This window comes from Shinella sp. SUS2 (genome assembly GCF_001262505.1).
GTDB lineage: Bacteria > Pseudomonadota > Alphaproteobacteria > Rhizobiales > Rhizobiaceae > Shinella.
In genome coordinates, this window is record NZ_KQ410741.1 from 111,908 (window position 1) to 157,663 (window position 45,756).

42 protein-coding genes and 1 pseudogene (1 of these 43 running past the window's edge) are annotated in these 45,756 nt (G+C 62.5%); 24 read left to right on the forward strand and 19 right to left on the reverse strand.

Translation table 11 applies throughout. The features are described 5' to 3' along the window. The 3 genes in view from AKG11_RS26005 to AKG11_RS26015 are tightly spaced (at most 3 nt apart) and all read right to left on the reverse strand, a layout consistent with a single transcriptional unit that may run on beyond the window. On the reverse strand, positions 1–430 hold the 5' portion of the coding sequence (locus AKG11_RS26005) for a DUF1295 domain-containing protein (RefSeq protein ID WP_050746021.1). Its footprint begins 386 nt before the window's first position; 430 of the gene's 816 nt are visible here — the first part of the coding sequence; the start codon lies at positions 428–430; the stop codon falls past the left edge of the window. 3 nt (positions 431–433) lie between these two features. After that, the gene (locus AKG11_RS26010) at positions 434–1,087 is read right to left on the reverse strand and encodes a ChrR family anti-sigma-E factor (RefSeq protein ID WP_050746022.1); all 654 of its coding nucleotides are present in this window, start codon (positions 1,085–1,087) and stop codon (positions 434–436) included. Further along, positions 1,084–1,758 (reverse strand): sigma-70 family RNA polymerase sigma factor, encoded by a 675-nt coding sequence (locus tag AKG11_RS26015; RefSeq protein ID WP_245290210.1) that lies wholly within the window; start codon positions 1,756–1,758, stop codon positions 1,084–1,086. The genes AKG11_RS26010 and AKG11_RS26015 overlap by 4 nt, the downstream gene beginning before the upstream one ends. 100 nt (positions 1,759–1,858) lie before the next feature. Here AKG11_RS26015 and AKG11_RS26020 point away from each other — a divergent pair, with 100 nt between their 5' ends. Next, positions 1,859–3,190 carry an NAD(P)/FAD-dependent oxidoreductase gene (locus tag AKG11_RS26020; protein WP_082342661.1) on the forward strand — a complete coding sequence of 444 codons (1,332 nt, stop codon included), beginning with the start codon at positions 1,859–1,861 and terminating at the stop codon, positions 3,188–3,190. Positions 3,191–3,323: 133 nt separating this feature from the next. Here the strand turns inward: AKG11_RS26020 and AKG11_RS26025 are convergent, their stop codons facing one another. Next, positions 3,324–4,022, reverse strand: coding sequence for an FCD domain-containing protein (locus tag AKG11_RS26025; protein ID WP_050746025.1), 699 nt, complete (start codon positions 4,020–4,022; stop codon positions 3,324–3,326). A 116-nt stretch (positions 4,023–4,138) separates the two neighbouring features. On the opposite strand from AKG11_RS26025, the gene AKG11_RS26030 reads away from it, so the two are divergent. The 10 genes from AKG11_RS26030 to AKG11_RS26075 are packed head-to-tail and all read left to right on the forward strand — an operon-like array spanning position 4,139 to position 13,442. Next, positions 4,139–4,744 carry a TRAP transporter small permease gene (locus AKG11_RS26030; protein WP_245290209.1) on the forward strand — a complete coding sequence of 202 codons (606 nt, stop codon included), beginning with the start codon at positions 4,139–4,141 and terminating at the stop codon, positions 4,742–4,744. Further along, positions 4,741–6,012, forward strand: a complete 1,272-nt coding sequence (locus AKG11_RS26035) for a TRAP transporter large permease (protein ID WP_050746026.1) — start codon at positions 4,741–4,743, stop codon at positions 6,010–6,012. The genes AKG11_RS26030 and AKG11_RS26035 overlap by 4 nt, the downstream gene beginning before the upstream one ends. Continuing rightward, entirely contained in the window at positions 6,012–6,965 is a 954-nt protein-coding gene (locus tag AKG11_RS26040) for a 3-hydroxyacyl-CoA dehydrogenase NAD-binding domain-containing protein (RefSeq protein WP_050746027.1), read from the forward strand. The genes AKG11_RS26035 and AKG11_RS26040 overlap by 1 nt, the downstream gene beginning before the upstream one ends. Continuing rightward, positions 6,962–7,933 (forward strand): TRAP transporter substrate-binding protein, encoded by a 972-nt coding sequence (locus AKG11_RS26045; protein WP_050746028.1) that lies wholly within the window; start codon positions 6,962–6,964, stop codon positions 7,931–7,933. The genes AKG11_RS26040 and AKG11_RS26045 overlap by 4 nt, the downstream gene beginning before the upstream one ends. 57 nt (positions 7,934–7,990) lie before the next feature. After that, positions 7,991–8,851, forward strand: coding sequence for a VOC family protein (locus AKG11_RS26050; RefSeq protein ID WP_050746056.1), 861 nt, complete (start codon positions 7,991–7,993; stop codon positions 8,849–8,851). Next, on the forward strand, positions 8,848–9,705 hold the full coding sequence (locus tag AKG11_RS26055) for a VOC family protein (protein ID WP_023513510.1): 858 nt from the start codon (positions 8,848–8,850) through the stop codon (positions 9,703–9,705). The genes AKG11_RS26050 and AKG11_RS26055 overlap by 4 nt, the downstream gene beginning before the upstream one ends. Positions 9,706–9,709: 4 nt before the next feature. Next, entirely contained in the window at positions 9,710–10,387 is a 678-nt protein-coding gene (locus tag AKG11_RS26060) for a class II aldolase/adducin family protein (protein WP_050746029.1), read from the forward strand. A 28-nt stretch (positions 10,388–10,415) separates the two neighbouring features. Next, positions 10,416–11,870 (forward strand): 2-hydroxymuconic semialdehyde dehydrogenase, encoded by a 1,455-nt coding sequence (locus AKG11_RS26065; protein WP_050746030.1) that lies wholly within the window; start codon positions 10,416–10,418, stop codon positions 11,868–11,870. Between the two features lie 14 nt (positions 11,871–11,884). Beyond that, positions 11,885–12,667, forward strand: coding sequence for a fumarylacetoacetate hydrolase family protein (locus AKG11_RS26070; RefSeq protein ID WP_050746057.1), 783 nt, complete (start codon positions 11,885–11,887; stop codon positions 12,665–12,667). A 7-nt stretch (positions 12,668–12,674) separates the two neighbouring features. Continuing rightward, complete coding sequence (locus AKG11_RS26075; RefSeq protein WP_023513514.1) at positions 12,675–13,442, forward strand: HpcH/HpaI aldolase family protein; 768 nt, start codon at positions 12,675–12,677, stop codon at positions 13,440–13,442. Between the two features lie 213 nt (positions 13,443–13,655). Here the strand turns inward: AKG11_RS26075 and speB are convergent, their stop codons facing one another. From speB to dctP, 4 genes are read right to left on the reverse strand one after another with little or no spacing between them, the layout of a single operon-like run. Next, positions 13,656–14,639, reverse strand: coding sequence for an agmatinase (gene speB / locus AKG11_RS26080; protein ID WP_023516999.1), 984 nt, complete (start codon positions 14,637–14,639; stop codon positions 13,656–13,658). Positions 14,640–14,666: 27 nt separating this feature from the next. After that, the gene (locus tag AKG11_RS26085) at positions 14,667–15,947 is read right to left on the reverse strand and encodes a TRAP transporter large permease (protein ID WP_024269928.1); all 1,281 of its coding nucleotides are present in this window, start codon (positions 15,945–15,947) and stop codon (positions 14,667–14,669) included. A 3-nt stretch (positions 15,948–15,950) separates the two neighbouring features. Then, complete coding sequence (locus AKG11_RS26090) at positions 15,951–16,568, reverse strand: TRAP transporter small permease (RefSeq protein WP_050746031.1); 618 nt, start codon at positions 16,566–16,568, stop codon at positions 15,951–15,953. 52 nt (positions 16,569–16,620) lie between these two features. After that, the gene (gene dctP, locus AKG11_RS26095; protein ID WP_024269930.1) at positions 16,621–17,625 is read right to left on the reverse strand and encodes a TRAP transporter substrate-binding protein DctP; all 1,005 of its coding nucleotides are present in this window, start codon (positions 17,623–17,625) and stop codon (positions 16,621–16,623) included. A gap of 147 nt (positions 17,626–17,772) precedes the next feature. On the opposite strand from dctP, the gene AKG11_RS26100 reads away from it, so the two are divergent. Further along, a complete protein-coding gene (locus AKG11_RS26100) occupies positions 17,773–18,684 on the forward strand; it encodes a LysR family transcriptional regulator (RefSeq protein WP_050746032.1) in 912 nt (303 codons plus the stop codon). A 389-nt stretch (positions 18,685–19,073) separates the two neighbouring features. Continuing rightward, the gene (locus AKG11_RS26105) at positions 19,074–21,008 is read left to right on the forward strand and encodes a HAMP domain-containing methyl-accepting chemotaxis protein (protein ID WP_050746033.1); all 1,935 of its coding nucleotides are present in this window, start codon (positions 19,074–19,076) and stop codon (positions 21,006–21,008) included. Positions 21,009–21,090: 82 nt separating this feature from the next. Here AKG11_RS26105 and AKG11_RS26110 read toward each other — a convergent pair. Continuing rightward, positions 21,091–21,768, reverse strand: a pseudogene (locus AKG11_RS26110) (IS30 family transposase); the annotation flags it as partial. A gap of 481 nt (positions 21,769–22,249) precedes the next feature. Here AKG11_RS26110 and AKG11_RS26115 point away from each other — a divergent pair. The 6 genes from AKG11_RS26115 to AKG11_RS26140 all read left to right on the forward strand — a co-directional run bounded on the left by AKG11_RS26115 (position 22,250) and on the right by AKG11_RS26140 (position 27,887). Further along, a complete protein-coding gene (locus AKG11_RS26115; protein ID WP_050746034.1) occupies positions 22,250–23,251 on the forward strand; it encodes a LacI family DNA-binding transcriptional regulator in 1,002 nt (333 codons plus the stop codon). Between the two features lie 170 nt (positions 23,252–23,421). Further along, the gene (locus AKG11_RS26120; protein ID WP_050746035.1) at positions 23,422–24,456 is read left to right on the forward strand and encodes a sterol desaturase family protein; all 1,035 of its coding nucleotides are present in this window, start codon (positions 23,422–23,424) and stop codon (positions 24,454–24,456) included. Beyond that, positions 24,453–24,764 carry a MocE family 2Fe-2S type ferredoxin gene (locus tag AKG11_RS26125; RefSeq protein ID WP_023514290.1) on the forward strand — a complete coding sequence of 104 codons (312 nt, stop codon included), beginning with the start codon at positions 24,453–24,455 and terminating at the stop codon, positions 24,762–24,764. Before AKG11_RS26120 ends, AKG11_RS26125 begins: the two co-directional genes overlap by 4 nt. A 76-nt stretch (positions 24,765–24,840) precedes the next feature. Then, complete coding sequence (locus AKG11_RS26130; protein ID WP_050746036.1) at positions 24,841–25,785, forward strand: substrate-binding domain-containing protein; 945 nt, start codon at positions 24,841–24,843, stop codon at positions 25,783–25,785. Positions 25,786–25,833: 48 nt separating this feature from the next. After that, the gene (locus tag AKG11_RS26135; protein WP_050746037.1) at positions 25,834–27,039 is read left to right on the forward strand and encodes an NAD(P)/FAD-dependent oxidoreductase; all 1,206 of its coding nucleotides are present in this window, start codon (positions 25,834–25,836) and stop codon (positions 27,037–27,039) included. After that, on the forward strand, positions 27,039–27,887 hold the full coding sequence (locus tag AKG11_RS26140) for a sugar phosphate isomerase/epimerase family protein (RefSeq protein WP_088016520.1): 849 nt from the start codon (positions 27,039–27,041) through the stop codon (positions 27,885–27,887). Before AKG11_RS26135 ends, AKG11_RS26140 begins: the two co-directional genes overlap by 1 nt. 267 nt (positions 27,888–28,154) lie before the next feature. On the opposite strand, the gene AKG11_RS26145 is transcribed toward AKG11_RS26140, so the two are convergent. The 4 genes from AKG11_RS26145 to AKG11_RS33800 all read right to left on the reverse strand — a co-directional run bounded on the left by AKG11_RS26145 (position 28,155) and on the right by AKG11_RS33800 (position 29,703). Next, complete coding sequence (locus AKG11_RS26145; protein WP_050746039.1) at positions 28,155–28,526, reverse strand: CBS domain-containing protein; 372 nt, start codon at positions 28,524–28,526, stop codon at positions 28,155–28,157. Between the two features lie 301 nt (positions 28,527–28,827). After that, entirely contained in the window at positions 28,828–29,088 is a 261-nt protein-coding gene (locus tag AKG11_RS26150) for a DUF982 domain-containing protein (RefSeq protein WP_088016523.1), read from the reverse strand. 2 nt (positions 29,089–29,090) lie between these two features. Further along, entirely contained in the window at positions 29,091–29,483 is a 393-nt protein-coding gene (locus AKG11_RS26155) for a CBS domain-containing protein (RefSeq protein WP_050746040.1), read from the reverse strand. A gap of 13 nt (positions 29,484–29,496) precedes the next feature. Next, positions 29,497–29,703 carry a hypothetical protein gene (locus AKG11_RS33800; RefSeq protein ID WP_082342665.1) on the reverse strand — a complete coding sequence of 69 codons (207 nt, stop codon included), beginning with the start codon at positions 29,701–29,703 and terminating at the stop codon, positions 29,497–29,499. A gap of 503 nt (positions 29,704–30,206) precedes the next feature. Here AKG11_RS33800 and AKG11_RS35160 point away from each other — a divergent pair. After that, positions 30,207–33,719 carry a PAS domain-containing protein gene (locus AKG11_RS35160; protein ID WP_371260152.1) on the forward strand — a complete coding sequence of 1,171 codons (3,513 nt, stop codon included), beginning with the start codon at positions 30,207–30,209 and terminating at the stop codon, positions 33,717–33,719. An 88-nt stretch (positions 33,720–33,807) separates the two neighbouring features. Beyond that, a complete protein-coding gene (locus tag AKG11_RS26170; protein WP_023515187.1) occupies positions 33,808–33,999 on the forward strand; it encodes a DUF3008 family protein in 192 nt (63 codons plus the stop codon). Positions 34,000–34,095: 96 nt separating this feature from the next. Here AKG11_RS26170 and AKG11_RS26175 read toward each other — a convergent pair whose 3' ends face one another. Next, entirely contained in the window at positions 34,096–34,950 is an 855-nt protein-coding gene (locus tag AKG11_RS26175; RefSeq protein WP_050746043.1) for a helix-turn-helix domain-containing protein, read from the reverse strand. A 129-nt stretch (positions 34,951–35,079) separates the two neighbouring features. Between AKG11_RS26175 and AKG11_RS26180 the strand changes: the two genes are divergently transcribed. Beyond that, entirely contained in the window at positions 35,080–36,018 is a 939-nt protein-coding gene (locus tag AKG11_RS26180) for a phytanoyl-CoA dioxygenase family protein (protein WP_024269935.1), read from the forward strand. Between the two features lie 113 nt (positions 36,019–36,131). Here the strand turns inward: AKG11_RS26180 and AKG11_RS26185 are convergent, their stop codons facing one another. The 3 genes from AKG11_RS26185 to AKG11_RS26195 all read right to left on the reverse strand — a co-directional run bounded on the left by AKG11_RS26185 (position 36,132) and on the right by AKG11_RS26195 (position 40,714). Continuing rightward, entirely contained in the window at positions 36,132–37,703 is a 1,572-nt protein-coding gene (locus AKG11_RS26185; protein WP_165909464.1) for a calcium-binding protein, read from the reverse strand. Between the two features lie 197 nt (positions 37,704–37,900). Beyond that, positions 37,901–38,839: an AraC family transcriptional regulator gene (locus AKG11_RS26190; RefSeq protein ID WP_024269936.1), complete on the reverse strand. Its 939-nt coding sequence runs from the start codon at positions 38,837–38,839 to the stop codon at positions 37,901–37,903. Between the two features lie 114 nt (positions 38,840–38,953). Continuing rightward, complete coding sequence (locus tag AKG11_RS26195) at positions 38,954–40,714, reverse strand: peptidoglycan D,D-transpeptidase FtsI family protein (RefSeq protein ID WP_023515743.1); 1,761 nt, start codon at positions 40,712–40,714, stop codon at positions 38,954–38,956. A gap of 276 nt (positions 40,715–40,990) precedes the next feature. On the opposite strand from AKG11_RS26195, the gene AKG11_RS26200 reads away from it, so the two are divergent. Further along, entirely contained in the window at positions 40,991–41,944 is a 954-nt protein-coding gene (locus AKG11_RS26200; RefSeq protein ID WP_024269937.1) for a DUF1403 family protein, read from the forward strand. Between the two features lie 2 nt (positions 41,945–41,946). Beyond that, positions 41,947–42,633, forward strand: a complete 687-nt coding sequence (locus AKG11_RS26205; protein ID WP_023515563.1) for an SMC-Scp complex subunit ScpB — start codon at positions 41,947–41,949, stop codon at positions 42,631–42,633. Between the two features lie 252 nt (positions 42,634–42,885). Here AKG11_RS26205 and tcuB read toward each other — a convergent pair whose 3' ends face one another. Both tcuB and tcuA read right to left on the reverse strand, forming a co-directional pair. Next, positions 42,886–44,019, reverse strand: a complete 1,134-nt coding sequence (gene tcuB / locus AKG11_RS26210; RefSeq protein ID WP_050746045.1) for a tricarballylate utilization 4Fe-4S protein TcuB — start codon at positions 44,017–44,019, stop codon at positions 42,886–42,888. After that, a complete protein-coding gene (gene tcuA / locus AKG11_RS26215; protein ID WP_050746046.1) occupies positions 44,016–45,437 on the reverse strand; it encodes an FAD-dependent tricarballylate dehydrogenase TcuA in 1,422 nt (473 codons plus the stop codon). The genes tcuB and tcuA overlap by 4 nt, the downstream gene beginning before the upstream one ends. Positions 45,438–45,756 lie beyond the last annotated feature (319 nt).

Here is a 45,756-nt window from a genome sequence, read left to right on the forward strand (position 1 = left end):
CATCGCTCCAGTGAAGACCGTTGGCAGGGTTTCGAGCGGCAATGAAAATCGTCGCAGTCAGGAGGAGCGCAGCCGCTGCCTGGACTTGAAGGAACAGGAAGAGGCGCGAACGCCAGCTTTCCTCCCATTGCTCGCGTAAGCTGGCGTAGCGCGGGTCCTCCCCGCCGTGCAGCGTGCGTCGCAGGATATGAATGCCGAGGCGACAGGACCAGACCCCCGCGATGGTTGCGACGAGGAGGCGCCGCCGGTAATCGCCATCCCAGCCGTCGACATGCGTGAGCGCCGCGACCATACTGGCAGCACCGACAAGAAAGGACCAAACCGCGTCGACCCAGCCGGATACCGCACCCTTGACCACGGTGAGCCACACCGCGGTCATTGCGAGGGAGACAGCGGCCGCCAGGAGGATGGAAAGCGCCGCCGCCGTCATGGCTCAGATGCCGAAGAGCGGCTGCAGCATGCGGCCGATGACGTTCTTGAAGCGCATCTTGCCCTCCATGGCGGCAAGGCAAATGCAATAGCCGTCCTTGTCGACAACAGGCTGGTGTTCGGCCTCCTCGTCCATTTCCGCCAGATCTCCGGGGCGAAACGTGCCGAACCGGTCGGAGAACGAGCCTGAGACGATATAGGTCAATTCGGTGCCGACATGTCCGTGATCGGGCAACGCCCGGCCAGGCGCCACCTTGAGCAGAATGAGATTGGCATCCGGATCTTGCGGCACACCGACACGACTCATCTTCATGCCCGGGCCGATCCAGCGCCAGTGCCCGATATCGCAGCCGCGCAAGGCCTCCGGCAAGGGAACGCCCTCTATCTCCACCGGCACCAGAGGCGCCGTGGCGACGGGCGACACGCCCTCCTCTTCGTCGAGCATTGCAAGCACATCGTTCAGTGCCGTTGCCGAAAGCGGCGTGGATTCAGCCGTTTCCAAAAGAGCGCCACCGAGCGCCTCGTATTCGCCGACCCGGGTGCGGCAGACAAGGCAGCTTGCCAGATGCGCTTCGACGACGATGGCGGGGCCTGCAGCAAGCGTGCCGGCGGCATAATGCATCAATGTTTCGTCTTTTGCGTGATGTGTGATGGTCATGTTTGGTCTTCCAGCAGCGCGCGCAAGCGGTTCATGGCCAGACGTGTTCTAGATTTCACGGTCCCCAGGGGAATACCCAGCTCATCGGCGATTTCGGTTTGCGATTTCTCGCCGAAATAGGAGAGACGGATGATCGTCTGCTGTTCCATCGAGAGCGCGGTGAGCGCATGGCGCACCCGCTCGTCCCGTTCCGCCCCGAGCAGGTCGTCCTCGAGCGTTTGCGGCCCACCCTCCGGGTCGGGCGGCAAGATCGAGGGATCCCGCTGCCTGCGCAAGTGATCGATGCGGATGTTGCGTGCGATGGTGAAGACCCATGTCGCGACACCCGCTCGCTCAGGATCGAAATAGGAGGCCTTGCGCCAGACATTCAGCATCGTCTCCTGCACGAGGTCTTCCGCAACGACGGACGAGAGAGACCAGCGAAGAAAGAAGGTCTTAAGCTTCGGCCCGAAATAGCCAAAAAGCAGCGCGAAGGCCTGACGGTCACGGCCGTGAGCGACCTGCCCAACCATCTCGGCGAGAGCATCGGGCGAAGGTGTGTCTTGTGCTTCCTTTGACCTCACGACGGCAAGCCGCCGGCCTGTCGGCACGCTTGGTTTGTGCTCAATCTCGATAGGGCTTGAAGCTTCATTCATGCCTCCTTCTACGCGGCGTTCTCCGAGACGGATCACATGTATCGAAATAGGCCGTCCAAAGTGATCCGCCAGAGGCCCGCGCCCGTAAAGGGTACTAATTGCTTCCTGTGATTTCGAGTGCCGCAAAAGGATCGATATGCGCCATTTTCCCACATCGGACCGGCCCCTGAAAATCGCCGTCGTCGGCACGGGTATCGCCGGCCTTTCGGCTGGATGGCTTCTAGCACAACGTCATGACGTGACCGTTTTCGAGGCGGACAACCGCATCGGGGGGCATTCTCACACCGTGCAAGCGGGCGGCGCTCCTGTCGATACGGGATTTATTGTCTATAACGAGGCGACCTATCCCAACCTGACAGCGTTGTTTGCACATCTCGGCGTCCCGACCAAGGCGTCGGACATGTCCTTTTCCGTTTCGATGGATGACGGTCAGCTGGAATATGCGGCAACAAACCTTGCAGGTCTGTTTGCCCAGCGCAGCAATCTCGCAAGCCCGCGTTTCTGGTCGATGCTGCGCGACCTCGTGCGCTTTTATCGACATGCACCGAGCGGCGTGAGAAATCTTGATCCAGCCGCAAGTCTCAACGACTATCTCGACAGCGCGGGTTTCGGCCGGGCGTTTCGGGAAGATCACCTTTATCCCATGGCGGCGGCAATCTGGTCGACGCCGGCCCTCGAGATCGGCAATTATCCGGCGCTTTCCTTCGTGCGCTTCTGTGAAAACCACGGTCTTCTGAAATTCGTGCGCCGGCCGGTCTGGCGCACGGTGGATGGCGGTAGCCGCGCCTATCTCGAGCGGCTGACCACGCCCTTGCGCGAGCGTATCCGTGTCAATGCGCCGGTCAAATCGATCCGTCGTGTAAACGGTGCCGTGGAAATTTCCGTGCTGGGGGCGGAGCCCGAATGGTTTGATCACGTCGTTATTGGCGCTCATGCCGATCAGGCGCTTGGCATGCTTGCCGACCGATCGAAAAAGGAGGCCGCGCTCTTGAGCGTTTTTTCCTATGGCGACAATGAAACGGTCCTGCACAGGGATGAACGCCTGATGCCAAACCGGCGGCGCGTATGGGCGAGCTGGAACTATCTGGCGCGGTCCGGGCGCGACGGCACAGCACCCCGCAAACCTTGCGTGACCTACTGGATGAACCGATTGCAGGGGATCGAGGATCCGCGTCCGTTCTTCGTGACGCTGAGCCCGCTGCACGCCGTGGCGGAAGACAAAGTCATTTGGCGTGGAGTGTACCAGCATCCCTTGTTCAATGCCGAAACGCTTGCGGCACAGAAGCAACTCTGGTCACTTCAGGGTGAAGACAATACCTGGTTCTGCGGCTCCTACTTCGGCTCCGGCTTTCATGAGGATGCAATACAGGCTGGGCTTGCGGTTGCTGAGAGCCTTGGCGGTATGGCCAGGCCATGGTCCGTCGAAGGGGAATCGGATCGCATTTTCCGGACCTTGCAGTCTGCCTAGCGCTCGTGTTCCGTTCGCAGTCGCTCCTTGTTTCAAGCAGAGGAGAAAGGCTGCCGCGGATAAGGCAGACCGATCCACTATGTCCCGAAACCTCAAAACTCGGCTTCGCCAAGCCCAGGTTCATACATCGAAATCAGGCGACCATTCGCTCCAGCGCTTCTGCCACCGCATTGGTCGTGCGTTCGATATGGCTGCGGATAACATCTATGGCACGGGCTGTATCCCGGTCGAGCGCAGCATCGAGGAGGGCACGGTGCTCCAGATGGATGTCGCGTGTGAACACCGTCTTGATGCGTGAAAGACGCCGATACCGTTCGTGGTGGCGGAACATCATTTCGCGCATGCGCAGCACCCAGGTCGAGGGACAGGCTGCCACCAGCGCTTCGTGAAAGTCGTTGTTCAGTCGCTCCCAGTCCTTCAGGCGGTCTGCACCCTGATTGTCGGAAAGTTCGATCCGTTCGAGGCGGTGGTAGGTGGTAATGACCTTCTCCTCCCACAGCCGGTCCCCCTTGGGAATGGACTGGGAGAGGGCGTCCGCCTCGAAGATCTTGCGCAGGTGCCCGATTTCCCGCGCATCCGATACGGACATCGGCGCGACGACGAAACCGCGCTGGCCAAGCAGGGTCACCAGATACTCCCCGGAAAGACGCGCAAGCGCCTCACGCAGCGGCCCCGCGCCGATATCATAGCGGTCCCGCAGGACATCAATCTTCAGCTTCATGTCCGGCGCAAGCGCGCCCGACACGATGTCTTCCCGCATGAGCCTGTATGCCTTTTCCGCCTGGGTCTTTTCGTCCCCGGTTTCCAGAACGTCCTGCTGCGTTTTCGACAAAGATGCGAGCTCCCCTTTTTTGATTTTCGATATTTATTCCATTTTCTAAAAAACATCAATTTAGAAATTGACTTTCAAATAATATCGATATTTTATCCGTCGCGGGAGGAATATCGATGCTATCGTCACAAAACAATCCATCCGTCAACCATCTCGAGGCGCAGCCAAAGGCCTTCGGCGCCGGCATGCTCATGGTTGCCAGCCGTAAAATCGCTGCCTGTGAAGCATGGTTGGCGGGCGCGTTGATCTTCCTGATCTTCCTGCTGCTGCTCGCCAATGTCGTTTGCCGGACCCTCGGTCTACCCCTTATCTGGGCAGACGAGCTGGCGGTGCTGCTGATGGCCTGGGTCGCCTTTGTCGGCGCGTCCATGGGGCTGGCCCACCGCCAGCATATCGCGGTGACGCTGCTTGCCGATGCAATGCCAGCTGCCGCACGCCGACGCCTCGCGCTTCTGGTCGATGGCCTGCTGCTCGTCTTTCTTGCGGTGCTGATCGTCCAGTTGTGGAACTGGTTCGATCCGATCGGCCTTTGGCGCGCTGGATCAGTCGATGCCTTCTCCTCCTCCGCTTTCAATTTCATCTACCAGGAGCCCACAATTACGCTTGGCGTTCCGAAATTCTGGTTCTGGCTGGTTCTCCCGATCTTCTGCCTGACTTCGGTTCTGCACGTCGTCGCATCGCTTCTGGCCCGCTACAACGCTCCGGCGGAGACCGCACAATGATTGCTACTGCTTCCTTTGTCGGCCTGATCGCCGTCGGCATGCCAATCGCTTTCGCGCTGGCCGCACTTGCGATGATCTATATCTTCACCAGTGGCAACACCGTGCTCCTCCAGTCCTATGGCCAGCAGATGTTCGGCGGCCTGGAGAACTACGGGTTGCTTGCACTTCCGCTTTTCATCCTGCTCGGCGAGTTCATGAATGCCGGCGGCATCGGCCGGCGCCTGATGGGGCTGGCACTTGCGCTGCTTCGTCCGCTGCGTGGCGGCCTTGCCTATGTCAATCTCGTCGCGAACATGATGATGGCCTCCATCCTCGGTTCCACTGTCGCGCAAATCACCATCATGTCGCGCCTCGCGGTCCCGGAAATGGAGCGCAATGGGTACCCGCGGGATGTGTCGATGGCGATCACGGCGGCCGGCGGCCTGCTTGCGCCGATCATCCCGCCCTCCATGCTCTTCATCATCTTCGGCGTCATTGCGCAGATCCCGATCGGCGACCTGTTCATCGCAGGCATCGTGCCCGGCTTCCTTATCTTCTTTGCCTTCATCGCCGTCATAGCGTGGCTTGGTCACCGGCATCGGTTCCCGATGACGCCACCCATGCCGATGAGGGCCCGTCTTGCCGCGGTGAAGGACGCGCTTCCGGCCGCGCTGATCCCGATCATCATCGTGGGTTCGATCCTGGGGGGTATCGCAACGCCGACGGAATCGGCCGCCGTTGCCAGCCTCGCGGCAATTGCCATCGGCATGTTCGTCTATCGCGAGCTCGACGCCAAAGACATCCTGCCTGCCTTCGCCAATGCCGCGAAAGGGGCGGCGAGCGTTCTCTTCCTCATCGCCGCCGCACAGGTCTTCAGCTGGGTCATCACCTTTGAAAACCTGCCGGCGATGGTCGCCGAATCCATGCAGACGATGACCTCCTCGCCGACGATCTTCCTCCTGCTGCTCTGCGCCCTGCTTCTGGTGGTCGGCATGATCACGGATCCCATTCCGGCGATCATCCTGATCGTGCCCGTCTTCCTGCCGGTCGCGACCAATGTCTATGGCATCGACCCGTTCCATTTCGGCATCATCGTCTGCCTCAACCTGACGCTGGGTCTCCTGACACCTCCGGTGGGAACCGGACTGTTCGTCGCCTCGCTGATGGGCAATGTGCGGGCGGAGCGCCTTTCCGTTCTCCTTCTGCCGTTCTTCGCCGCAGTGCTCGTCGTTCTCGCTCTTCTGGTGTTTTTCCCGGTGCTCTCCATCGGCCTGAAGGAGCTGCTGTGATGGCGAATGTCTGGATCCTGGGCGGCGGCCTCATCGGCTGCGGATGGGCAGTCGCCTTTGCGGGGGCAGGCCACAAGACCGTGGTGATCGATCCCGATCCGGCGACTGAAGATCGTCTCGCGGCCACCTGGAGCACGGGCCGACCCGTTGTGGAACGGCTCGGGCAGCTCTCTCCTGCCGCCGTACCTCCACGATGGAGCACAACGGCCGCAACGGCGGGGGCGAAACCGGAGCTGTTGCAGGAATGCCTACCGGAGCGGATGGCGTTGAAGATTGAAGCCCTGCAAGCACTCGAACCCTTTTTGCACCCCGATACGATCATCGCCTCTTCATCGTCCGGGCTCGATCCGGACCAGATGGCCGAAGGATTGGCCCGGCCGGAGCGCTTGCTGATCGCCCATCCCTGCAATCCCCCCTACCTGATGCCGGTGGTGGAGCTTTGCGGTGGTTTGGAAACTTCTGCGACCACGATCGAATGGGCCCAGCGATTCTATGAAGCGATGGGCAAGACGGTGTTGAAACTGTCGCGGCCGATGCCCGGCCACCTCGTCAATCGCCTGCAGACGGCCCTGTGGCGGGAGGCAGTTTACCTCGCGCGCGAGGGCGTTGCGAGCGTCGGCGATATCGAACGGGCGGTGACGGCCGGGCTTGCACCGCGCTGGTGCTTCGTCGGTCCGACCGGGGTTTTTCATCTCGCGGGCGCCGAAGGCGGCATTGCGCGGTGCATCGACCAGCTCGGTCCGCAGATCGAGCGCTGGTGGGAAAGCCTCGGGGCCCCTGCGCTGGACGAGAAGGCACGCCGTCTGCTCGCAAGCGGCATGGAAGCGCACGACCCACGGCCGGTGGAGGCGATTGCCGCTGACCGCGACGACAAGCTGGCCAGCCTGATGACATTTCTGGCGGAGGAAGCCGCCGGTTCCAAACACATCCAAACGGGAGGAAACAACGGATGAAAGCAGCAAAATTCCTGGCCGCGGTGGCAACCATCGTGGCGGGCCTTCATTCAGCGCCGGCCCTCGCCGAGCAATACCGGCTCGGCCTGATCACGCCGCCGCCGCATCAATGGAGCAAGAGCGCTGAAAGCCTTGCAAAGAAGATCAAGGATGCGACCGAAGGGCGTGTCGACATCTCGATCTTTCCGTCCGGCCAGCTCGGCAGCGAGGCACAGATGCTGCAGCAGCTGCAGACTGGTGCCATCGACTTCGCCTTCCTGACGCTCGGCGAATTTGCCAATCGGGATCCGAACTATGGTGTCTTCCTGGCGCCCTATATCGTCAAGGATGCCGCCGGCGCGCAGAAGCTGCTGAAGGGAAAAGTGGCGGAAAAGCTCGTCGCCGGCCTCGACAAATTCGCTCTCAAGGGCTTCGGCTGGGGCATGGCCGGCATGCGCGAGATCGTCATGCGCGGCAAGATCGCTTCGGCCGCCGACCTCTCCGGCAAGAAGGTACGTACGGTGCCTTTTGCGCAGGAGCTGTTCTTCTGGCAGCAGCTGGGCGCCGCCCCCACGCCGATGCCGCTGCCCGCGCTCTATGACGCCTTTGCCAACGGTCAGGTCGATGGCATGCAGATCGACTTCGAAGGCACCTGGAACTCGAAATATTACGAGCATGCGGGTACAATCCTTGCGTCCAACCACATGATGTTCCCGATGATCGCGGTCGGTTCGGCGCGCAAATGGCAGGGCATTTCCGAAGCGGATCGCGCGGTGGTGGAAAAGCTGATGGCGGAAGAACTCGACGCAGTCGTCGGCGCCTATTCCTCCATCGACAATGACTATCTCGAAAAACTCAAGTCGACGGATGTACCCGTCGTGGTTGCGGACCGGGCGTTTTTCAGTGCAGCAGTCGATGCCTGGTACGCCGAATGGCGCAAGAAGACGCCACTTCTGATCGAATTGGAAGCAGAAGCCGGCGCGCTTTGAGCGCTACCGGCATTGACGGAAGGGTGCGTCATCCGGCGCACCCTTGAGGAGATGAAAATGACTGCAATCTACCGAGACCTTCGATACCTGCGCCTGCCGGTGCCCGATCTTGCTGCCGCCGCTGCCTTTGCCACGGAGATCTTTGGCCTTCAGGCGGGTGACCGCGACGAGGATCATGCCCGCTTTCGATCCGATGCGCGAAACTACGCGCTTTGCTACAGCAAGACGGGCGACACCGCGGTCGCTCTGACGGTCGCGCGGGCGGAAGACCTCGATACGGCTGAAAGCCGCCTGGCGAAGTGGTCTCCCGTCCGTCTCGACACAGATGCATGCAGGATCCGCCAGATCAAGAAGGGCATCGCGGTCAAGGCACCGAACGGTGTAACGGTGGAGCTCGTCTGGCGGCCGCTGACGTCGGGCTGGCGCTATCATGGGCCGCGCGATGCAGGCATTACCGGGTTCCAGGCAGTACAGCTCGCCTGCACCGATATCTCCGCCAATGAGGATTTCTGGACGCGCGGCGTCGGGCTGGAGGTTTCCGACTGGATCGGCGATGCAACTTTCCTCCGCCTCGATGAGGCGCATCACCGTGTGGCTCTCTATCCTTCCGAGCGCGATGGGGTGCTGGGGGCGAGCTGGTCCGTCGAGGGTGTCAACAACGTGATGCAGGGCTGGTATTTCCTGCAATCGCGCCAGGTTCCTGTCGTTCACGGACCGGGGCGTCACGCCGCGTCCGAAGCGGTTTTCGTCACGGCCAAGGGGCCGGGCGACATCTACTATTCCTATGCAGCCGATACCAAGACCGGCCCCCAGATCGCCATCCGGGGTCCACGCCAGTTTTCCGACACCGCCCGGTCGCATTGCACCTGGGGTTCGCCCTGCCTCGCGCCGGAATTCCTTGGAGGAGAAGAACGATGATCGAGCTCAAAGACGTTGTCTACTGCCGCTTGGGCACGACCGACCTTGCCGGCGCGGAATGGTTCGCAGTGAACATCCTCGGCCTCGAGGTCTCGGAGCGCCGCCGGGATGCGACCTATTTCAAATCGGATGCTCGCGAGCACACGCTGTGCTACTTCGAGGGCGATCCACAGGATCAGGTAACGGCCTTCGAGATCGGTTCTTCCGACGATCTTCAGCGCGCCGCCGCCACGCTCGAAGGTCTCGGCCATCGCGTGCACTACGGCTCGGCACAGGAATGCGACGCACGCCATGTTCGCGAGTTCATCCGGTTCAACGATCCGACCGGCAACGGCATCGAATTCGTCGTGCGCCCCGAAATGTCGGGCAAGCGCTACCATGGTACCCGCGATGCCGGCATTACCGGTTTTTCCCATGTGGGCCTCTGCACGACGGATGCCGAGCGTGACGAGTCCTTCTGGACGCAAGTCTGCAACGCCCGCGTTTCCGATCGGATAGGCGATGCGCCACTGATGCGGCTCGGCACGATCCACCATTCGATCGCGCTGTTTCCTTTTCACAAGGCCGGGATCCAGCACATCAACCACCAGGTTGAAAGCACAGACGATATCCAGCGTTCCTTCAGCCACGTGCGGGACAATCAGGTCAACATCACCTTCGGGCCGGGCCGGCATCCGACCTCCTCGGCCCAGTTCCTCTACTTCACCGGGCCCGAGGGCATGACGTTCGAATATTCGACGGGCGTTTGCGAGATCCACGACGAGCCGCTGTGGCGCGACCGGCAATTCCACTTCGAACCCAAGGGCTTCTGCCACTGGGGGGCGAAGCCGAACATCGCCGCCTTCAAGGACTGACGGCATGACAAACGAAATCGCAATCGCAGTGCGGGTGGCCGCCCGCGCCCTTGGTCGTGCCGGTCTCGTGCACGCCTACGGTCATTGCTCTGCCCGTATCGACCAGCAGCACTTCCTGACTTGCCCACCCCGGCCGATGGCCCTGGTCGAGCCGGGCGAACCTTGCACCCTGGTACCGGTGACGGGTGATCTACCGGCCGGTGTTCTGGGTGAGGTGCGCATCCACCAGCAGATTTATGCGGCACAGCCATCCGTCGGTGCAGTCATCCGCTTCATGTCCCCGTGTGTCATGGCACTCGCAGCACTCGGCCGTCGGCCACAGATGCGGCACGGCTTCGGCACCTACTTTGCGCCTGGGGTCGGTTTCTGGGACGACATCCAGCTGATCCGTGATGACGGGCGGGCGGAAGGCGTCGTCACGGCCATGGGCGACAGCGCGGGCGTCTTGATGCGCGGCAACGGCGCGGTCGTTCGCGGCGGAACGATCGAGGAGGCGCTGATGCTCGCCTGGTATCTGGAAGACATGTGCCGCGTCGAGCTTGCCGCCCTTGCTGCGGGATTGGCCAACGAAGCGCCGGTCATAACGGCGGCGGATGCCGCGCAGCGTGCGACGCTCGGCGGCGGCATTGTGGAACGGATGTGGGACTACCTGACGGCCGGCGACCCCGAGCGGGCGGCCTGACGGAAGCGGTCATGCGAAAGGACAAGATGTGAAGACCTATCTCAATTTCATCGACGGCAAGTTCGTCCGCGGCAGCGCCGAGACCTTCGCCAATCATTTCCCGAGCACCGGCGAGGTGATCGGCGAGATTTCCGCCGCCGGCCGGACCGAAGTCGATGCCGCGGTTGGCGCGGCGAGGGCGGCCTTGAAGGGGCCGTGGGGCCGCATGCCGCTTGCAGAGCGCGTCGCGCTGCTGCGCAAGGTCGCCGATGGCATCAATGCACGTTTCGATGAGTTCCTGGCGGCTGAAATCCACGATACGGGCAAGCCCCGCTCCATCGCGTCACATATCGACATCCCTCGCGGCGCCGCGAACTTCAATGTCTTCGCAGACCAGATCCTCACGGCCTCGACGGAGACGTTCGAGATGGCGACGCCCGACGGCGCCGGCGCGCTCAATTATGCGCTGAGGCTGCCCCGTGGTGTCATAGCCGTCGTCTGCCCCTGGAACCTGCCACTTCTCCTGATGACGTGGAAGGTCGCGCCGGCGCTCGCCTGCGGCAATACGGTCGTCGTCAAGCCATCCGAGGAAACGCCGGCAACGGCAACGCTCCTCGGCGAGGTGATGAATGCGGCCGGAATCCCGCCGGGCGTCTACAATGTGGTGCATGGCAAGGGGCCGGGTGCTGCCGGCGAGTTCCTGACAAGCCATCCGGATGTCGATGGTATCACCTTCACCGGCGAGACGCGGACCGGCGAGGCGATCATGCGCGCAGCGGCCGGCGGCATTCGCCCCGTCTCGCTGGAGCTCGGCGGCAAGAATGCCGGCATCATCTTCGACGACGCCGATCTCGACGCCACGCTGGAAGGGATCGGACGCGCCTGCTTCGCCAATACGGGGCAGGTATGTCTCGGTACGGAGCGCCTTTATGTGCAGCGCGGCATCTTCGAGCGGCTGGCCGAGGGCCTTGCGCGCAAGGCAAACAGCTACCGGTTCGGCGATCCTTTTGATCCGGCGACGACGATGGGCCCGCTCATCAGCGCCGAACATCGGCAAAAGGTCCTGTCCTACTATGACAAGGCGCGGGCCGAAGGCGCGACGATCCTTGCCGGTGGCGGGGTGCCGCAGCTTGCCGGCTATGAGAACGGCTATTGGGTGGAGCCAACCGTCTGGACCGGCCTTCCACAGCACGCGCCCGTCATCACTGACGAGATTTTTGGACCCTGCACGCACATCACGCCCTTTGACACGGAAGAGGAGGCCGTCGTGCTGGCAAATGACAGCCCCTACGGGCTGGCAACCTCGATCTGGACCACGAACCTGTCGCGCGCGCACCGTGTATCGCGGCAGATCGAGGTCGGCATCGCCTGGGTCAACTGCTGGTTCCTTCGCGATCTCAGAACACCCTTCGGCGGATCGAAAGCCTCCGGCATCGGCCGGGAAGGGGGCATCCATTCGCTCGAATTCTACACCGAGCTGCGCAACGTCTGCATCAAACTCTGAAAGGCCCCTTGATCATGCTGAACGAAGAACAACGCGCGCGCTGTGTCGCGAGCCTGCTGGAAAGCCACCGTACCAAGGTGCAGGGGCCGCGTCCCTCGGAGATGTATCCCGAGATCGAGATCGCAGATTCCTATGCGATCTCCTCCGCCGTGGCAGAGGCTAAAATCAAGGCCGGCGTGAAGATCATCGGCCACAAGATCGGCCTGACGTCAAAGGCCATGCAGGCCGCCTCGAAGATCGATGAGCCCGACTACGGCTATATGTTCGACGACCTCGTGCTGGCAGATGGCGCGAAGGTGCGGTTCGAGGACTTCTGCGTGCCGCGTGTCGAGCCGGAACTGACCTTCGTGCTCAAGGAGCCGCTGAAGGGACCGAATGTCGGCCTCGTCGATGTTTTGCGTGCAACAGAATGGATCATCCCGTCCATCGAGATCATCGACGCACGCGTTACCGAACCGCGGAGGATTTTCGACACGGTCGCCGACAACGGCGCGGCCGCCGGACTGGTGCTCGGCGGGCGGCCCGTTCGACCGACGGATGTGGACCTGCGCTGGGTCGGCGCGATCTTCTATCGCAATTCGGAAATCGAGGAGACGGGACTGGCCGCCGGCGTTCTCGGCCATCCGGCGATGGCGGTCGCCTGGCTTGCCAACAAGCTCGCCCCATTCGACGTGACGCTGGAGCCGGGCCACATGCTGCTGTCCGGCAGCTTCACACGCCCCGTCTGGGCCAAGAAGGGCGATACCCTTCACGCCGATTTCGGCCCGCTCGGCTCGGTCGCCGTGCAGTTCGTGTGAGGCGATGATGCAGGCTCCCCGCAACACGTTCAAGCGCCGGCTCCTTGCCGGCGATACGCAGAACGGGCTCTGGCTGTCCCTCGGCAGCCCGATTTCCTCCGAGGCTCTCTCGCTTGTTGGCTTCGACTGGCTGCTGTTCGACACCGAGCATTCCCCGATCGACCTTGCCAGCGTCCAGCCCCTGTTGCAGGCGGCGGCCGTGGGCACGGCCCAAGCCGTCGTCCGCCCCGCCTGGAACGACAAGGTGCTGATCAAGCGTGTACTCGATATGGGTGCGCAGACCCTGCTCGTTCCCTTTGTTGAAACTCCCGAGGAGGCGGCGGCAGCCGTAGCCGCCACACGCTACCCGCCCAAGGGGCTTCGTGGCGTCGCTGGCGCGACCCGGGCAAGCCGCTACGGCCTGACATCGGACTATTTTGCCGTCTCCGACGACGAGATCGCCGTGCTCGTGCAGATCGAAACCACCAATGCCCTTGCCAGGCTGGAGGAAATCGCGGCTGTTCCGGGCGTCGACGGCGTCTTCATTGGTCCCTCCGATCTCTCCGCCTCCATGGGTTTTCTCGGTCGCGCCGGAGCGCCGGAGGTCCAGGCCGTGCTTGAAGATGCGGCACGCCGCATCGTCGCCACCGGCAAGGCCCCGGGCATCCTCGCCACCAACGCGGCCGACGCCGTCCGCTACAGGCATTGGGGCTACCGCTTCATTGCCGGTGCGGTCGATCTCGGCCTCCTGGTGAAGGCCGCCCAGGGTGTACTCAAGGATCTGGCGGACGGCTAAGCCGATCAGTGGGCCTGCCGCTGCCCGCACGCCAACGGCAGGTGCTTGTGTTTGCACTATCCGCGTGCTGGCACGCAGGCTTCCAGGCGAGGCCGATGAAGGGCTCTCAAGGAGAGGAGGGGCACCCTTCATCGCAGGTGCCACGCTTGGCTTCACCTGATGTCACGGCGGCAGCCGCTGTCCAAGGCTGCCGCCGTGCGTTCAGCGGTTGTTTCAGCGCGCGTGTTGTGCGCGGGCGTCGAAGACGAAACCGAGGAAGTTGAGCAGAACCTGCGCGGCGAGAATGGCGGTCCCGCCAGTATGGTCATAATCCGGTGCAACCTCGACAAGATCCATGCCGACCACCTCGTTGCGACGCGCCAGGCCTTGGAGCATCTCAAGCACCTCATAGTAGAGGAAGCCACCGTGGCTGGGTGTGCCGGTGCCCGGAGCGATCGAGGGGCAGAAACCGTCGATATCGAGCGTGACGTAGACGCGTGCATTTTCGGGAATACGGTCGATCACACCGCGTGCGCCAAGCCCTCGCGCCTGCCGGACGGAGAGGATGTCGGATCCCATGCTGCGGGCTGCGTCGTAGCCATCCTTCGCCGTTGACGAAACGTTGCGGATGCCGACCTGCGTCAACCCGCTCACCCACGATTTTTCCGCTGCCCGGCGCATCGGATTGCCGTGGCCGTTGCGCACGCCATGGCGCTCGTCGACGAAATCCAGATGGGCGTCGATCTGCAGGATGTGGATCGGGCCGCGGCCTTCGAAAGCCTCGATGCAGGGAATGTTGACGGAATGATCGCCGCCGATCACCACAGGCAGTGCGCCAGCGTCCAGGATCGCATTGACGCCCTTGCGGATGTTTGCATGGCTCTTTTCCGTGTTCGTATGCACGATGTCCGCGTCACCGATGTCCACGATACGCACGCCCTCGCCGAGGTACATGCGGTCATCTTCGTGGTCATAGGCTCCAGCGTGGCCGAAGCTGAACAGCGTTGAGGCTTCGCGCACCGCGCGGGGCCCGAAGCGCGAGCCCGCGCGGAACTGGGTGCCGAAGTCGAAGGGCGCGCCGAGCACGGCCACATCCGCATCGATCTTCGTCCAGTCTTCGACATAGGGGCGCTTGCCGAAGGTCGAGATGCCGACGAAGGGTAGATTGAGCCTACCGTTCTCGTAGCCGTGCGCATTGCCGGATTTTGTATCCGTCATGAAAAGTCTCCTTGTGATTGAATTTGGTCAGCGGAACGCGAGGTCACGCAGCCCGAGCGAGATCCACGGGAACAGGCTCAGCAGCACGGCGACCAGCAGCAGGATGAGAAGGAAGGGCGGTACGCCACGCACCACATCGACGAAGGGTCGGCGGAACACGGCGACGGCCGTGAACAGATTGCATCCGAAAGGCGGCGTCGCCGCTCCGATGGCAACCTGCAGCGTGACCAGGATGCCGACCAGCACCGGATCGAGCCCGGTCGCGGCCACCAATGGTGCGAAGATCGGCACGAGGATCAGCATCACCACCAGTGAATCGACGAACATGCAGCCGATGAAGAAGGCGAGGTTTATCACCAGCAGCACCTTCATCGGACCGGCACCTTCCAGCCCTATGGCAGCCAGAATCTGCTGGGGCACCTGGGCATAGGAAATCGTCCAGGAGAAGGCCGCGCCCGTGGCGATCAGGATGAAGACGACGGAGGTCATCATTCCTGTCGAAAGGGCAATGTTCCAGAGATCCTTCAAACCGATCGAGCGGAAGATCAGGAGCTCGAGCAGCGTGGCATAGAGCACGCAGATCGCGGCCGCTTCGGTGGGGCTGAAGATGCCGCCATAGATGCCGCCGACAACAAGAGCCGGAAAGCCGAGCGGCCAGAGCGCGCGCCGCGCCGCATGAAACCGCTCCGCCCAGGTGGCCCGGCGTTCGACGGGAAGCCCTTCCTTCCGGGCGACATACCAGCACCATACGGAAAACAGCACGACCACGAGCAGCCCCGGCCCGATGCCGGCGATGAACAGTTCCGAAATCGACGTGCCCGAAAGGACCCCGTAAACGATCATGCCGATCGACGGTGGAATGAGATAGGCAAGGTCGGCCGCGTTGACGATCAGTCCGATAGTGAAATCATCGCGGTAACCCGCCCGCAGCATGCGCGGCCGCATGGCCCCGCCAACGGCGACCACGGTTGCCTGGGTCGAGCCGCACACCGCTCCAAACAAGGCGCAGGCGGATGTCACCGAAATCGCCAGGCCCCCGCGCAGGTGCCCCATGAAGCGCATCACGAGGTCGACCAGCCGGTCGGCCGACTGGCCGCGCGTGATGATGTCGGCGGCAAGAATGAACATGGGGACGGCAACGAGCGCGGAAGGCTTTACCCCACCGATCATCTGCTGGACGATCTGCTGCATGGCAAGATCAGGCAGGTACAGCCAGAAAGCAAGAACCGTCGCGGCGAGAAGCGGCATCATCATCGGATAACCTGCCAGGAGCAGCAGGCACATGACGGCGATCATCATGAGTGTCATGGTTCAGCCTCCCGTGGCGCGGGCAGGACCGGCCTCTTCGCCGACCTGCAATTCGAGAAGTTTCGTCACTTCGGGATCCTCGAAGGCGTCGGTCTCTTCAAAGGAGACCCAGACCCCCTCCCGGCGTGTGACATTGGCGACGACGGCAAGGAGGTATTGGATGCCGGTCAGCGCGAGGCCGACGACGACGACGACATAGGTTGTCCAGAGCGGCAGTTGCATCGCTGGTGTAAGCCGCCCGCGGGCGGCAACCTTGGCGACATATTCCCAGGCATGCCATGCAAGCAGGAACATGGCGGCAGCCGTGGTCAGCGCGATGGCGGCCATCAGCCACCGCCGGGCGGTTTCCGGAACCAGATCGTAGACCGCAGACATGCGGATGTGGCGGCCTTTGCGCGTCACATATCCAAGGCCCATGAAGGTGGCGGTCACCATCAGGATCTCGTTCAGCTCTTCGGAAAAATACAGACTGTGTGCCAGGACGTATCGGCCGAAGACATTGGCAATCGTGTTCAGCGCCATGACGATCATCGTCAGGCTGAGAACCGCCGCCTCGAGGAAGGCGATTCCATCATCCAGCCGCAAAAGGGCGTTCCGGCGCGAGCGCGGTGCTTGTTCCATGATTCTGTTTCCTGATCCGGGATGCGCCCGGCAAATTGCCGGGCCGCGCGCCCTATTGAACGGACTCGGCCTGGAGCTTCTTCAGGAGCGCGCCGGCATCGGGGCCAGCGACATCCGCAACGGCATCGGCTGTCACCTTTGCGCGCTCACGAAAGACTGCCCGCTCGGCCTCCGTCAGCTCGACCAGCTTGATCGTGGGTTTGGCCGCCTGGATCTTCTGCAGCCGCTCCTGATTGAAGCGCTGCACGACCGGGGGAATGAAACCGTTGAGTTCGGCGAACGTCTTGTCGAGAAGTTGCCGACGATCTTCGGGCAAATCCTTGTACCAATCGTCGCTCGCAAGAACCGCGGTGATAAGTTCCTGCTCGCCGGCCCAGATCAGGTAATCCGTGACCTCGTAGAACTTCATCTCCTCGATCGTCGGAATGGGATTGATCTGGCCATCGACCTGGCCAAGTTGCAGGGCGCCGTAGACTTCGCCGAACGGAACCGGCGTCGGCGAGGCACCGAGATCCTCATAGGCCTTCAACAGCATGGGCGAAACCATCACGCGCATCTTGAAATTGGCCAGATCCTCCGGCTTGCGGATTTCCTTCCGGGTGGTCCAGACCTGCGGCCCCTCGCTGTAGAGAGCGCCAAGCTTCAATCCCTTGGTCTCGAAATGCCCTGCCAGCTCCTGATGGATCACGGGACTGGTCGCCAGCATGTCGTTCATGCGCTTGGGATCGCTCGGCAGAACATAGGTTGAGAGAAAGATCTGACTCTCCGGAACGATCGTGCCGAGATTACCGACCGAAAGGTTTGAAAGCTGGATGACCCCGTCCGCCGTCTGTTCGGCCACTTCGGTCGGCGTGCCGAGCGAACCCAGCGGATAGACCGTGACCTTGACCTCTCCGGCGGTCGCCGTCTCGATGCGCTTCTTGAACTCCTGCGCATAGCTGTCCATGATCGAGCCGGGAATTTCCTCAATTGCGAATTTCCACTCCTCAGCCTTCGCGACATTGCCGGCGAAGGCCACGACGGCAGCGACGGCTGCGGCCCTGGCAAAATTTTTCATGTTTTCCTCCCTCTGGTCGGCAGGCGCGACAGCCACGGCCGATGGCAGGAGTATTCAGGCGTGCGATAATTCATTAAATCGCAATCTTTGCACATTTACTTCAGAATAATTGAAGTTACGCTGAGCCAAACGAGGAGGCTCGGCGCCATGCGGATCAGCGACTATACCCTTCGCAACCTGCGCACCTTCTGTGCCGTCGTCGAGCACAGCGGCTTTGGCGGTGCACAGGCCGTGCTTGGCGGTAGCATCTCGGCCATCTCGACCCATTTGAAAGACCTTGAGCTGACGCTGGGCTTCACGCTCTGTCATCGGGGGCGGGCGGGTTTTGCCCTGACGGAGAAGGGGGAGGCCGTCTACGACGAGGCCAAGCAGCTGCTGGGGTCGATCGAAACCTGCGAGACAAGCCTTGGCCAGCTGCGCCGTGTCCTGACAGGCCACTTGCGCGTCGGAATCGTGGACAGCGAAGCCAGCAATCCGGAGCTCCCTGTCCACCTCGCCATTCGGCGGTTCTTCCTGCGCGAGCAGAAGGTTCGCCTGTCACTCGAAGTCGGTACACCCGAAACGCTCGCCAAAGGGCTGCAGACAGGTGAACTCCACGTTGCCGTCGGACCCTTTCCGCAGCGTCATCTCAACGTCGAGTACACCCCGGTCTATGTCGAGGAGCACGCCCTTTTCTGCGGCGAAAATCATCCTCTGTTCCATCGTCCCAATGAGGACATCACGCTGGCCGAGGTGTCACGTCACCCGGTCACGGTAAGGCCTTACCTGCACAAGAGTGAACTGGCCAAATTCCGCTCACCTATCGTGACGGCGTCGGTTTCCAACATGGAGGCGCAGGCCATGTTGGTACGGAGTGGCTGTTTTCTCGGATTCCTCCCGACGCATTTCGCGCGGCCCTGGGTGCAACAGAACGAGATGCGGCAGATCAGGGGGCTGGAACTGGAATGGCAGTCGCAGTTCTATGTTGCGCTGCGCGCCCGCCCGACACCACCGGAAATCGCCGTGATCTTTGCAAGGGACATCTCCCTGGAGTTGTCACGCGTCGGCTCGTCAGTGTGAAGCTGAGCGACCATCGATCGCGAGGCGCTTGACTTCTGCCTTGGCGCAATGGGCGTGCGCCAATCCTTGCCTCGGCTGTTTTTCTTAAGACTATCATAGACAACCACGCCGATCGCTCTGCGATCGGCGATGCGGAGAACCCTGTGCGCCAACGGAGAATACGGCGCGGTCCGCACTATCTGGGTTCGCTCAGCAAAGACGGATCACTCTTATGCCGCCCTGCTCAATACTCGGGAATGCTAAAACACGAGGCAAATGCCTATAGTTTAACCAATTTTTATTCACATATATGCAATCTTCGATAACAAATGTCCGCGCAGACACTCCATGGTAGTGATTTTAGCCCCGAAAAACACATTTCGTCACTTATCAGATTTGGAGTAGTTGCAATGTCCATTCGCCTGAAACTCCTTTCCTGCATATCTTTGCTTGTTGCCACTCTGGTCGCCATAGCAGCTTTCGCCCTCTATGCTCTGAACGAGGAAGCAAAGCTCGTACGGTCGATCGTGGCCGACCGCGTCATACCCATGAGCCAGTTGAAGACGATAGCCGACGAATATGCCGTGAAGATCGTTGATACCGTTCACAAGGTCGCAGCGGGCACGGTAACAAATGAAAAGGGCGAACAGGATATCCGGTCGGCTCTCAAGAACATCGACGGACAGTGGGCCATATATCTTTCGACCAAACTGACGGCTGAGGAGGAGCGGCTGGCCAACCAGTTTGGGCAAAACCTTGAAAATGCAGCAACGCAGCTCGGTGGGCTGGTGGACCTGGTCGCGACGAATGACGATAGGGCTCTCGCAGAGTTTGCTACCAACGCGCTCTATCCGCTTGTCGATCCTCTAAGCGAGGATATCAACAAGCTCATTGCCCTTCAGCTCACCGCTGCTGAAGACGGCATGGCGGAAGGGGAAGCCCTGAAGTCCCTGTTGTTGGCGATCATGGCCCTCATCGGCGCGTTTGCTGCGGCTATCGCAGTATTTTCGATCTGGACCGTCATCAAGGGTGTCATCAAACCGATCGATATCATGACAGATACGATGGCCTCTCTGGCTGGCGGCAAGCTCGACATTGCCATCTATGGCGAGGAGCGCAGGGACGAGATAGGCCGAATGGCAAAAACGGTCGCGGTTTTCCGTGAGAACGCTTTGGCGCGTATTCGTCTTGAACAGGAAACGGAAGCCAGCCGTTCATTGTCGGAGGAGGAGCGGGTCGCGCGAGAGAAACTGAAAGCGAAAGAAGCTGCCGATGTTCAGTTCGCGGTCGACAATCTGGCTGCCGGTCTTGCGAAGCTGTCGGACGGCGACGTGTCACACAGGATCGAGCGGCCATTTACGGCCTCGCTGGATTCCGTGCGCAACGACTTCAACAACTCGGCCGAAAAGCTTCAGGACGCTCTAAACAGGGTCGCGCAGAACGCCCTTGGCATTGACGCCGGCGCGAACGAGATCAAATCGGCGGCCGACGACCTGGCCAAGCGCACGGAACAGCAGGCGGCAGCCGTGGAAGAAACGGCCGCAGCTCTCGAAGAAATCACGAGAACGGTCAAAAATTCCACGGCTCGCGCTCAGGATGCGGGTCAGCTTGTCGTCCGCGCAAAGGTTGGCGCTGAGCAGTCCGGTGATGTCGTACGCCGCGCCGTGCATGCTATGGAGCAGATCGAGAAGTCAGCCAACGAGATCAGCAACATCATCGGCGTTATCGACGAGATTGCGTTCCAAACGAACTTGCTGGCGCTGAATGCAGGTGTCGAGGCCGCACGCGCCGGTGAAGCGGGCAAGGGCTTTGCTGTCGTTGCACAGGAAGTGCGGGAACTGGCCCAGCGTTCCGCCAGCGCTGCCAAGGATATCAAGGGGCTGATCACCACGTCGAACAATCAGGTGCGTGAAGGGGTTCAACTCGTCGGCGATACGGGGAGGGCGCTGGAAACGATCGTGTCCGAGGTTCAGGAAATCAACCGGCACGTGGCAGCGATCGTGGAATCGGCGCAGGAGCAGGCTTCAGGCCTTCAGCAGATCAACACGGCCGTCAACCAGATGGATCACGACACGCAGAAAAATGCCGCAATGGTCGAGGAATCGACCGCCGCCAGCCACGGTCTGGCGCGGGAAGTGGCATCGCTGAGACAGTTGCTGGCACAGTTCAGGCTCTCGCATCCGCAATTGCGGACCACGATCTCTGCATCTTCTCCGCCTCGCGAGACCGGAGCCTATGACACCGCACCTGCCTTGCCGGTTCGGGCGCTCAGCCGCAGGATCGCGTCGGCCTTCTCGGGCAATGCCGCTCTCGATACCGGCAAGGATAGTTGGGAAGAGTTCTGATGAGCGTCGTGCATTTGGATGGTGGCGTTCACGCGCGAAGCGCGGCTTGCGGGAGCGTCTCATGCTAAGCTCCGTGCCGCATGTTTAGCCGGTTGCAGATCTCGATGAGGTCTGCGCCGGTGACGGATAAAGGATCGGCTCCCTCTCGAAAGCCATTTCCGCACGCGACCGTTGGTGTTTTCGGCAGTTCCTTTTGCCACGGCAACTGCGGATCCCAGAACCACGTCTGGTTGCCGATGCTCACCTGGAGGTATGGCCAGTCGGTGAACTCCGGTCCACCGTCGAAGGTGATGGAACGGCGGGCGAGGTGGGACAGGGCTTGTAGTCCCTTCCCAAGGCTGTTCTTGACCGGTCGGGACTGCCGATCGTTGTTGCGCGGGAAAATCGCGACCCGGCTGACCGGTTCGACCAGTGATATCACATTGGCTTTTCCGAACGTCTTCCAAAACTGGATAAGATCGCTTTCCCAATGCTCGAACTGCTAGCGATCGGCCACGACATCCGGGTGACGTAAAATATTGAGATCTGGGCCAAACCTCTGACCATGCTTGCGTCTGGCGTGAAGGGGTCGATGTCTGGCACGATGCTCCGGCACATGTTGCCATAGCTTGATCGCCTGGCCGTCGGTTAAGCATTCGAACTTGTAGGTCGTTTCGTGGCTGACCGAGATTGGATGCAGCTCCAGACGCCTCCTTCCGGCAATCTGTTGCGGCGATCAGACGTGCTTGATCCGATCGATCACGGATTGACGGACACGCGAGCCTTGCTCCCAACGTTGGCGTTGACCAGCGCATCGAGAGGCGAGACTGTCGCATTGCTAAATAGCCACGACAGCCAATGATCACGTAAGCGGGATAATGTGCGATTCTCTAGGGGGCGAGGTTTTTAAGGTTACTAACCTTCCAGCCGGTCACCGTGGGTTGGTGCAAAAGGGCTAATTCCTTGCTACACCGCCACTTTTCCACCTTCCCGCAAGCATCCGCCGCATGCCGCCCGATCCTTCGTGGCGCTCTCGAAGTACGGCCCTCAGACGATCCGTAGCGCAAGAGCATCGAATCGCGCAGCATCCTGCCTCTCATCCCGCATCGCGCCCATGGCTTTTTGCCGGATGCCTCATCGACAGATTTGTCGCGACTGGATCTTGTTGAAGACAGCTATTTGGTGGTGCAGTCATACGGTAGTCGGCGGCGGGCGTACGCTTCCGCGGCATGCAGGGATCGGTTCAAGGAGCCCACGATACGATGAGCAAGTCCAGCTACAGGGACATTGCCCGCCTTGCCGGTGTCGGTACAGCGACCGTGGAGCGGGTGCTGAACGGGCGTGGCGGCGTGCGCCCCGAGCTCGCCGAAAAGGTGGTGATCGCCGCCCGCAGCCTGAACTATCCCCGCACGCTGCCCGATGCGCACCGCGGCTTGCTGCGCATCGAAGTCCTGATGGTCCGCCCCGAAACGACATTCTACCGGCGCCTTTCCAAGGCATTCGAGCGCATCGCAGCCACGCTGGATCCGTTGGTTGTCGTGCATCGCAGCTTTACCGAGGAAATGAACCCGGAGCAGATCGCCCGCCACATCCGCTCGACCGATTTGTCGCGTGCTGGCCTGATCCTTGCCGTCCCGAACAGCCCGCTTATCAAGGCGGCAGTGGAAGCCGTGGCGGCCCAGGGCGTGCCCATCGTGCATGTCGTCACCCGTGCCCTGGAGAAGACCGGGGCCTTCGTCGGCATAGACAACGAGGCCGCCGGGCGGACGGCCGCCTGGTTCATCGCCCGCATGGCCCGTACGAAAGGCCCTGTCGTCGCGCTTTGTCATCCGATCTATCAGGTACACCGCGATCGCATCCGCGGTTTCTCCAGTTACTTCGCCGCCCATCCCGGTCCCATCGCCTTCGAATGGCTGGGTTTCACACGGGACGAAGAGCATTTCAGCGCGGAGACACTCGCAATCGCGCTGGAGAAATATCCTGATCTCGTCGGCCTCTACAATGCCGGCGGTGCCAACTCCGCCCTGATCAGCGTGCTGCGCCGCCATCCGCGGGGCAGGGAGATCCTGTTCATCGGACACGAGTTGACTGATTACACCCGCGCGGCGCTCAGCGATGGCATCATGGATGTGGTGCTGGACCAGGCGCCGGAAGCACAGGCCCAGCGCGCGCTCGACCTCGTCCTCCGCCGCATCGGCCTGACGGATGTCGAACCGGACCCAAGCCCCATCCGCTTCATCACCATCACGGCCGAAGGCCTCTGATCTGATTTGATCAAGGAACCGTTCGGCATTCCCGCTCGCTCTTGATAATTTCCAGGTCGGGAGGAGAGCCGGTTGCGCAAGGCGCAACAGGGCCAGCGGCGCGACATGCGCCCTTCCAACAAGGAAATTCAGCGAGTGTGAAACCGCTCGCACGTCCGAGGGAGAGCGCAATGGACGATCTGAAATACGGAACGCGCAATAAGCGTGGGGATTGGGCACCGAACCAGCCGGTGGAGACCGCACCGCTGTTCGTCTTTCCGCCTCGCCTCCTGGCGATCCTCAAGTGGCTACCGCACTATTTCCTTCCGTGGAACGCCATCTTCGCGGCTTCCGCTATCGCCTACTGGGCCTGGATAATCCCGCCAATCGAAACGCTGCAGAGCCTCGGCATCGGCTGGGTCGCCTGGCTCTTCGCGGTGAATGCGGTCTGTGTCCTTCTCTTCTACGGCGCCTTCGAGGTGCATCTCTATGTGTTGAAGAGGCAGGAAAACCGCTTCAAATACAACGGAAAATTCCCTGCCGATCAGAAGAACAAGGCCTTCTGGTTCGAGAGCCAGAACCTCGACAACATCCTGCGCACGTTTCTTTCGGGCGTCACCATCTGGACGGCGATCGAGGTCGCCATGCTCTGGGCCTATGCCAATGGCTACGCCCCCTGGCTGAGCTTTGCCGAAAACCCGTGGACACTGGCACTCGTCGCCCTCGCCGTGCCGATCATCCACGAGTTCCACTTCTTCTGCATTCACCGGCTCATCCACACCCCGTTTCTCTACAAATGGGTGCACTCGGTCCACCACAATTCGGTGAACCCGTCGCCTTGGTCGTCGCTGTCGATGCACCCGGTCGAGCACCTGCTCTATCTCGGCACCGCCTTCTATCACCTGGTCCTGCCGTCAAACCCCATCCTGATGCTCTATCAGCTTCACTATGCCGGCTTCGGCGCCATTCCCGGCCATGTCGGCTTCGACAAGGTGGAAGTGGGCGAAGAGACGCTGGTCGATAGCCACGCCTATGCGCATTACCTGCACCACAAGTATTTCGAGGTGAATTACGGCGATGCCCTGATCCCGCTCGATAAGTGGTTCGGCACCTGGCACGACGGCTCCACGGAAGGCGAAGCCCGCATGCAGGAGCGCTACCGCAAGCGCAAGGAAAAGCTCGCCGCCCGCAAGGCTCGCACCGAAGTTCAAGGAGCTGCCGAATGACCTGGGTTCCCGCCTGCAAGCTCGCCGACATCGAACAGGAAGGCGCTGTCCGTTTCGACCATGGCGGCCGCACCTACGCCATCTACCGCGCGCCGGATGACAGCGTCTATTGCACCGCCGGCCTGTGCACCCACGAGGCGATCCATCTTGCCGAAGGATTGGTGATGGATTTCGAGGTGGAGTGTCCCAAGCATTCCGGCGCTTTCGACTATCGCACCGGCGAGGCCCTGCGCCTGCCGGCCTGCGAGAACCTGAAAACCTATCCCGCCGAGGTGATCGACGGAGAGGTTCGCGTCGCCCTCGGCTAGGGCGGCGCCGACAAGCAGGCCCGCCGGGTCTCCGGAGTGCGAGCGGGTGGACCGGCACCCAAACTGGGAGGATACCATGAAATCCATGTGCCTGGCGGCCATTCTGGCCGCCTTGATGGGAAGTGCTGCCGCAGCGGAGACGATCGGCGTCTCGATGCAGAGTTTCGACAACAATTTCCAGACCCTCTTGCGCGAAGGGATTGGCGCGCGAGCCGCAGAGGTCAAGGGCGTCAATGTCCAGGTCGAGGACGCCCAGACCGACATCTCCAAGCAGCTCAATCAGGTGAACAATTTCATCGCTGCCGGGGTGGATGCGATCATCATGACGTTGACGGACACCTCCGCCGCCCCGGGCATCAGCGAGGCTGCCGAGAAGGCCGGCATTCCGCTCGTCTATCTCAACCTCGAGCCGGACAACATCACCAAGCTCCCGCAAAAGCAGGCCTATGTCGGATCAAAGGAAACGGATTCCGGCGAACTTGGCGCACAGGCCGCCTGTTCGCTGCTGAAGGAGAAGGGCAAGGCGAGCGATGCACAGGTCTACATCCTGATGGGCGACCTTGCCCACCAGACCTCGCGCGACCGTACGTCCTCATTCAAGGATGCGCTGGCAGCGAGCGACTGCAAGGGTGTCACCATCGCCGACGAACAGTCCGGCGCCTGGACACGCACCAATGCCATGGACCTGACAACCAACTGGATCACTGCTGGCCAGCCCATCGACGTGGTCTTCGCCAACAATGACGAAATGGCGATCGGCGCGATTCAGGCTCTCAAGGCGGCAAGCGTCTCCATGGACGACGTCATCATCATCGGCATCGACGCGACGCAGGACGGCCTCGCAGCCATGGCGGCAGGCGATCTCGACGCGACCGTGTTCCAGAACGCCAAGGGCCAATCGGCAAGCGCGGTGGATGCCGCGGTGGCGCTGGTGCGCGGCGAGGCGATCGAAAAGCAGGTCTGGGTGCCCTTCGAGCTCGTCACCCCGAAGAACATGGCCGAGTACGCTAGCCGGAACTGATCCCCCCCGACCGGCGCCACGCGCCGGTCCCTTTCCACGGAGACCAGCATGGACGACATCGTCATTATCGGGGCGGGCGAAGCCGGGACCCGCGCCGCCTTCGCCACCCGTGAAGCCGGTTTTACCGGCGCCGTCACGCTGATTGGCGCGGAGCCACACCTGCCCTATGAGCGCCCTCCGCTCTCCAAACCACTGGAAGGAGCTGTGCAGATGAAGGCGATCTGCACGACTGAGGCACTGGAAGCCGCCGGCATTACCTATCGCCCGGGCCGCACCGCCACCCGCATCGACGCCGCCAGCCGCACCATAGCCCTCAGCGACGGCCGGGCACTGCCCTACGGCAAACTGCTCCTCGCCACCGGCGCACGAGTACGACGGCTGGCATGCCCCGGTGCCGAGCGAGCGCTCGATTTCCGCACCTATGGCGACGCCGCAACCCTCTTTTCCCGTGCAGAAACTGGCGGACCTGTCGCCATCATCGGCGGCGGGCTGATCGGCATGGAGCTTGCCGCGGTGCTGCGGGGCAGGGGTATTCCTGTCAGCATCATCGAGGCCGCACCCAGACCGCTCGGGCGGGCCGTTCCGCCACGCTTCGCCGAAAGGCTGCATGCGCGGCACCGGGGGGAGGGGGTGCGTTTTCATCTCGGCCTCGGGCTTACCGAAATCACCTCCGATGCCGTCATGCTTGCCGATGGTATCCGCGTTCCCGCTGAAACCGTAGTTTCAGCCATCGGCGTTCTGCCCGATGTCGCGCTTGCCGAGAGAGCAGGGCTCGCAACGGCGAATGGCATCGTCACCGACGCCTTCTTGCGCACGAGCGATCCGCATATCTTCGCCGCCGGCGACTGCGCCGCCGTCTCCCAGCCGGAGGGCGGCACCACGCGGTTCGAGAGCTGGCGCAATGCACGCAGCCAGGCCGAGACGGCCGCCCGCAACATGACCGGCGCCCACGAAGCCTTCTGCGCCCCACAGTGGTTCTGGTCCGACCAGTATGATCTCAGCCTGCAGGTTACAGGCCTGCCCCAATCCGGGCACCAGAGCATTCTCCGCTCCATAGCGGAAGGTGAACTGGAATTCTACCTTGAGGACGGACGTCTCGTGGCGGCGGCCGGTCTCGGAACCTGCAACGGAGTGGCAAGAGACATCAAGCTGGTGGAGATGCTGATTGCGGCCGGGATCACACCTGACCGGTCGGCGCTTGCCGATCCGGCTGTGAACCTCAAAGGTCTTCTCAAGAGCGCCCGGGCCGCCTGATGCAGACGCTGCTCGTCTTCCAGTCGCTCTGGGCCATGGAGCGCCGCCATACGGATGGCCATGAGCGTAGCCTTGCGGAAAACATCGCGATGATCGCAAAGGCAGGGTTCGACGGTGTCAGTGCGCACTATACAAACCGCGCGGATGTCGCCCGCCTTAACGAGACACTACGCGGCACCGGCCTGAGGATCGAAGGGGTCTGCTTTCCGCGCACCGTCGATGATCTGCGCCTGGCGCTGGAGCTGGCCGCAGAGTATCCGGTCAGCCATATCAACCTGCAACCCGATATCCGGCCGCGCCGGATCGAGGACAGCCTGCCGCTTCTCGATGGATGGATACGGCTCGCCGAAGAGGCCGCCATTCCCGTCTATATCGAGACGCATCGAGACCGGATGACCACGGATCTCTACTTCACGCTCGATCTCCTCGACCGGCGGCCCGACCTGCCGCTCCTCGCCGACCTCTCGCATTTTCTGGTCGGGCGTGAATTCACCTTCCCGGTCTCGGAAGAAAACCACGCGCTGATCCACCGCATCCTCAAGAACGCCCAGGCTTTCCACGGCCGCATCGCTTCGCGCGAGCAGGTGCAGATCGAACTTTCCTTTCCGCACCATCGTCCCTGGGTCGATCTCTTCCACCAGTGGTGGAGCTATGGCTTCTGCGACTGGCGCTCCCGCGCAGCCGTGGACGCCACGCTGGTCTTCACTTGCGAGCTCGGCCCCAAGCCCTACGCGATCACCGGCCGGGACGGCAACGACACGACGGACCGGTGGGCGGAAGCGCTTGAGCTCCGCAGGATGGCACTCGACCTCTGGGCCGCCAGTTCCCTGCCTGATCGGGATGGTTAACAGGCACTTAATGCGCATGATGAGACACAGATCCTGCCCAGCAAGAACCCGTTGCCTCCCAAATTAGCGAGTACCTGCAGCCAACAACAGAGGAGGGAGGGGGCTTTCCGTCAACAGAGCAACTGCCAGCCGTTCTTTGTATCGTTGACACCGTAACCCTCCATCGAGCCACCAACCGTGATCCTGACGCATGCGGCATGGAGGCGCGGCTGACGCCGAATGGATCGCGATAGAGACATCGCCTCGCTGGCCGAAAGCACGCCGCCGTCAGGGCCGGCGGCGCTTGAAATCCGATTGCGAAACGACACCGGTCAGCCGGTTCTGCCGGTCGAGCACGGCGAGACGGCGCAGGTGCAGCGACTGCATATTGGCCAGCACACTTTCCGGTGCTTCGTCGTCGAAGCAATAGGTGATGTTGGTCGTCATGACATCGCCGACCTTCGTCGTTTCCGCGTTGAGCCCCGGCGCCACAGCCCGCAGGATAATATCACGATCCGTAAGCGTGCCGACGAGACCGTTGGCATCGACCACCGGCAGGAAGGCAATGTCCCATTCCGCCATCAGGCTTGCAGCGTATTGCAGGGTCTCCTCGGGCCGGACAAGATGGACATTGCGGGTCATGATGTCACCGATGGGCATGAGGACCTCTTGCTGTGCGCTTTGACTGGTGCATCTCCGACCACGTCAACGTCGGAAAATGCGATAAAAAAGCCCCTGAAGCAGGGCCGGCGAACCGGATCCCACCAGCGCTGCGCCAGGAACAGACGATCCAGACCTTGGTTCCCGTATCGGCTCCCAGCATGGCCTGCGCGTCGCCATCGACGGGGGCCGACCTGCCTGAAGACCGTTCCGTTGCCGTTGGCTGTATCAGCCCAAAGGGGCCTTCTGTCATCGCCTCGTCCAATGCGCATGGGTGCCTGGCGGCCTCGTCGCAGACAACCTATGCCGCCGTCCACGAATTCACCCTGAAGCCGGCCTCCTTCGCCGCCTCGATAAACGCGCGGCGCGCAAAGCCCGGATCGTCGTCACTCGCCAGTCCCTGCTCGCAGACGTTTCTGGCCATCAGCCCTGCAGGCCCGTCTTCAATCGGCCAGTGGTTTTTCAGGCAAAGGAGGGCGTCCCGCGTGCTTTGCACGCGAAGCACCTGCAAATCGCCCTCTAGCACGACAGCCTCATCCCACAGCCGGTCGGTCGCAAAGATCGTCATTGCGGTTCCTCCGCTGCGGGGCCCTCGGTAGGAATGTCGACAAGGCTGACGATGCCGACGACCCGCCGCCCGCCGTTTACCACCACGAGACGGCGCACGCCCAGCCCGCGCATGCGGAGCGCCACCGTGGCGGTGTCATCGCTCTCGTCGCACACTTCAGGCGACACGGTCATGAATTCCGCAATCGCCATGGACGTCGAATGCCCCCGCCCGAGGACCGAGACCACGATGTCGCGGTCCGTGATGATGCCAACAATGGCGCCGACGCCGGGCACCTCGACCGGCAGGGCGCCGACCTCGGCCTCAAGCATCAGCCGTGCGGCCGACTGTGCAGTATCATTGGGCGACACGGTCACCATCTGGGCGGACATCACGTCCTTCACAAGCATGTCCCGCGCCCTTTCAGAACCGCCCGTTGACGACGCTGCGGCCATTTGGCGCCGTAGGCACGACCACCTCTTCGTGTTCCTGCCGGCTGAGCGGCAGATCGACCTGCTGCGGCACGATTACCTGCGGCTCCCAGGAATTGCGGCGCTTGCGGGCGTTCCGGAGCTCGGCATCGGTGGCGACGGCTGGTTTGCGGGCAAGCGGCTTCTTTTTCTGGCGCACATCGAACTCCTGCGAACGGGCTTCATCTTTTCGACAAACGCACGCACTCCGGCTTGGTTCCCCAAAAACCGCAACGGCCTTGCCGTCCGCACACTCCCGTTTGCATCGAGCCGGCACGCCGAATGTCCCAAATCCGTCATTTGACGCAGCAGGGTAGCGCCCTATCTCCTGTCGCGGCTCCATCCTCCTTGCATGGACGGAACTGATCGAGACAGGACGGGGCCTGCTTTTCCCGGGAAAGCGCCTTTCACGGGCGTGACCGGCCGTGGGACGCGTGAAACAGGTGGTGGATGGGTTTGGGTGAAGGTCCGGACGGAGCGGTGGACAGCCGCTATCCGTTCCTGAGCGGGGGCGGGGATGCCGCCCTGCTGATTGCCGCTTTCGATTGGTCCCGCACGCCGGTTGGCTGTCTGGATGCCTGGCCGCAGAGCCTCAAGACGGCAGCGGGCCTACTGCTGCGTTCACCGGTCCCCATCGTCCTGCTCTGGGGCGAAGACGGCATCATGATCTACAACGACGCCTATTCCATCTTTGCCGGCGGCCGGCATCCGGCCATTTTTGGCAGCAAGGTGCGCGAGGGATGGCCCGAAGTCGCCGACTTCAACGACAATATCATGAAGGTCGGCCTTGCCGGCGGAACGCTCGCCTACAAGGACCAGGAACTGACGCTCTACCGGCACCGGGGTGAGCCGGAACAGGTCTGGATGAACCTCGACTACTCTCCGGTGCTCGGCGAAGATGGCCGCCCGGCCGGCGTCATCGCCATCGTGGTCGAGACGACCGCCAAGGTGAAGGCCGAGGAACGATCGAAGACGGAAGGAGAGCGGCTGCGCCAGATGTTCGAACAGGCGCCGGGCTTCGTGGCAACGCTCACCGGACCGGATCATGTCTTCGAGATCGCCAACAACGCCTATCTCCAGCTGGTCGATCACCGGGACATTCTGGGAAAACCGATCCGCGAGGCATTACCAGAGGTTGTCGAACAGGGTTTTGTCGATCTGCTCGACCGCGTGCTGTCAACCCGCCGGCCTTATGTCGGCAAGGGCGCGCGCGTCCTCCTGCGACGCCGGCATGACGAGGCGCCGGCGGAGCGCTATCTCGATTTCATCTATCAGCCTGTCTTCGGCGACGACGGCAAGGCGACCGGCGTCTTCGTGCAGGGGCATGACGTGACCGAACAGCGGGCGGCCGAAGAGGCGCTGCGGGAAAGTGAAGCACGGTTTCGCCTGGCAGCCGATACCGCGCCCGTCATGCTCTGGATGGGCGACCAGAACAGCAGATGCCTTTACCTGAATGCGGCTAAACGCGCCTTTTGGGGCGTCGCCCCCGAGGACGTCTCAAGCTTCGACTGGGCCGGCACCGTACATCCCGACGACCGGCAGGCTTTGGCCGCGACGATGCAAGACGCCATGCGCCGGCAGGTACCTTTCACAGCCGAGGCGCGCTATCGCCGCAAGCTCGGGTGCTACCGGTTGTTGCATACACAGGCCCAGCCACGCTTCAGCGCCGGCGGTGAGTTCCTCGGCATGATCGGCGTCAATGTCGACATTACCGAGGAGCGAGCAGAGCAAATTCGCCGCAACGCCCTGATCGAGCTGACCGATCGCTTCAGCCAGCTCACCGATCCGGCCGACATCGCCTTCGCCGCCGCCGAGACACTGGCCAAGGCGCACAATGTCAGCCGCGCCGGTTATGGCACCATCGACCTCGTCGCTGAGACGATCACCATCGAGCGCGACTGGAATGCCCCCGGCGTCGAGACCATCGCCGGCGTGCTCAATTTCCGGGAGTACGGCACCTATATCGACGATCTGAAGCGCGGCGAGACGGTCGTGGTGGCGGACGCCGAACAGGACCCCCGCACGAAGGTAACCGCCGACGCCTTGAAGGCGATCAAGGCGCGGGCCTTCATCAACATGCCGGTGACGGAGGCCTCCGGCCTCGTCGCATTGCTCTACCTCAATCATGCCGAGGTACGCCAATGGTCGGAAAGCGAGCTCGATTTCGTGCGCGACGTCGCGGCGCGTACGCGCATCGCCGTCGAACGCAGGCGGGTCGAACAGAAGCTGGAGCAGCTCGCGAACTCGCTCGAACGACAGGTCAGCGAACGCACCGCCGAGGTCAACCGCCTTTGGCGCAATGCACGCGACCTCCTTGTCGTAACCGGCGAAGACGGCACGATCCGCTCGGTCAATCCCGCATGGTCGGTGGTCCTCGGCTTTCCCGCGCGTGAAAGTATCGGCCGACGCCTCGGCAGCTTCGTCTGGCCGGAGGACGCCGCAACCTTCCCCACCACCAACAGGCGCTCCGGCGCTCCGGACCTCGACATGCGCTTCCGCCATTTCGACGGCTCGGTGCGCTGGATTTCCTGGCGCATCTTTGCAGAAGAGGGGCTGACCTTCGCCTACGGCCGGGATGTAACCGCGCAACGGGAGCAGGCCCAGGCGCTCGTGGAGGCTGAAGATCAGCTTCGCCAGGCCCAGAAGATGGAATCGATCGGCCAGCTGACGGGCGGCGTCGCCCACGACTTCAACAATCTCCTGCAGGTCATCTCCGGCAACCTCCAGCTGCTTGGCAAGGACGTGGCGGGCAATGGCCGTGCCGAGCAGCGCGTCGCCAATGCCATTGCCGGCGTCAGCCGCGGCTCCAAGCTCGCCAATCAGTTGTTGGCCTTCGGTCGTCGCCAGGCCCTCGAGCCGAAGGTCATCAATATCGGCCGCTTCGTCATGGCCCTGGAGGATCTTCTGCATCGCACGATCGGTGAGGCGATCGAGATCGAGACCATCCGCTCCGGCGGTTTGTGGAACACGTTCATCGACCCCTCACAGATCGAGAATGCCATCCTCAACCTGGCGATCAATGCCCGCGATGCCATGAACGGCATGGGGAAACTGACAATCGAGGTCGGCAACGCGCATATCGACGATGCCTATGCCCGCCACCATCCAGATATCAAGACAGGCCAGTATGTCCTCATTGCCGTCACCGATACGGGGGAGGGCATGCAGCCGGACGTGCTGGGGCGCGTTTTCGAACCCTTCTTTTCCACCAAGCCCGCCGGCAAGGGCAGTGGCCTCGGCCTGTCCATGGTCTATGGCTTCGTCAAGCAATCGGGCGGGCATGTGAAGATCTACAGCGAGCCGGGGGAGGGTACCACGGTACGCATCTACCTGCCGCGCTCACTGGAAGAGGAGGACCGACTTGCCGAGGTCGACTTCGGTCCGGTCACCGGCGGCACGGAGACCATCCTTGTGGCCGAGGACGACGACGAGGTACGCGCAACCGTCGTCGAGATGCTGGGCGACCTCGGCTATTCGGTGCTAAAGGCGCGCGATGCGGCCAGCGCCCTGTCGGTCATCGAAAGCGGCGTTGCCATCGACCTTCTTTTCACCGATGTCGTCATGCCCGGGCCGTTGCGCAGCCCCGATCTCGCCCGCAAGGCGCGTGAGCGCCTGCCGAACCTCGCCGTGCTCTTCACCTCCGGCTACACGGAAAACTCGATCGTGCATGAGGGCCGGCTCGATGCTGGTGTCGACCTCCTCTCCAAACCCTACAGTCGGGAGGCTCTGGCCCGGAAAATCCGTGCCAGCCTTGCGGGCCGTCAGCCCTTGTCGCCACAAGCAGGGACGCCGGAAGACGGCACGGGAGCCGAAGTGACGGAAGCCAGGCGGCTGACGATCCTGCTGGTGGAGGATGACTTCCTGATCCGGCTCAATGCCGTCGATCTCGTACAGGAACTCGGCCATGAGGTGGTGGAAGCGGCAACGGCGGAACAGGCATTGCCGTTGCTGAAGGAGAGGCGCTTCGACGTCCTCCTCACGGACATCGGCCTGCCCGCCATGTCAGGTGCCGAGCTTGCCGTCCATGCCCGAACGGAAAATGAAGGGATCGGTGTCGTCTTCGCCACCGGCCACGACCGCCTGCCTGCCATTCCCGGCGATCGCGCGGCCATCCTGCTGCTGAAGCCCTATGACGGCCGCGAGATCGCCGCCGCCCTCGCGGCAGCGGTTGGCTGAGACGCTTTGCCTGGTGCCCGGGCGCCGCGGGAACATTGGAAGACCTTTTCGGGTTTGGCGGAAACATTCCTAGCAAGGAGACCATTCCATGCCTGCAAAATCGAAAGCACAGCAGAAGGCCGCCGGAGCCGCGCTTGCAGCCAAGCGCGGCGACATCAAGAAGAGCGAGCTGAAAGGCGCCTCGCGCAGCATGGAGAAATCCATGTCCGAGAGCGCATTGAAGGAGCTGGCGTCGACGAAGCGCAAGGGCAAGCCCGAACACGTCTCCAAACCCGCGTGATGCGCCGAGATCAGCAACAACGATGGCACCGGGCAAGATCGCCGCTGCACCGTTCCCAGACGATCAAATGGGAAGAGGGGAGGGGAGACCTTTCCGTCACCGTTGAAACGAGGCGCGGTAGGCCCGCGGGGTCATGCCGCGAAGGCGCAGGAACTGGCGGTTGAAATTGGCAAGCGAGCCATAACCGACATCGGCTGCGATATGCTGGATGGGCTGGCGCGTTGCCGATAGCCGGGCACAAGCCTCGCCGATCCGCAATCCCGCCAGATAGTCCGAGACGGTCGATTGAGTGTGCTTCCTGAACAGCCGGTGCAGGCCGCTCTCGCTGAGTGCCGCGATGTCGGCCAGCTGCGCCATGAGCAAGGGCCCGTGATAATGCTGGTGAAGATGCATGAGCACCCGGTCCAGCCGGGATCTGTCACCCTCCATTTCCTGCGGGACGACGGAGGAAAGGGGTTGGCGGCCTTCCGCACCCGCCAGCCGTACCAGGATCTGCAGCAAGCCGATCAACCGCTCCGCCGGCGCCTGTGTGAAGATCGTCTCGAAATCAGCGGCGAGCGCCCCACCGAGCGCATTGCCAAAGGCTAGACCGGTCGCCGCCTCGTCGATCAGCCGCCGGATCGGCGCAAACTCCACCGAACCGCCGACCAGCCCTTCGATCCACTCCCTGCTGAACCAGAAGACGAGGGCGATATGCGGCTGCGTGGCATCAAGCTTTTCACGCGACGCCCAGGTATGCGGCAGATTCGGTCCAATCAGGACAAGGTCACCGTGGTCATAGGCCGCCACATGGTTGCCTACGAAACGCTGGCCGCGGGAGTTGAGCGTCAACGTCAGTTCGAACTCGGGATGATGGTGCCATTCGAACGGGATGGTCTCGTCGAGACGCCGGTTGAGCCTGTGCCAGGACGAATCCGGGCTAGGTACACGATGTTCGAGATAGGGCCTCATGAAGCGTCTACATTGCCTGAAACGCCGGAATAGTATCAGAACCGGCCAGCTACCGACAACACGTCAGCCCAGAAAAGCATACTCTCCTTCCAAACCCGACATCCGGGACGGCAACCACGGGAGAACAAGATGCATCCGGCCACCGCAGACAAACGCGACAGCCACCCGACAAGCGCAGCCACAACGCAGCTCAAAGAGATCGACAAGGCGCTACCGCTGCGCGTCCTGTCGAAGGCGGACTGGGAACACTGGACAAGGAAGGGCTACGTCATCATTCGCCAGGCAGTGCCGGCGGCCAATGTGGAGCGGCTCGTCGACCTTCTCTGGCGGTTCGATGAAAAGAACCCCGCAGACCCGTCCACCTGGTACGCACCGCAGCGACGCGAACACAAGATGAAGGAGCTCAACAACACCGGCATGCTGGAAATCTACAATCACCAGCATCTGTGGGACAACCGCATGGAACCCCGCGTCTACGACGCTTTCGTCGATATCTGGGACCGGGAAGACCTGTGGGTCACCATCGACCGGGCCAATCTCAACCCGCCGAAGAAGATCAAGGGTAATCCTAACGGCTTCATCCACTGGGACGTGGACACCTCGATCCGCCCGCTGCCGATCGGCGTGCAGGGCGTGCTCAGTCTGCAAAAGCAGGACGGCGACGTCGGCGGCTTCCAGTGCGTGCCCTGGCTCTTCGAGCATTTTGAGGAATGGGTGAAGACGCAACCGGAAGATCGCGATCCCATGCATCCCGACATGGCCGGGCTCGGCGTCGTCAATATCGAGATGGATCCAGGCGACATGATGATCTTCAACTCGCTGCTTGCCCACGGGGTACGGCCGAACCATTCGGACACCCGGGTGCGCATGGCGCAGTATATCTCCATGCATCCGGCGGAATTCGACAACGCGGCCGAACGGCAGGAGCGTATCCGCCTGTGGCAGGACCGCGACCACCCGAAACGTGACGCCTTCCCCGGCGACCCGCGCGAATGGGAGAAGCACAATGCGGAGACTGCGACATTGACGCCACTCGGTGAAAAGCTCCTCGGCCTTACCCGGTGGTAACGGGTGCCTGGCCGCAACGGGAATGTTGCGGCCAGGGAAGTGGCAATTGCCGTGCTTGAAGCAGGGCGCGGAACGGATCGGCTTTCCGGCCCGCCCCGGAACATCGACAGCTCCTAGAGAACCAGAATATCCGCGAATGTCAGCCGCAGGCCGGAGTCCAGCGTGGCAATCTGCTGGCGTGCCGCACTGCCGGAACCGTCGAAGTCATAGTAGAGAGCGCCGCTCTTGTTGTCGTAGATCACCCGGTCGCTGGCGTCGACGGCGGCATTACCAACACCGATCGTCTTGAACAGCGCCGAACCGAGCCTGCCGAGCTGACCGAGGTCGTCGAAGATATCCTTCTCGAGGCCGATCGTATCGGCCGCCCGGTTGAAATCGGTGATCACGTCACGATTGGCGGCCGTCGGCTTGTGCACGAAAATGAAGGTGTCGTTTCCGGTTCCGCCGGTCAGGATGTCCTTGCCCGCGCCGCCATTGAGCCTGTCATTGCCAACGCCGCCGTTGAGGCGGTCGGCCCCCGCGCCGCCGAACAGGACATCATGGTTCGCACCGCCACTGAGCCCATCGTTGCCGGCACCGCCTTCTATGCGGTCGTTGCCACCACCGCCACTGATGACGTCAGCACCGCCGAGGCCACGTAACGTGTTTGCGGCACCGTTGCCGATGATGACATTGGCAGAACCGTTGCCGACCCCCATCAAGGCGGCCGTGCCGGTCAGCGTCAGCTTTTCATGGTAGCGACCAAGCGTGTGGGAAATGGAGGAGAGAACGAGATCGACCCCATCGTCCGCATAGTCCCACTCGAACTTGTCTCCGGCCCCGAAGATGTAGGTATCGTTGCCGCCGCTGGCGCAGCGGTAGATATCGGCACCCGCACCGCCATCGTATATGTCGCTGCCCGTTCCGCCGTTCAGCACATCCTCGCCGGCCCCGCCAAAGAGCCTGTCATTGCCGGAATGACCAAAGATGTTGTCGTTTCCGTTGCCGCCATAGAGCACGTCGGCCCCATCGCCCGTCTCGGTCGCGTAATAACCACCGCCTGCGATGTAGTCGTTGCCATCGCCGCCATAGATGACATCCGAGCCATTGCCGCCGGCGACATCGTCGTCGCCCGCCGCGCAGTTGAGGATGTCGCGGCCGTCGCCGCCATCCATCTCATCCGCGCCGGCGCTGCCGTAAAGCTTGTCATTGCCGCCGTCGCCAAACAGCGTGTTACGAGTCGTCTCGTATGTCAGGTCGTTCTGAAGGCCGGCCCAGAGCACGTCGTTGCCGTCGCCGCCCCGCAGGGCATCCCCGCCGCTGCCGCCGACCAGGAGATCGTTGCCCGTGCCGCCCTCCATCCTGTCATTGCCGGCCTGTCCATAGATGCGATCGTCGCCGGCATCGCCGTAGAGCACGTCGCTCGCACCATTCTGGCTCGTCTCCCAGTTCGGCTCATCGGCGCCGCAGTCGCCGTAGATGACGTCGTTGCCGTCGCCGCCATAGGCGGTATCGCCTTCGGTATGGTCATCGCCGTCGTTGTAGATATCGCCCAAGATTAGGTCGTCGCCGCCGAAGCCACGCAACGCGTCGGAAGCGAAGTCGCTGTAGTTGTCATAGGTGCCGTCACTCAGCACCAGGGCCTTGCCCCAGAGGATGTCGTTGCCATCCGTGCCGTTGTTGCTGCCGTTTGGATCGCGTGCCATGTCGCCCTCGTTTGCCATGGCGGCTTGTACCGCCGGTTCCGGCGCTCGCGGCAGCGCACCATCGGTTTTGCTGCAACAAGACGCCGACTTTCCCATCGCTGCCCGGTGAGCCGAACGCCGACAGGATGACAAGCCTACACCGCGGCCGGCCGTGGTGGCTTGGGGAGGGAGCCAGGGTTTTGAGATACTGCGGCGCGTCAGTTCGACAGGAAGTGCTGGCGAATATCGGACGGCGTTGCCTGGAAGCGGCGGCGGAAGAGCTGGTTGAACCAGGAAATATCGCCAAAGCCCGCCATCAGGGCAATGGTGGCGATCGTGTGGTCTTTCAGGCCGGGATCGCGCAGAAGCCCGTGCACATGGTCGAGCCGCTCGGCGGTCACATGATCCGTAAAGCTGGTCCCCTCCTCGTAGAACAGCGCACGCACATAGGGCACGCTGATGCCGTGGCGCTTGGCGAGCCATTCGAGGGAGAGGCGTGGATCGCTGAGATGCGTCGCGATATCGACCTTGAGCGCCTGGCGGCGTGCCGCACGCGCGCCGTTCCCGCGCGCCTGGTGGGCCGCGTCGCGCTTTGCGCCAAACATCAGAACGGCTAAGTCGACGATATGGGCGGCAAAGACCGTCTGGTCGCCTTCGCCAATTTCGGCGTCGCTGGCGAGCAGCGAAATGGCATAGCTGTGCAACAAATGGGCTGTTGGATCGCGCAGCGACCAGGTCTTCAACAGGTTGTCGGAGGATGCGATACGATCGATGATCAGCGCACGCGGAATGGCGATGCTGAGGCAGGAGCTCTTCTCGGCAACCGTTGTCACCGTCTTGCGGTCGCGCCGCATCACGTTGACGTCACCCGGCCGGATGAAGAGGTCCTCGCCGCGGGCATCGTGCACACCATTGCCGCCGGCAATGCTGAGATAGAGCAGGTCCTCCTCGTCCGAGGGGGTAACCAGTGTGACAGGTGTCGTGTTGGCGCCGGCAATATGCACGCCGCCAACCCCGCGCAGCCGCATGTCGATATCCACGGGCACGTCGCCAAGAAAATCGATCGTGGTGCGGACATGGCCGTTATAGACGGCTTCGACCAGTTCCTTGCGCAGGCACTCGGCGGTCTCTCGCGTGGAAAACTGGACGACGGACATCTGGCCCCCGGCAATCGTTGATCGTACGACCCGCAGAGCAGATATGTCGCTGAAGGCCACAGGATCAAGACGTGCTGGTTTGCGCGTCTATTCGCGCTTCGACCGAATGGAAGCCTAGTAGTCGATCAATCGCATCTCCGCCTCGGGTGTACCGAAGCGCGGCTGGACGCCGAGGAGCGGTGCGACACGCTGGATAATGGCCTTGATCATCGGGGCCGCGGTGGACGCCGCGGTCCGCCCGCCGCGCTCGCCCGTCTTGGGTGCATCGATGATGGAAAGGACGATGTAGCGCGGCTTGTCCATCGGGAAGGCGGCAACGAAGGCATTAAAATTGATATTCTTGGCATAACGCCCGTTGATGACCTTGTCGGCCGTCCCGGTCTTGCCGCCGACATGGAAGCCCTCGACCTGCGCGTTCCTGCCCGACCCCCGCTGCCCGTTCCAATCATAGAGGAAGCGCATGTCGGCGCTCGTCTTGTCCTTCAGGACGCGCGTTGCGAGCGCCTGCGCCTCCTCCTTCGTACGTGGCAGGAAGGTCGGAGGGATAAGGAAGCCGCCATTCATGAGCGCCGCCGCCGCGACGGCGGTCTGCAGGGGCGTGGTGGCAATACCGTGACCAAAAGAGATCGTGACGGAGTTGATCTTCTTCCACGTCCGCGGCTGGGTCGGTGTCGCGACACCCGGCATTTCCGTTGCAAGCTTCGACAGCAGGCCAAGCCGGGTGAGGAACTGCTGGTGGCCCTCGATGCCGACCATGTCCGCCACCGCGGCCGTGCCGATGTTGGAGGAGTACTGGAACACCTCCGGGATGGAGAGGGGACGGTTCTTGCCCCTGAAATCGCGGATGGTGAAGCCACCCATGCGGATCGGGCGGGAGGCGTCGACAACGGAGTTCAGTGTGATCTTGTCTGCATCGAGCCCCATCGCCAGGGTGAAGCTCTTGAAGGTCGAGCCCATCTCGAAGGTCGCATTGCTGATCCGGTTGAACCAGCCCTTCTCATATTCCTTGTCGATGCTTCCGTCCGCCAGGGTGCGGGACGGCGCATTCGGATCATAGTCCGGCACCGAGGCCATGGCCAGCACCTCGCCGGTCTCCACGTCAAGGATGACGGCGCCTGCCGCTTCCGCCTGATAGTCGGTCATCGCCTTGGCAACGACATCGCGCACGATGTTCTGGACGCGAAGGTCGATCGACAGCCGGACCGGCGCAAGGCGTGCATTGTCGGTCAGCCCGGCAGCTCTCAAGTCCGCCAGCCCCTGCTGGTCGAGATAACGCTCCATGCCGGCAAGACCCTGATTATCGACATTGACGTGGCCGACAATATGGGAGGCGGTGGCGCCCCCCGGATAGAACCGTCGTTTTTCCGGCCGAAAGCCGATCCCCGGAATCCCGAGCGCCAGAATATCCGCCTGCTGCTTGGGCGTCAGCTGCCGCCGCAGCCATTGGAACGCCGTGGAGGAGCGCAGCTTCCTGTGAACATCGCCCCAGTCGAGATTGGGAATGACGAGGGCGAGTTTTTCGACCACCTCATCGGCATCGACGATGCGGCGGGGATCGGCGTAGAGCGAGACCATGTGTAGGTCGGTCGCCAGCAGTTCACCATTGCGGTCGACGATGTTGGGGCGCGAGGCGACCGCATTCACATTGCCGCCGATCGATGCGGAAACGACGGGCTCGGACAGGCCGTACTGCAGGAGACGGCCGCCGATCACCAGATAGACCGCCGAAAAGATCGCGATCATGATCGCTACACGCTGCCGGGCCTGCTTGCGGCGACGCATATTGGTGCCGACGAAGGCCTCGCCGTTGGCGTGCCCGTCCCGGTCGAGGACGAAATGTGCTCGGCTCTTCAACCGAATGACGAACGAGATCATTCCACAGCAATCCAGGCCCTGTCGCCGCAAACGAAGGGCGGATCCCTGCGCGCTGACTGGAGGGAGCCTGCATGCAGAAAGCCGGAAAACCAAGGAAAGAGTAGGTGATCACCGGCGCACGATTAAATTTGCATTAATATACATTTAAAGTCGTATTGACCTGCTTAACGATCCTTTAGGGTCCCCGGGCAGGAGGGCATTGCGGGAAATCGAAAAGCGGTGCGAGTCCGCTGGAAAAAACAGCACAAACCGCACGCACCATGTAAACTCGCCGACATGGATTCGCGCACCCGCCCGCCTGCTCCCGTCGTCCTGCCACCCACGCACCTGCCCGGCTGGACCCTGCCGCGCGGCCGGACGCCGGATGACCTCGACGCCGCCTTTGCCGCCGGCACAGCCCTGAAAACCCTGGACGACCTCGTTCGCAGCGAACCCGTGTGGATCGGCTGCTGGCGCGCGCGCCAGGCGCTTGCCTGCGCCGTCGCTGCCGTCCGGCTGGCGGGCAGGGGAGAGGACGAGGCGGCCCTGCGCGATGCCGCGCTGCTGACGGCGCCTGGCGATGATCCGGGGCCGGCCGGAAAGCTCTTCCTCGCCTTCGGCAAGCTCGCAAGCCGCAAGGGTGCCATCTCGTCGAAATTCATCGCCGAGATGGCCGATCTCTTTGGCCTCGCCTGGGACACCCGGCTCGAGGCAGCTGTCGATCACGCCGATGCGGTCCTGCAGTCGGGCCGCCCTGCGCCCTTCGCCGCAGCCGAACTCGTGGCCGCCATCCATGCCGAACGGCCGGATGCCGAAGCCCTCGCCTGGGCGCTCGGCGATGCGATGATCGCGGAAAAACTCAAATGGCAGCACCCCGTACCGCTGCTGATGGCCGAGCGCCACGGCCCCGCCTTCCGAACGATCGGGGGGAGGGGACGGGTGCGCCCCGGCGAACCAGGCTTCGAGCGCGCCGTCTGCCTCGCGCTGGTCGAAGGTGCCGGTTCAGCACTAAGGTCGGCCAGCGAAGTCGCGCGCCGTGCCGAGCAGCTTCTTGCCGCCGCACCGAAGGTGCGGACCAAGGGCGCGAGCGCCGTTATCCGCAAGCTGCTCGACGAGGATGCCATCTCGGCCTCCGCGCGCGGCACCAACCTCTCCCGCTGGGCCAGCACCCGGCTGTTCGAGCGGTTGCAAGGGTTCGGCGCCGTGCGGGAACTGTCCGGCCGCACCTCCTTCAGGATCTTCGGGTTGTAACGATGACCGGATCGACCGCTCCCAGGGCACCGCGCGCCGGCAAGGCGAAGACGGAGAAGGAAATCCTCTTCGATCGCGAACTGGAGGATCTGCCGCCGGACCTGCGCTGGCGGGAATGGATGCTGCGCATCGAGGCCGTCATCTTCGCTTCGGCCGAACCGGTAACCCGTGAGACCTTGGCCCGCATCGTTGGTAAGGATTGCAGCATCGATCTTCTGATCGACGACCTCAAGGAAGATTTACACGGGCGGCCCTACGAGATCGTCGCCGTTGCCGGCGGCTGGCAGCACCGGACCCGCCTGCGCTATACCGATGCGATCCGTGCATCCTCCACACCCACGCGCGGGGGCGGATCATTGCTGTCAGAATTCGAGGCGATGGTGCTGATGGCCGTGGGATACTTCCAGCCGGTCACACGAGGCGAGCTGTCGAAGATCTTCGGCAAGGAGGTCAGCCGCGACACGATCGGCGCCCTGCGCAACATAGGTTTCATCGGTTCCGGCCCGCGCAGCCCGACGCCGGGCGCCCCCTACACCTATGTGACGACCAAACAATTCCTCTCGGCCTTCGGCATGGAAACGCTGCGCGACCTGCCGGATATCGAGGCGCTCGAAGACGCCGGATTGCTCAGCCGCAAGGAAATGCTGGACGAAACTCTTCCCGCCGCGGCGGACGACGGGGAGGGGTGATCAGGCCGGAAGGGCGAGGCACCGGTGGCGGCGCGGCGGGGTCTACCGCGACCCGCCTGCATGCGCGGGGCGCCGCCGAAGACTCGCTTGGCGTGGATGAACGAAGGGCGAAGTTCGTCGACTGCATGGCATGGGCGAGAGATGCTGCCGGCGACGACGCCTACGCGCGCGTCCGCCATGCTCGATGGTGACGATGTCTGGGGCGCTCTCGGCGACTTCTTCGGCAATGCCCCGCCTCCAGCCCCGTGATCCTCATGCCCCATCGAGCTGCCGCTTCTCCTTGGCATAGCGCACCAGCGCCAGGAACCGGTAGATGCCGTGCACGAACTTGCCATAGGGCATGGTGACGAACAGGCTGAAGACGACGCCGAGATGCAGGGCGAGCAGCAGGCCCATGGCCGGGGTGGCGCGCAGGACAAGCAACAGAAGACCGGTCAGGCTCGTCAGGAACAGCATGACGAGGAAGGCGACGTCCATGCCGGTGCGCGAACCGTCCTTGAGGACGGGATCGCGGCGCCATTTTGCATGGAGCAGGCCAACCGGCCCGACGAGCAACCCGATACCGCCGAGTGTGCCGAGCACGACGGGGAGATCATACACCGGGTAGGGGGCTTCGAGACCGAGAAGGTAGTGGTAGAGCGTCGCCGTCGAGGTTGCAGCAAAACACAGAAGGAAGCCGTAGAACGTCATGTGGTGATAGAGGCGCCGCCGATCGGTCGGCCTGTCGTCCTCGTTCATGCAGCCGACCCCGGCACCGTCGAGGTAGCGCAAGCTTCCGGCATCGCGGACCGCCTGCCAGATCGAGGCGGACTCCCCGAGCGTGCCGGCGGGCTCGCCGATATCCTTCCAGAAATTGCGGATGCCCATTGCCATCGCCACCATGGCATAGGCGAAGGCAGCGCCGAAAAGCAGCACCATCGCATTGTGCGGCATCAGCTTGTAGAAGGCACCGGGGCCGGTATGCACGCCGAAGAGCACGGCAGGATCGTGCCAGACGGCAAAGCCGGCAATGAAGAGCGCCACGCTTAGCGCCGCAATCAGGCTGATCGCCAGCCCGTTGCGATGAAAAAGGCCGGAAAGGGCCCGCGGCCAGGCATAGGCCCGGTAGGAATCGTTGCGCACGATCGCCAGCGTCTTCGGCACGTTCACATCGAATTCGTGCGGCGGCGAGAACTGGCAATCGTGGAAGCAGGCGCCGCAGCTGTGACAGAGATTGGCAAGATAGTTGAGATCGCCGTCCGAAAAGGCACGCCGCATCTCCATGGCCGGGAAAACGGCGCAAAGCCCCTCGCAGTACCGGCAGGAATTGCAAACCGTCATCAGACGGTCAGCCTCGGCAAGGCTGGCCGTCGCATGGGCCGGCTTGAGCTGGGTATGGATGTTCATGCGGCCTCCGGGGACTGGCTGGCGGACGAAACGAGACGGGCAGCCTCCCGGCCGGCAATACGGCCGAAAACGCTGCCGATCGTCATGCCGATGCCGGCGGCATAACCCTGGCCAAGCACGTTGCCGGCCATGATCTCTCCGGCGGCGAACATGTTGGCGGCAGGCTGCCCATCCCCCATCGCCATGCGCGCCGCCCGGTCAACCTTGACGCCGAGATAGGTGAAGGTGATACCCGGCCGGACCGGATAGGCATAGAAAGGCGCCGTCTCGATGCGCCGTGCCCAGTGGGTCTTGGCCGGCTCGATGCCCTCGGTCCGACAGTTGTCGAGGGTCGTGTGATCGAAAGTACCCGGCCGGACGGCGGCATTGAAACCGGCAACCGTGCGCTCCAGCGCCTCCGGCTCCAGACCCAGCCTCTCCGCAAGCTCGCCGATCGTATCAGCCTTTACCGGCGGAAAGAGCGACGGCATGAAGAGTTCGAGCGAGGGCGCGTCGAAGACGATGTAGGCGATCTGGTCCGGCTGGGCGGCAACGAGCCGCCCCCATATGGCATAGCGTTTCGGCCAGACGTCCTCGCCTTCATCGTAGAAGCGTTCGGCATGCCTGTTGACGACAATGCCGAAGACGACGCAGTCGAGGCGCGTGATGATACCACCGTCGAATTTCGGGGCGCGCGCATCGATCGCGACGGCATGGCACTGGGTGGGGTCGCCGATTTGCATCACGCCCCTGTCGATGAGCATCCGCAGCACGGTGCCGCGATTGTAGGGCGTACCCCGGATCAGGAAGTTTTCGGCAATCTCGCCCCAACCTTCCTTCAGCCAGTCGATATTCGCCTCGAACCCCCCGCTGGCCGCGATGAAGGTTTTCGCGCGGAGGACGACGTCCTTGCCCGCATGTCGCACGGTGGCGGAACGAAAGTGCATGCCTTCGATCGAAAGGTCCACGACCTCAGCGTCATAGACGACCTCGACACCGAGGCCTTCGGCCGTGCGGTAAAGCGCATTGAGCATCGCCCGTCCACCGCCGAGGAAGAAGGAATTGGTGCGCCCGAGGCTGAGCGTGCCGCCAAGGGAAGGCTGGAAACGCACGCCCTGCTCGACGATCCAGGTCAGCATCTCCTTGGATTCGGCGATCATCATGCGCGCCAGGACCTCGTCCGTCCGTCCGCCGGTCACCCGCAGAAGATCCTCGAAGAACTCCTCCTCGGTATAGGGGCCGGAGAGTGTTTCGGTCGCCGCATCGTGCGCGCAGCGCATGTTGCGCGTGTGGCGCGTATTGCCGCCCCTGTAGAAATGCGGCGCACCTTCGACGACGAGCACGCGCGCGCCGTCACGCCGGGCGCTGATCGCCGCACAGAGCGCGGCATTGCCGCCACCGGCGATGAGCACGTCATATTCTGTCGAGCCGTCAAGCATGCTGGAGCCGTTCCGCCTTTGCTGCACTTGCACCGTTCATACTGCACACATTTGTATACAGTCAAGCATGTGCCGGAAGGGCGCGACGTTCGCGCTGCATCGAACGGCAAATCGGAAATGAAAACAGGGCCTCGCAATTGGAGAAGCCCCCATTCGCCGAAGGGCAGTATGCAAATGGATACATCGATGTGGCGTAGGAATAGGAAATTATCTATAAGGCGCTTATCACGCCAGCGGTCGGCGTGAATTTGATGATCAGCGCCGAACGCGGGAGTGATTTCCGGGTACGGACAGCGGAAATGGCCGCACCCGCATCCCG

Coding starts and splice junctions, on each gene's coding strand:
- AKG11_RS26055 (WP_023513510.1), top strand. CDS start 8,848: ATGATCGAGCTCAAAGACGTTGTCTACTGCCGCTTGGGCACGACCGAC.
- AKG11_RS26030 (WP_245290209.1), top strand. CDS start 4,139: ATGCTATCGTCACAAAACAATCCATCCGTCAACCATCTCGAGGCGCAG.
- AKG11_RS26040 (WP_050746027.1), top strand. CDS start 6,012: ATGGCGAATGTCTGGATCCTGGGCGGCGGCCTCATCGGCTGCGGATGG.
- AKG11_RS26185 (WP_165909464.1), bottom strand. CDS start 37,703: ATGGCACGCGATCCAAACGGCAGCAACAACGGCACGGATGGCAACGAC.
- AKG11_RS26010 (WP_050746022.1), bottom strand. CDS start 1,087: ATGACCATCACACATCACGCAAAAGACGAAACATTGATGCATTATGCC.
- tcuA (WP_050746046.1), bottom strand. CDS start 45,437: ATGCTTGACGGCTCGACAGAATATGACGTGCTCATCGCCGGTGGCGGC.
- AKG11_RS26190 (WP_024269936.1), bottom strand. CDS start 38,839: ATGTCCGTCGTCCAGTTTTCCACGCGAGAGACCGCCGAGTGCCTGCGC.
- AKG11_RS26125 (WP_023514290.1), top strand. CDS start 24,453: ATGACCTGGGTTCCCGCCTGCAAGCTCGCCGACATCGAACAGGAAGGC.
- AKG11_RS26020 (WP_082342661.1), top strand. CDS start 1,859: ATGCGCCATTTTCCCACATCGGACCGGCCCCTGAAAATCGCCGTCGTC.
- tcuB (WP_050746045.1), bottom strand. CDS start 44,019: ATGAACATCCATACCCAGCTCAAGCCGGCCCATGCGACGGCCAGCCTT.
- AKG11_RS26105 (WP_050746033.1), top strand. CDS start 19,074: ATGTCCATTCGCCTGAAACTCCTTTCCTGCATATCTTTGCTTGTTGCC.
- AKG11_RS26155 (WP_050746040.1), bottom strand. CDS start 29,483: ATGCTTGTGAAGGACGTGATGTCCGCCCAGATGGTGACCGTGTCGCCC.
- AKG11_RS26135 (WP_050746037.1), top strand. CDS start 25,834: ATGGACGACATCGTCATTATCGGGGCGGGCGAAGCCGGGACCCGCGCC.
- AKG11_RS26100 (WP_050746032.1), top strand. CDS start 17,773: ATGCGGATCAGCGACTATACCCTTCGCAACCTGCGCACCTTCTGTGCC.
- AKG11_RS26195 (WP_023515743.1), bottom strand. CDS start 40,714: ATGATCTCGTTCGTCATTCGGTTGAAGAGCCGAGCACATTTCGTCCTC.
- AKG11_RS26090 (WP_050746031.1), bottom strand. CDS start 16,568: ATGGAACAAGCACCGCGCTCGCGCCGGAACGCCCTTTTGCGGCTGGAT.
- AKG11_RS35160 (WP_371260152.1), top strand. CDS start 30,207: ATGATCTACAACGACGCCTATTCCATCTTTGCCGGCGGCCGGCATCCG.
- AKG11_RS26060 (WP_050746029.1), top strand. CDS start 9,710: ATGACAAACGAAATCGCAATCGCAGTGCGGGTGGCCGCCCGCGCCCTT.
- AKG11_RS26145 (WP_050746039.1), bottom strand. CDS start 28,526: ATGCCCATCGGTGACATCATGACCCGCAATGTCCATCTTGTCCGGCCC.
- AKG11_RS26170 (WP_023515187.1), top strand. CDS start 33,808: ATGCCTGCAAAATCGAAAGCACAGCAGAAGGCCGCCGGAGCCGCGCTT.
- AKG11_RS26070 (WP_050746057.1), top strand. CDS start 11,885: ATGCTGAACGAAGAACAACGCGCGCGCTGTGTCGCGAGCCTGCTGGAA.
- AKG11_RS26205 (WP_023515563.1), top strand. CDS start 41,947: ATGACCGGATCGACCGCTCCCAGGGCACCGCGCGCCGGCAAGGCGAAG.
- AKG11_RS26120 (WP_050746035.1), top strand. CDS start 23,422: ATGGACGATCTGAAATACGGAACGCGCAATAAGCGTGGGGATTGGGCA.
- AKG11_RS26115 (WP_050746034.1), top strand. CDS start 22,250: ATGAGCAAGTCCAGCTACAGGGACATTGCCCGCCTTGCCGGTGTCGGT.
- speB (WP_023516999.1), bottom strand. CDS start 14,639: ATGACGGATACAAAATCCGGCAATGCGCACGGCTACGAGAACGGTAGG.
- AKG11_RS26050 (WP_050746056.1), top strand. CDS start 7,991: ATGACTGCAATCTACCGAGACCTTCGATACCTGCGCCTGCCGGTGCCC.
- AKG11_RS26180 (WP_024269935.1), top strand. CDS start 35,080: ATGCATCCGGCCACCGCAGACAAACGCGACAGCCACCCGACAAGCGCA.
- AKG11_RS26085 (WP_024269928.1), bottom strand. CDS start 15,947: ATGACACTCATGATGATCGCCGTCATGTGCCTGCTGCTCCTGGCAGGT.
- AKG11_RS26075 (WP_023513514.1), top strand. CDS start 12,675: ATGCAGGCTCCCCGCAACACGTTCAAGCGCCGGCTCCTTGCCGGCGAT.
- AKG11_RS26045 (WP_050746028.1), top strand. CDS start 6,962: ATGAAAGCAGCAAAATTCCTGGCCGCGGTGGCAACCATCGTGGCGGGC.
- dctP (WP_024269930.1), bottom strand. CDS start 17,625: ATGAAAAATTTTGCCAGGGCCGCAGCCGTCGCTGCCGTCGTGGCCTTC.
- AKG11_RS26140 (WP_088016520.1), top strand. CDS start 27,039: ATGCAGACGCTGCTCGTCTTCCAGTCGCTCTGGGCCATGGAGCGCCGC.
- AKG11_RS26175 (WP_050746043.1), bottom strand. CDS start 34,950: ATGAGGCCCTATCTCGAACATCGTGTACCTAGCCCGGATTCGTCCTGG.
- AKG11_RS26035 (WP_050746026.1), top strand. CDS start 4,741: ATGATTGCTACTGCTTCCTTTGTCGGCCTGATCGCCGTCGGCATGCCA.
- AKG11_RS26130 (WP_050746036.1), top strand. CDS start 24,841: ATGAAATCCATGTGCCTGGCGGCCATTCTGGCCGCCTTGATGGGAAGT.
- AKG11_RS26200 (WP_024269937.1), top strand. CDS start 40,991: ATGGATTCGCGCACCCGCCCGCCTGCTCCCGTCGTCCTGCCACCCACG.